The sequence below is a fragment of the Pseudomonas fluorescens genome (assembly GCF_000967965.1).
GTDB lineage: Bacteria > Pseudomonadota > Gammaproteobacteria > Pseudomonadales > Pseudomonadaceae > Aquipseudomonas > Aquipseudomonas grandcourensis.
The window spans coordinates 1-57,671 of the sequence record NZ_LACC01000015.1 but is presented as its reverse complement, the minus strand read 5'-3'; the positions used below and the strand labels follow the sequence as shown (position 1 = coordinate 57,671).

Here is a 57,671-nt window from a genome sequence, read left to right as displayed (position 1 = left end):
GCGATGCAGATGCGCAATCAGGGGTTCGCCGTGCCAGTCCAGCAACCCTTTGTCCCGACCACCCATACGTTGGCCGCGCCCGCCCGCCAGGAGCAGAATGGAGCAGGGTGGCAATTGTGAATTCGTGGTCATGGCAGGCCTCCATGGGGGCGGCGAAAAAACGGAGCGCTGTGATATAACACCGGGCTGTTTCTCCTACAACTGGACGAGCCTATGAAAGCCAAGGCTGATGTACCTTTCGCACCGCTGAATATTGCAGTGCTGACTGTCAGCGATACCCGCACACTGGAAACCGACACCTCAGGCCAGGCCTTTGTCGACGGCTTGACCGCTGCCGGTCATTACTTGGCCGCCCGGGTGTTGCTCAAAGATGACCTCTACAAAATTCGCGCGCAAGTCGCCAACTGGATTGCCGACGATGTCGTGCAGGTGGTGCTGATCACCGGCGGTACCGGTTTTACTGGACGTGACAGCACGCCGGAAGCCGTCGGTTGCCTGCTGGACAAACAGGTCGATGGATTTGGTGAGCTGTTCCGCCAGATCTCGGTTGCCGATATCGGCACCTCAACCGTTCAGTCCCGGGCGTTGGCTGGACTGGCCAACGGCACGCTGGTTTGCTGCTTGCCGGGCTCGACCAATGCCGTGCGCACCGCTTGGGACGGCATACTGGCCGAGCAACTGGATTCGCGGCATCGGCCGTGCAATTTCGTGCCTCATTTGAAACAGGCAGCGCCTTGTGAATCCCGTGGGTAAGCCTGGCAAGTCTGGCAGCCTGATGCCTGTCGAGCAGGCGTTGGCGCGCTTGCTGGAAATGGCCGAGGCCTCGAGGATTGTCGAGCGTGAACGCTTGCCGTTGGCGCAGGTACAGGGGCGCGTACTGGCTGAAGACCTGGTGTCGACGCTTGATCTGCCGCCCTGGCCCAACAGCGCCATGGACGGTTATGCCTTGCGTATGGCTGACTGGACGGGAGAGCCGTTGCTGGTCAGTCAGAAGGTGTTTGCCGGCCAGGCCCCCGGTCCGTTGCAGCCAGGCACCTGTGCGCGCATTTTCACCGGGGCGCCTGTTCCCGCCGGTGCCGATTGCGTCGAGATGCAGGAAAACGCCGAGGTTCAGGCCGATGAGCGAGTACGTTTCACTCAAGCCTTGACCCAAGGCCAGAACATCCGCCCACAAGGCCAGGAAACCACCGTCGGCGAGTTGATTTTGCCGGCAGGTACGCAACTGGGGCCGATCGAGCAAGGATTGGCTGCCTCCTTGGGATGCGCTGAGCTCGAGGTGGTTCGCAAGGTGCGCGTGGCGGTGCTGTCTACCGGCGACGAGTTGATTGAGCCGGGGCAGACGCTGGGCCCGGGACAGATCTACAACAGCAACCGCGTGTTGTTGTGTAGCTGGTTGCAGCGTTTGGGGTGTGAGGTCGTTGACGCGGGAATTCTGCCGGACAATCTGGAAACCACTCGCGCCCGATTAGGTGAGTTGAAGGGTGTCGACCTGATCCTCTCGACCGGTGGCGTATCGGTGGGGGAAGCCGATTTTCTGGGCATCGCCTTGCGCGAAGAGGGCGAACTGACGCTGTGGAAACTCGCCATCAAGCCCGGTAAACCGCTGACGTTCGGGCATTTTCGCGGTGTACCTGTAATTGGCTTGCCGGGCAATCCGGCATCGACCCTCGTGACCTTTGCCTTGTTGACCAGGCCCTATCTCCTGCGTCGTCAGGGAGTGCAGGACGTTGAGCCGCTGAAGGTGCAGGTGCCGGCAGGGTTTGACTGGCTCCAGCCCGGCAATCGGCGCGAGTATTTGCGCGGACGGCTGGAAAACGGCAGGGCGACGATCTACAAAAACCAGAGTTCCGGTGTGCTGCGCAGCGCTGCCTGGGCTGATGGACTGGTGGAAGTCCTGGAAGGTCGCACGCTGGTTCAGGGCGATAGCGTTTTCTTCATTCCGTTGAGCGAAGTCCTGAGCTGATAGCTTCAGCGGCTTTGTCACACAAGACCCGGTTGATTGAACCGGGTTTTGTGTTGAAGGCAACTCAGTGTGCCAGAAGCAATGAAATAACCTGCTCGAAACGGCTATTGGCGATCCAGCCAAGGAGGCCGAGGATCACGGCTGTTCCGCAGGCGGAATAGGCAAGTCGGTGCTTGATGGATTTGACGTCATCCCGGGCTTCTTCCATGTCCCTGCGTATGCACTTGAGGTGTGTTTCCAGCTCGGTGACGCGAGGTTCCATATCAACTTCTCCCGTGGCTTTTGTGCTGTTGCGGCATTCAGCTCGATGGCCTGCATTTTTATCATCTGTGAGCGGCAAGACCGAAATGGCCGGTGATGCGAGGTTTTGGCGTTGCATGGCACGTCCTTGTGATGTCTTGCAGCCCAAGGTCTACCAATTCGGATTTGTGGTCAATTGAGCCGATTCCTCACGTTTTGTAAGAAAAATCCTGCCGTGTAGGGATCAAATCCTTCCGACTGGAAACAATTCGTTTTCTTTCGACTTTTAACGGGGGGGGCATCTGGCGTCGACAGCATGTTATTCGTGCGCGCCCGCCCTGGAAGGGGGACAACCTGCGTTTCTCGGTTCGCCCGGCGGCGTTACTCGTGCATCTGCCAGACGATTCGCCGCTGTTACATGCCGGTGAGGTGCCTAGTCATCGAGGCTGATGATTTGTTCACGCACGGCAAACAGTACCAGGCCGGCCACATCGTAGATCTGCAGACGCTTCATGATCTGCGAACGGTGGGTTTCGACGGTCTTGACGCTCAGCCCCAGGCCATTGGCGATCTCTCGGGTGGATTTTCCGCGAACGATCAACCGCAGGATTTCCAGCTGACGTGCCGTCAGGTTGTGCGAGTCGGCGGGTTCGGGTGGGTGCTTCTGGTTTCGGGTCAACGCCTGGTTGATCACCGTGTGGGCAATGGCCGGGCTCAGATAGCGCTCGTTGTTGCGCAAGGCCTCCAGCGCGTGTTCGAGTTCGGTCGCCGTGGTGTCCTTGAGCAGGTAACCATGGGCTCCGGACTCCAGCGCCTGCATGATCAGGGCCGGGTCGGTATGCATCGAGAGGATCAGGACCTTGCTCTGCGGGCGCACCCGCTTGAGCTGCTGCAAGGCTTCGAGGCCGCCGGTCTGGCGCATCGAAATATCCAGCAGGACAATATCCGGGGACAGATGCCCGACCATCTCGAGCAGCTGCGAGCCGTCACTGGCCTCACCGATGACGGCATAGCCGGGCAGATCCATTACCAGGGCGCGCACGCCAGCCCTGATCAGCGAGTGGTCATCCACCAGTAGTAAATTACAAGTCAATGCATAACCTTATTCGAACTGGCCCGTTCGAGCGCACGGGGCGCCCAGGGAAAAAGAGCTTCGATTTGAGTGCCTTTGCCCGGCTCGCTGGTAACGGTCAGTGTGCCGCCCAGTTGATCGATCCGTTCCGACATCCCGGCCATACCGCGCTGCCCTTCACGACCAGGGTCTGTTGCGGGGGCGAAGCCCTGACCATCGTCGCTGATCTGCAACTTCAGGCCTTGGGGCAGACGCTGCAGGCACACTAGCAGGTTCTTGGCCTGGGCATGGCGCAGGATGTTGGTGACCGCTTCCTGGGTGATACGGAAAGCTGCCACGGCCATTTCCTCCGGTATGCCGGTCAGGCGCTGCTGGCATTCCAGGCTCCAGTGCACCGGGGTGTTGGCCAAAGTCTTGAGCAGGTGCGCCCGCAGACTGGCTTCCAGCCCAAGGCTGGCCAACTGCCGGGGATTGAGAATGGCGGATACGTCACGAACTTTGGCCAGGGTTTCTTCCAGCGTGTCGCAGAGGACCGTGCATTGTTCCTGGAGCTCTTCGGGCATCCGGCGTTTGAGCCAGTCACTTTGCAGTTTGGCGGCGGTCAGCAATTGACCGATGTCGTCATGCAGTTCGCGGCTCAGCCGGTGACGCTCGTTTTCCTGGACCTGCAACAGCCGGTCGGCCAGTTCCTGAGGCTGGAATTTGATCGATTTGCGCGAGAGGCAGTACTGCACGGCAACACTGGTCAGCGCCGCAACATTGAGCACCAGCAATGACAGGGGCAACGGGATGGACAATCCATGGACCAGCAAGCTGCCGAGGGTCGAGCAGACGCATAGCAACAGCGTGAATACGCGTGCATTTGCTCGGGAAGGTGGCCACGTGGCGATTGACTTGAGGCTGGCGTGCATAGCGGATGGAGCCAATGGATGTTCGCTGCGGGCTGACCGGTCATGCTGGCTGACAGGCCCCTGTTTTTTTAATGTGGAGCGCCGACGCGTTCAGGTCCGAACTGCAGCGAGCTGTATCCGGCTGCAATCACACTGCCATTAATTGGCGTCAACTAACAGGCGGCATGTTAGCACTTAAGATACCGTTGGTCGCGTCCGTATGTATGTCCGAAAAGTCAGGAGTCCAGTCGTCTGGACGATGATTCCATAATGGAACAAGTTGGTTGTTGCCGCTGCAAAATGCCGGTTGCCCCGGGTTTTGTTGTTGATACCAGGCAATACCCTGGTCAAGGCAGGCGCGCAATTGTCGATGGGCAATAGTGGTTGCTTAAAGATGTCGCTTACAGCTATGAAATATTCATTTGCGACATGTGCGCACTCAAGTTACAGCGCGGTATTGATAACCAAAAACACGCCATACGGCATGTTTGGCAAGTTCAGGCCTGTCGTTCCGAATAGGCTACGAGGGTGAAGGGCCTGGAGTTGACCGGTGGTTGAAACCGGCTTTGCCCGACCTGAAAGGCAAAAGCTTCAATCAGGGTGGCCTGTTCGCTGTCGTCGAGACTGAGCTGTCCGGTGGTCTGGTCGATGAGTTCGAGTTGCCAGGCAATCAGGGTCAGGCAGTCTTTCAAGGCATTCAGCGCGTCGTCGTGCAGGCTCATGGTGTTCTGTGCGTGGTTCAGCAGGCCATGAATATGCAGAGAGAATTCAGACACGGCCGCCAATGCCAGGGCATCGGCCTTGTTGGCCAGCTTGAGCAGTGTGCTGAGCAGACAGTCGATAGCGTCCTTGTCATTGCAGATCAACTGCAGATGGCTCAGGCATTCCTCGGTTTTAGCCAGGAGTGTTTCAGCCTCGACAAGAAACTCCGGGAGCCGCTGGGCCCACTCTTTACGGTCGTTCGGCATACTTATCTCCACAACGTCATGTCAAATGAGGGGATATCGTGTGTGTCGACGAGGGCGGTCGGAACCCCGGCATTGCCGAGTCGTCGGGTGAACGAACTGTGGCTGGCCCGGAAACAGGCTGGGGAACACGAGAGGGTGGTTGGCCACTGACTTGCGATCGCACACAAAAGCCTGACTCCGTTCATGCAATGAGAATGGCGTCACATTAATGGCTATTGGATATTGCGAATATCAGGTTGCACCTGATTGTTGATAGGGGAATCCCTTACGCAGGGGAACCTTTCGCGCAAACAAGGGTCGCGCTGGCGCAGAAGTGCAGCAGATGTAATCACAGCGCCAGTAAAGCATGATGTTAATGTGACATCAATGGCCGGGCGTGGCATTTTAGAGAGGGTCAAGCTTCGGCAAAAACAGCCGATAACCTTCCTGAAGTGAATTCATCCGAACAAGACCTGGAGTCATTGATGGCCGGCATTCTCGACACGGTAGACCAACGCACGCAACTGGTGGGTGAGAATCGCCTGGAAATTCTCATGTTCCGGCTCGCCGGACGGCAATTGTTCGCAATCAACGTCTTTAAAGTACAGGAAGTCCTGCAGCTGCCGAAGTTGACGCTGATGCCGCAGCGCCATCCTTTTGTGTGCGGCGTGGTCAACCTGCGTGGCCAGACCCTGCCGGTGATCGACCTGTCCCAGGCCATTGGTATGCGCCCGTTGGTGCCGGGGCCTGGCAGCACGATTATCGTCACCGAATACAACCGTTCCGTTCAGGCCTTCCTGGTCGGTGGCGTGGACCGGATCGTCAACATGAACTGGGAAGCCATCCTGCCGCCCCCGAGCAGCGCCGGCCGCCAGCACTACCTGACGGCCATCAGCAAGGTCGATGACCAGCTGGTTGAAATCATCGACGTCGAAAAGGTCCTGGCCGAAATCGTCCCGTACAACGCCAAGGTCTCCCGCGCCAAGCTCGAGGATCCGGTGCTGGAACGTGCCCGTGGCCGTGAGGTGCTGCTGGTGGATGACTCCAACGTGGCCCTGGCGCAATTGCGCGATACCCTGGGACAGCTGGGCGTGAAGATGCACATCGCCAGCGACGGGTTGAAGGCCTTGAACATGCTCAAGGCCTGGGCTGATACCGGCGTGAACATGACCGAAAAACTGCTGATGGTCTTCACCGATGCGGAAATGCCGGAAATGGATGGCTATCGCCTGACCACCGAGATTCGCAACGACCCGCGCCTGCGCGGCTTGTACGTGGTGCTGCACACCTCGCTGTCCGGCAGCTTCAACGACTCGATGGTGAAAAAGGTCGGTTGCGACAATTTTCTCTCCAAATTCCAGCCGGACAAGCTGGTCGACGTGGTGCGCCAGCGCCTGATGCTTGACGAAGTGCCGGCCTAAGCGGGTCCGCACAACTGTGGGAGCGGGCTTGCTCGCGAAGGCGTCGGCACATCCAGGACTGATGTGACTGATACACCATCGCGAGCAAGCTCGCTCCTACAGGTCTTTGCTCTTTGATTCGCTGATCAAGCTCGTATAGGGTGGCGTTTTTACCTACCAGGGAGCTGGCCATGTTGCGTCTGAGTGCGCTGTATCGTTATCCGTTGAAGTCCGCCAAGGGCGAGACCTTGCAGGTGATCGGTCTCGATAAACTCGGGCTGGACGGCGATCGCCGCTGGATGCTGGTGGACGAGGCCAGCGGGCGCTTCCTGACACAGCGTGCGGTGGCGCAGATGAGCCAGTTGTCGGCGCTGTGGAATGCCGAGGGTGGCTTGACCCTCAGCGCGCCCGGCCATTCGCCGATCGACATAGCCTTGCCCGGTAACGGTGCAGAACTGCGTGGCGTGACGATCTGGCGCGATACCTTGCGAGTCCCCGATGCAGGCGATGAAGCTGGGGCCTGGGTCAGCCAGTTCATTGGCAAACCGACTCGCCTGGTGCAGGTGCCGCTGGATCGTGCGCGGATGACGGAGGCCGGTTACGGCAAGGATGACGACCAGGTGGCGTTCGCCGATGGTTATCCGCTGTTGCTGATAGGCCAGGCCTCTCTCGAGGACTTGTCGCAACGGGTCGGGCGTCCGTTGGAGATGCTGCGTTTCCGGCCGAACCTGGTGATCGAAGGCAGTGCAGCGTTCGCCGAGGACGGCTGGAAGCGTATCCGTATCGGCGAGGTCGAGTTCCATGTGGTCAAGTCCTGTTCACGCTGCATCCTGACCACCATCGACCCGCAAACCGGGGAGCGCAGCGAAGACCGCGAACCCTTGGCCACCTTGCAGAAATACCGTTCCCAGGCGGACGGCGCAATGTTCGGCCAGAACCTGGTCAACGAGGGCAACGGTCGACTCGAAGTCGGCATGCCGGTGGAGATCCTCGAGTAATTTTGCGCAGAATAAAAAATGCCCGTGTCGAAAAACACGGGCATTTTTTATTGCAGTGAAGCCCGGCAGGTTTAGCCGCGGTATTCGCACAGGTAAGCGGTGTCGACGGCGACTTTCAGCTGGAACTTGCTGTTGGCCGGCACGTTGAACTGGCTGCCGACGGCAAAGGTTTCCCAGTCGCTGCTGTCCGGCAGTTTGACGGTCAGTGCGCCGCTGACCACGTGCATGATTTCACGCTGGCTGGTGCCGAATTCGTACTCGCCCGGAGCCATGACGCCGATGGTCGCTGGACCTTCTGCGGTGCCAAAGGCGATCGACTTGACGGTGCCGTCGAAGTACTCGTTGACTTTAAACATGGGCGATTCCTCGAAAAGGGCTAAAAAGGGCCGGCCAGTATGCACAAGGCCCCGGGAGTCGTCACCTGTCTAAAGCGGAAGAACCAGCGGCAGCAGGCGTGCGGTATTGCGCGCATCTTCCAGCGCCCGGTGTTGCTGGCCGGTGAACTGCAGGCCGGCCAGTTGCAGGGCGCCGTTGAGCCCCAGCGGGCGTTCCAGGCGCCGGGCCTTGGCAAAGCGCTGTTTGAGGTTCATGTGCGGCACGTTGGCCAGCACGCTGGCGAGTCCCAGCTGCTGCCAATCCTGAAGCAGTTGTTTGCGATCGTAATCGCCCCAGCTGACCCAGCCTTCAAGTCGCGTTTGGTGTTGGCCGAGCCAGCGTTCAAATGCCGGCCAGACTTCGCCCAGCGGTTGCGCGGCGTCGATGTTGGCTTGGGTGATGTGCGTCAACTCCCGGCAAAACGGCGTCAGCAACGGCCGCCGCAAAGGCCGGACGAAGCGCTGGAACTGGTCCAGTTCGCGACCCTTGCGGTCCACCAGGGTGGCGCCGATTTCTATGATTTCCATATCCGTTACGGGCCAACCCCCTTCATCGGTGGTGGCCTCCAGATCAATGACCAGCCAATGAGGCATTGCAGGGTTCCTGGTATCCGCGTCCTGTAGGGTTTGAGCGTAGCCAAACCCGGCGGTTCCGCCTAGCGGCTTATTCGACCTCCAATAGAATCTGCCGGTTTTTCACCTGATCCCCGACTTTGACTTGCAGGCGTTTCAGAACACCGTCGATGCCCGACTTCAATGGATGCTCCATTTTCATCGCCTCCAGTACCACCAGCAGTTGGCCCTTGGTCACCTTGCTGCCTTCGTTGACCAGGACGTCGACAATCGCCCCGTCCATCGGTGCCTTGAGGGTGCCGGAGCTGACACTGGCCTGGCCGGTAACCTGCGCCTGAGTGCGATCCACGAACTGCAGGCTGCCCGGCCGGGTAAACAGCCAGAGACGCCCGGCCTCCAGACGGTAGGCGTGGCGTTGGCGAACGCCTTCGATTTCGAGGGTGGCCCAGCGTCCGTCGCTATGGATGATCTTCAGTTCGAGGCTGCGCTCGGCGACCTGAATGCGCAACGGCTCGCCCGGGATCGCCTGCAATGCTACCGGCCAGTCCTGATCCTCAAGGCCGATGCGATAGTGCAACGGCACGCTGGCGTTGTTGCGCCAACCGCCAAGCGGGGCCGGGTGAGCCTGCGCCGCGGCCTGATAGAACAGGGCGGCGGCGATGGCCAAGTGCTGCGCGCTTGGGGTTTCGGGATGCAGGCAGGGGTGGTCGGCGAAGTGCTGCGGGATGAAACTGGTGCTGAAATCACCGCAGGCGAACTGCGGGTGCTCCAGCAGGCTGGCAAGCAGGCGTTGATTGCTTTGCAGGCCCAGCAGCACGCTGTCTTGTACCGCCCGCAGCAGTTTGCGCCGGGCTTCCTCGCGGGTTGCACCGTGGGCGATGAGCTTGCCAAGCATCGGGTCGTAGAAGGGGCTGATGAATTGGCCTTCGATCAGGCCGTGGTCGATCCGCACGCCGTCCTGCAATGCCGGCTCCCAGGCCACGACGCGCCCGGTTTGCGGCAGGAAGCCCTGGGCCGGGTCTTCGGCATACAGGCGTACTTCCATGGCGTGGCCTGTGAGTTGCACCTGTTCCTGGCGCAAGGGCAGTGGTTGCCCTTCGGCGATGTTCAACTGCCAGGCCACCAGGTCCAGCCCGGTGATCAGTTCGGTCACCGGGTGCTCCACTTGCAGTCGGGTGTTCATCTCCAGGAAATAGAACTGCCCGCGCGCATCCAGCAAAAACTCCACAGTGCCCGCACCGACGTACTTCACAGCTCGCCCGGCCTTGAGCGCCGCTTCGCCCATGGCCTGACGCAACTCAGTGGTCATCACCGGGCAGGGCGCTTCCTCGATGACTTTCTGATGCCGGCGCTGCACCGAGCAATCACGTTCGCCGAGGTAAATCAGGTTGCCATGCCGGTCACCGAACAACTGGATCTCGACGTGGCGGGGTTCGATGAGTGCTTGTTCAAGAATCAGTTCGCCGCTGCCAAAGCCGTTCAGGGCTTCGGAGCGCGCGGTGCGAACCTGTTCCAGCAAGTCGCTGGCGTCGTGCACCAGGCGCATGCCGCGTCCACCGCCGCCAGCGCTGGCCTTGATCATCAACGGATAGCCAATGCGCTCGGCTTCGCAGCTCAGGGTGGCGTCGTCCTGCCCGGCGCCCTGATAACCGTTGATGCACGGCACACCGGCTTCGATCATGGCGATCTTCGACAGGCGCTTGCTGCCCATCAGTTCGATGGCCTCGGGGCTGGGGCCGATGAAGGTGATACCGGCATCCCGGCAGGCAAGGGCAAACCCGGCGTTTTCCGAGAGGAAGCCGTAGCCCGGATGGATCGCATCCGCGCCCGTGCGCCGGGTCGCGTCGAGGATGGCCGGGATGTTCAGGTAAGACTGTTGCACCGGGGCCGGGCCGATGTTGACCGCCTCGTCGGCCATCTGCACGTGCAGTGCATCGGCGTCGGCGTCGCTGAACACGGCGACCGTGCGATAGCCCAGCGCCTGGGCCGTGCGCTGGATGCGGCAGGCGATTTCACCGCGGTTGGCGATGAGGATTTTTTTGAGTCCGGGCATGGGTAGGCTCTCTGATTTTTAGCGGTGTCTGGTCGGGCCTCATCGCGAGCAAGCTCGCGAAGCTTTTAAATGGCCCACCCCGGTTTGCGTTTTTGCACGAAGGCCATCGTTCCCTCGATGCCTTCGGCTCCGGTCACCGCTTCGCTGAACCATTCAGCCGCTTGATCTAGCAACTCATCCGACGGCTGTCCGGCACTCGCCAGCAAGAGTTTCTTGGTCACCGCATTCGCCCCCGGCGCACAACACAACACATGGGCCAACACCTCATCGAGACGTTCGGCCAGGGCCTGCGGATCATGCTCGACAAAATGCACCAGCCCCATGCGCCGCGCCTGGTGACCATCAAAACGCGCCGCCGTCAGGGCGAGGCGCCGGGCCTGGGTCAAGCCGATGCGTTGCACCACGAACGGCGCGATCTGCGCCGGCAACAGGCCGAGGCTGGTTTCCGGCAGGCCGAATTGCGCCTGGTGATCGGCCAGGGCGATATCGCTGACGCAGGCCAGGCCGAGACCGCCGCCGAGTACCGCACCCTGCAGCACCGTGATCACCACTTGCGGTGCGTGTTGCACCTCTTGCAGCAGCGCGCCGAACACCCGGTTCAGGTCCCGGTGCGCAGTCGAGCCTTGAGCGCGGGCATTGGCCATGTCCTTGATGTCGCCGCCGGCACAGAAGTGCCCGCCGACGCCACCGATCACCAGTGCACGAACCCCTGGTTTATCGCGTACCGCAGCCAGCACCGAGCGCAATTCGGCGACCATCTGCAAGCTCATCGCATTGCGGCATTCGGGGCGGTTGAGGGTGATGTGCAAAACGCCGTTGTGCAGCTCCAGCAGCAAGGTCTGGCAAACCGGCAGGCCGCTCATTTCTTTTTCCCCGGCAGAATGCCCATGAGTTTGCAGATGATTCCCAGCATGATTTCGTCGGCGCCACCACCGATCGACACCAGCCGTACATCACGGTAAGCCCGGGCCACCGGGTTGTCCCACATGAAGCCCATACCGCCCCAGTATTGCAGGCAGCTGTCACTGACTTCGCGGCCCAGCCGCCCGGCCTTGAGCTTGGCCATGGAGGCCAAGCGCGTGACGTCCTGGCCTTTGATGTATTGCTCGGTGGCCTGATAGACCAGCGCCCGCAGGCATTCGATTTCGGTCTGCAGTTCAGCCAGGCGGAAGTGGATCACCTGATTGTCGATCAGCGCGTTGCCGAAGGTCTTGCGCTCCTTGCAGTATTCGATAGTGCTGTCGACGCAATACTCCAGGCCCTTGATCATGTTGGCCGCGCCGAACAGGCGTTCCTCCTGGAACTGCAGCATCTGCATCATGAACCCCGCGCCTTCATGACCGATGCGGTTGCGCTGCGGTACGCGCACATTGTCGAAAAACACCTGGGCGGTTTCCGAACTGCGCATGCCGAGCTTGTCCAGGTGCGAACTCAAGCTGATGCCCGGCGTGTTCATCGGCACCATGATCAGCGACTTATTGATGTGCGGTTTGTCGTCCGAGGTGTTGGCCAGCAGGCAGATGAAGTCGGCGCTCGGTGAGTTGGTGATCCACATCTTGCTGCCGTTGATCACGTAATCGTCGCCGTCCTTGCGCGCCGTGGTTTTCAGCCCGGCCACGTCGGAACCGGCACCGACTTCGGAGACGCCGATGCAGCCGACCTGCTCACCGCTGATGGCCGGGCGCAGGAATTCCTCGCGCAGCTCATCAGAGCCGAACCGTGCAAGCGCCGGGGTGCACATGTCGGTCTGCACGCCGATGGACATCGGAATGCCGCCGCAACGGATAGTGCCGAACTCTTCGGCGGCGACGATCGAATAGCTGTAGTCGAGCCCCATGCCACCGAATTTTTCCGGTTTGGAAATGCCCAGCAAACCGAGGTCGCCGGCCTTGCGGAAGATTTCGTGGATGGGGAAGCGCCCGGCCTTTTCCCATTCATCGACGTGGGGGTTGATCTCGTGCTCGACGAACTGGCGTACGGTGCGGCGCAGTGCTTCGTGTTCCTGGGTGAAGATCATTTTTATTGTTCTCCTTGAGCCGGCCTAGAGCCGGGCTACGCCAAAGCTGTTGGCTTGCAATGGCCGCACCTGGGCCTCGTGACAGATATCCAGCAAGTAACCCAGCAAGGTCCGGGTATCGCGCGGGTCGATCAAACCGTCATCCCACAAATTGGCGCTGCCGTAGAGCGCCGTGGACTGGCTGTCGAGTTTCTGCGCGGTGACCTGTTCCAGCATGTCGAGCATTTTCGGGTCGGGCACCAGGCCGTCCTTGGCCTGCTTGGCCTCGGTGACGATGCGCAGCACCTTGCCCGCTTGCGCGCCGCCCATCACGGCGGTGCGGCTGTTGGGCCAGGCGAAGATAAAACGCGGGTCCAGGCCGCGTCCGCACATCGCATAGTTGCCCGCGCCGTAGGAGCCACCGACGACGATGGTCAGCTTCGGCACCCGGGCGTTGGCCACCGCTTGAATCATCTTCGCGCCGTGCTTGATCACGCCTTGCTGTTCCGATTCGGTGCCGACCATGAACCCGGTGGTGTTGTGGAAAAACAGCAGCGGCGTCTGGCTCTGGTCGCACAGCTGGATGAACTGGGCGGCCTTGCTCGCACCTTTTGGCGTGATCGGGCCGTTGTTGCCGATGAAGCCACAGGCGCGGCCCTGGATTTTCAGATGACCGCACACAGTCTGCTGATCGAACTCGCCCTTGAATTCAAGAAAGTTCGAAGCGTCGGCCAGACGGGCAATGATTTCGCGCACGTCGTAGGGCTTTTTCGGATCATCAGGGATCAAGCCCAGCAGTTCGTCGATGGGGTAGAGCGGTTCCTCCCAGCGACGTTCGGGTAGTGGAGGCAACTGCTCGTTCCACGGCAGCAGGCTGACAATCTCGCGTACCTGACGCACACCGTCGGCGTCGTTTTCAGCCAGGTATTCGGCGGTGCCGGCGGTTTGTGCGTGCATCTCGGCGCCGCCCAGTTCTTCATCGGTGGCGACTTCGCCGGTGGCGGCCTTGAGCAGTGGGGGACCTGCGAGAAACAACTTGGCCTTGCCGCGCACCACCACCACGTAATCCGACAATCCCGGCTGATAGGCACCACCCGCCGTTGCCGAGCCGTGCACCACGGTGATCTGCGGCAAGCCCATGGCCGACATTCGCGCCTGATTGGCAAAGCTGCGCGCGCCTTCGACGAAAATTTCCGCCGCGTAATTGAGGTTGGCGCCGCCGCTTTCGGCGAGGGTGATCACCGGCAATTTGTTTTCCATGGCGATCTGTTGCAGGCGCAGGGATTTCTTCAACCCACTGGGGGAGATTGTCCCGCCCCTGATCGCGCTGTTGTTCGCCACCACCAACACGCGCACGCCAGACACATAGCCGATGCCGGCAATCAAGCCGCCACCGGCGGAGCTGCCATCCTTGTCGTCGTGCAGCTTGTAGCCGGCCAGGCTGGCCAGTTCGAGAAACGGCGCGCCGGGGTCCAGCAGCAGATTGAGACGTTCGCGGGGCAGCAACTGGCCGCGTTTTTCGAACTTCGGCCTGGCTTCGGCCGCCTTGTTCAGCAGGTTCTGTTCGAGCACGCGAACTTGCTCGATGGCGCTCAGCATCGCCGCACGGTTCTGGGCGAACGGCTGGCTGTGGGGATCGAGTTGCGACTGAATCACCGGCATGGGTTATTCCTTGTCCTTCAACACGTCTGGTATGTAGGCGCGGTGGAAACCGTTGTACGACTCGCTGTTGGTCGCCTTGTGGATCGGCCAGGCGCGGCCGCCGAGGCTGGCGGCGCCGTCGATGCGCAAGGTGCTGCCGCTGACGAACGCCGCTGCCGGGCTGAGCAGGAAAACAATCGCCGCGCTGACTTCCGATTCGGTGCCGATGCGCTTGAGCGGCACGTGTTCGCGCAGGGTCGGGATCACGGCCTTGAAGGCGCCTTCGTAGGTGTCCATGCCGCTGGAGGCAACCCACCCCGGCGCCACGGCGTTGACCCGCACCCCGGCATGACCCCATTCGTACGCGGCGGTCTTGGTCAGGTTGTCCATGCCCGAACGTGCCGCGCCGGAGTGGCCCATACCGGGCATGCCGCCCCACATGTCGGCGAGCATGTTGACGATGGCCCCGCCGTGCTTGCTCATGGATTGGTTGAACACTTCCCGGGCCATCAGGAAGCCGCCCACCAGATTGGTGCGCATCACAGTTTCGAAACCCTTCTGATTGATCGAGGCCAGGGGCGACGGGTACTGCCCACCAGCGTTGTTGACCAGGCCGTGAATGGGGCCATGCTTGCGGATCAATTCGCTGACCAGGTGCTGCACCAGTTCTTCCTCGCGGATGTCGCAAACTGCCCAATCAGCCTTGCCGCCGTCCTCGGCGATCTCCGCCGCAACGGTTTTCAGCTTGTCGGCCTTGCGCCCGACCAGCAGTACATGGGCGCCGAGGGCCGCCAGTTCGTGGGCGGTACAGCGGCCGATGCCACTGCCGCCACCGGTGACGATGATGTTTTGGCCGGCAAACAAATCGGCTTTGAAAATCGAATCGTAGGCCATGGCGGCAATCCTCTAGTTGAACTGGTCGGCGATGCGCTGCGGCACCGGGATCTGGATTTCCAGCAGTTGCTGGGCGAAGGCCTTGCCTTGCGGATCGATGCGCAGGCTGGCGACACCGCCGCCGCCGAGGGCGTTTTCCAGCAGGAAATTCAGGCTGTGGCTGGCGGGCAAGTACCAGCGTTCGACCCGCCCGTGGATTGGATCGAGGACGTGGCCCATCCAGTCGACGATCACTTCCGGGGTCAAGGCTTCTGCAATCCATGGCAGGAAATCGGGTGCGCGGGCCATGACGCCGATGTTGCTGTGGTTGCCCTTGTCGCCCGAGCGGGCGACCGCCAGTTTGACCAGGGCCACGCTGGCGTCGGCCAGGCCAAGCGGTTTCGGTGGCGCGAGCAGGGCTGGCAGGTCCAGCGGGTCGAGCACATCGAGGGCGGGCAGGGCACACGGGTGGCGCTGGCCCATGCAATCAATGTCCAGCGTGCAGGCGGTTTTGTCGATCAGGAACGAGAACAGTCGGATCAGCGGATACACCGTCGGCCGGCCACCGACAATGCCGGTCAGCCCCGGCGCCATGCCGGTGGCGGCCTGGGCGATTTCCCGGGAGAACACGATCAATGCCTGCTTGTCCGGATGGCGCACCGCGAGTTTGATCACCACTTCGCGGCTGTCCTGACGCTGGCCATGGGGACCGTAGGTGGCCTCGCTGCCCAGCAACTCGATACTCACGTCGCTGTACGGTGCCCAGCCGCGCTGGCGGAACATTTCCGAGGTCTTGTTGATGATCGCATCACCGACCCGCCGCGCCTTGTCGACGGCATCGATGCCGGCGATCAGGCAACTGGCGGTGCAGCGAAAACCATCGGGGTACGTGGCGCTGACTTTGTATTGAGCGGTCGGCGGCAGGCCTTTGGCGCCGTGCACCTGCACGGCGTTCTTGCCTTGTTGCAGCAGTTTGACCTGAGTGAAATCGCACACCACGTCGGGCAACAGATACGCGCGGGGGTCACCGATTTCGTACAGCATCTGTTCGCCCACCGTCAGCGGCGTGACCAGCCCACCGGTGCCTTCGGGTTTGCTGACGATGAACTGGCTGTCGGCGCTGACTTCGACGATGGGAAAACCGATGTGTTCGTAGTCGGGTACGTCGCGCCAGTCGGTGAAGTTGCCGCCGGTGCACTGGGCGCCGCATTCGATGATGTGTCCGGCCAATGCCGCCTGGGCGAGCTTGTCGTAGTCGTGCCACGACCAGCCGAATTCATGTACCAGCGCAGCGCTGACCACCGCACTGTCGACCACGCGCCCGGTGATCACGATGTCCGCCCCCAGGCGCAGGGCTTCGACAATGCCGGGTGCGCCGAGGTAGGCGTTGGTCGAGACGCACATCGATGGCAGGGGCGCGCCAGTGAACATTTCACGAATGCCCAGGTTGCCCAGTTGTTTGAATTGCGGTTGCAGATCGTCACCCAGCAGCACGGCGATCTTCAGCGCCACCCCGGCCTTGTCGCAGGCCGCTTGCAGGACGGCGGCACAGGCTTGGGGATTGACCCCGCCGGCATTGCTGATGACCCGGATGTTCTGCTGTGCGAGCTGCGGCAGCAAGGGCGCCAGCACTTCGATGAAGTCACCCGCATAGCCGGCCTTGGGGTCTTTCATCCGTGCGCCAGCCATGATCGACAGGGTGATTTCAGCCAGGTAATCGAAGACCAGATAGTCCAGTTGCCCGTGTTCGACCAGTTGCGCGGCAGCGGTCGAGGTATCGCCCCAGAAGGCGCTGGCACATCCGATGCGAATTGTTTTAGGCGCAGTCCATTCCATAGCCACCTCCAACCGAAGTGCGTCGACATTACCAAGCAAGCGCTTGGTTTGTAAATGACTTGATTATCTTCTGCCCAAGCGCTTGCTTGGCTGCATCCATGCGCTTAAATTGCCCGCGCAACCCCGCTGTTTTCGGGGGGATCGGCGTTATTGATTGAACGACTGTAGGAGAGAACGGGTGGACGAGCAAAAAGCCCTGAGGGTGATGCGCCAATTGGTCGACGACGGCCAATTGACCGACCCGGACAGCGCCCGCGGCAAGCTGCTGCAAGTGGCGGCCCACCTGTTCCGCAACAAAGGCTATGAGCGCACGACTGTGCGCGACCTGGCCGGCGCCGTGGGTATTCAGTCCGGGAGTATTTTCCATCACTTCAAGAGCAAGGACGAAATCCTGCGGGCGGTGATGGAGGAGACCATCCGCTACAACACCGCGTTGATGCGTGCGGCCATCGCCGAGGCTAGCAGTGTGCGCGAGCAGGTGCTGGCGCTGATCCGCTGTGAGTTGCAGTCGATCATGGGCGGTAGCGGCGAGGCCATGGCCGTGCTGGTCTACGAATGGCGCTCGCTGTCCGAGGAGGGTCAGGCCAAGGTCCTGGCGCTGCGGGACATCTACGAAGACATCTGGCTGCAGGTGCTGGGTGAAGCCAAGACCGCCGGGTTTATCCGTGGTGATGTGTTCATCACCCGCCGCTTCCTGACCGGTGCATTGTCCTGGACCACCACCTGGTTTCGTGCCGGCGGCAGCATGAGCCTCGATCAGTTGGCCGATGAGGCGTTGATTCTGGTGCTCGAAGACCGGCAATAAGCTTGTATTGGCCAGCATTAAACTGGCTAACTTGCCGAAACCGCCTAGCTTGAATGCATTGGTACCGTTTTATTGGGGAGTGGGGGCGTTTTGATGGGTTCGCCAATTCGGTCAGCCTCGCGGCTTTTGCTGGCGATGCTTGCGGCGTCGACGATGATGCCGTCCCAGGCAGCGCAACTGGTGCGCATAGGTGCCGCGCACTTTCCGCCCTACACCGTGCGCCCGGAATCCGGGGCCGATACCGGGTTGCTGCCGCAACTGGTCGAGGCCCTGAACGCATCGCAAACTGACTACCAGTTTGTCCTGGTGCCCACTTCCATTCCCCGGCGCTTCGGTGATTTCAAGCAGGGCCGGGTCGACATGGCCATCTTCGAGAATCCCGCCTGGGGTTGGGAAGAGATCCCCCACACGGCCGTCGACATGGGGTTGGAGGACGCCGAAATTTTTGTCGCGCAACGCCTGCCCGATCGACAGCAAAGCTATTTTGCCGACCTGAGCGGCAAGCGCTTGGCACTGTTCAGCGGCTATCACTACGAGTTCGCCAACTTCAATGCCGACCCCCAGTACCTTGCGAAAAACTACAACGCCACGTTGACCTATTCCCATGACAGTAATCTGCTGATGGTATTGCGCGGCCGGGCCGACATCGCCCTGGTCACGCGTTCGTACCTGAGCGACTACTTCCTGCGCAATGAAAAAGTCGCCAGCGAGTTGCTGGCGTCCCAACGCGTCGACCAGGTCTATCACCACTACGCCATTCTGCGTCCGGCCGCGCCCATCACTGGCGAAGCCTTCGGCAAGCTGTTGCAAGGCTTGCGGGACAACGGCCAGATGCTGAGGATTTTCGATCCGTACAAGATTGCGCTGGTGCCGATCCCGCACAAAGCACCGGAACCACAAGTCGCCAATTGATGGTCTCTGGCTAAATTTCCCGCCCTGGCTCACGTCACTTCGTTGAACTGTCGACGACTATCGTGAGCCCGACCCATGCCCAATCTGAATGACCTGACTGCCCTGTGTCTGCCGACAGGCAGTCGTCTTGCCGCTGATGAAACCGATTGCCGCCTGAGCCTCAGCCTGGAAGGGCAGCCGTTGCCGGCCCTGTGGCTCAGTCGTGGCCCAGAGTTGCACGTGCAATTGGAGGAGCGCTTCAGTCGCCCTGAAGGGGCGGCATTGTGGGCGGCCTGTTACTGGTTGTTCGCTCGCGACCCCGACTGCCAGCGTCTGACCTGGCAACTGCAAGACGTGCCGGACGAAGCCGTGTCCAGCGGTCTGCTGATTCCGACTCCCGTCAGTGGCCAGTATCTCTGCGAGCGCACCGTGTTCTGGCAGTTGCCGCAGCCGTGGCTGGGGCATTCCCTGACCGGTAGCTACCCGCAGCAAATGCTCATCACCGACGGCAAGCGTCATCCACGGCGGCCGGTCAAGCCCCGGGGTGAAGTGTATCGACGTTTCGATGCGCGTTTGGGCACCCGGGTTTCTCTTCGCACGTTGGACATCGAGCAAGACCTGGCACATTTCAACCGCTGGCAGAACAGCCCGCGCGTCGCGAGTTTCTGGCAGGAGGAGGGCAGCCTCGAACAGCATCGCCAATACCTGAGCAAACTCGACGCCGACCCGCACACGCTGACGCTGATCGGTTGTTTTGACGACCAGCCGTTCGCTTATTTTGAAGCCTACTGGGCCAGGGAAGATCGCATCGCACCGTTCTACGAGGTCGGGAATTACGACCGTGGCATTCACATGCTGGTGGGCGAAGAAAACCATCGCGGTCCGCACAAGGTGGAGAGCTGGTTATCGGCGCTGGTGCATTACCTGTTTCTCGATGATCCGCGCACCCAGCGCGTGGTTGCCGAGCCGCGTGCCGATAACGCGAAGATGATCGGGTACATGCAGGAGCAGCGCTTTCACTGCGAGAAAGAGTTCGACTTCCCGCACAAGCGCGCGGCCTTGATGGTGTTGGGGCGGGAGCGGTTTTTTGATCGGTGCAGACTGGCCTGATGCTTGAGATTCAAGATTCGTTGTGGTCTTGAGTCAGTCTTCGCGAGCAGGCTCGCTCCTACATTTGCCCTGTGTTCGCAGGACCCTGTGGGAGCGAGCTTGCTCGCGAAGGGCGCGCCGCAGATCTCGGATCTTATTGGCGGGCAGCCATATCCCCACGCTTGCCCGACACCTTGCGGCAATGCACCAGCGCATCACGGATCATGAAGTTCACCAGGGTCGGCGAGACGCCGAGTTCCTTGGCGATGTCCTTTTGCGGTACGCCGTGCAGGCGATACATCTCGAAGGCGTAGCGGGTGCGGCTCGGCAACTCGGTCAAAGCATCGGCAATGTGCTCCAGCGTCGAGAAATTGATGTGCGACGTTTCCGGTGACGCACCCTGGATCACCACATTCAGCCCTTCCTCTTCAGGGCCGGAATACTTCTGCTCCAGCGCCTGCTTGCGGTAGTGGTCGATCGCCAGGTTGCGCACGATCTGGAACAGGTAGCTGAGCTGAGCCTTGATCGAACTGGTGATGGGCGGGGCCGATTGCAACCGGAAGAATGCATCCTGCACAACATCTTCGGCACGTGAGCGGCAACCGGTAATTCGGGCTGCGATCTTCACCAGAATCAGTCGATTGTCGACGAATGCCTGAAGTAGCGGTGTATCGCACCTGCTTGTGGATACTGGTTCCATCATGGAAATCACCCTGCTGCCAAAAGGTTAGTGGGACGGCGAAAAACCGGGGGGCCGTCCTACACATCGAGCGACAAATTAGGCTTAATGATAATGATTGTCAAATGAGAAAAAGAACTAGTGCGCTCTAAAGGTGCGGAGTGAGAACTGCGACACGCTGACTCACTTCAGACCGCTTTGTGTTCCGGCTCGCGACTAATTATTTCCAGACGTCATCCGTTCTCATTGGTGAATGGAACCGGGCAGCAGCCCGGGTCACAACCGCATTGCCAATGCCTTGCGCGGTCGGCGAAGACCGCGTCCTGCGCGCCCTCCACCAGGGTGCGACGTCAGAAAACCGATTCCACATGCAAGCCGAATTCAGGCAGGAAACCTCATGACCGACGCGTTCGAACTCCCCAGCACAATGGTCCAAGCCCTTCAGCGCCGCGCGGCCCTGACGCCGGATCGGGTGGCCCTGCGCTTTCTCGCCGAGACCCCGGACCAGGCGGTGGTGCTCAGCTATCGCGAACTGGATCTGCGGGCGCGGACAATTGCCGGCGCGTTGCAGTCCCAGGCAGAAGTTGGCGACCGCGCCGTGTTGCTGTTCCCCAGCGGCCCGGATTACGTCGCGGCGTTCTTCGGTTGCCTGTACGCCGGGGTGATCGCGGTGCCGGCTTATCCGCCGGAGTCGACGCGCCGTCATCATCAGGAGCGCCTGCTGTCGATCATCAGCGATGCCCAGCCACGCTTGCTGTTGACCAGTGCCGGGCTGCGCGATGGGTTGCAGCAAATCGAAGGGGCGCCGCCGCTGCTGTGTGTCGATACCCTCGACGGTGCACTGGCCGAGCGCTGGCTCGCGGTGGACTTGCAGGCCGATCACATCGCCTTCCTGCAATACACTTCCGGCTCCACCGCGCTGCCCAAAGGCGTGCAAGTCAGCCACGGCAATCTGGTGGCCAACGAATTGCTGATTCGCCACGGTTTCGGCATTGACCTGAACCCCGATGACGTCATCGTCAGCTGGCTGCCGCTGTACCACGACATGGGCCTGATCGGCGGCCTGTTGCAGCCGATTTTCAGTGGCGTGCCTTGCGTGTTGATGTCCCCGGCGTATTTCCTCGGCCGGCCGTTGCGCTGGCTGGAGGCGATCAGCGAATACGGCGGCACCATCAGCGGCGGGCCGGATTTTGCCTATCGCTTGTGCAGTGAGCGAGTCAGCGAGTCGGCCCTGGAGCGGCTCGACCTGAGTGGCTGGCGCGTAGCGTATTCCGGTTCCGAGCCGATTCGCCTCGACACCCTGGAACGCTTCGCCGGGAAGTTCGCAGCCTGCGGCTTCAGCGCGGACAGTTTCATGGCCTCCTACGGTCTGGCCGAAGCCACCTTGTTCGTGGCCGGCACAGCGCGCGGCCAAGGCATCGGCAACCTGCGGGTGGACGATCAGGCCTTGGCGCAGAACCGTGTCGAAGTGGGCGAGGGCAGCCCGCTCATGAGTTGCGGTATCAGCCAACCGGCGCACGCGGTGCTGATCATCGACCCGGTCTCCCTCACCGAACAGGCCGACAACGTCGTCGGTGAAGTCTGGGCCAGCGGGCCGAGTATCGCCTCCGGTTACTGGCGCAACCCCGAGGCGTCCGCCAAGACCTTCGTCCGGCACGCCGGCCAGACCTGGTTGCGCACCGGTGACCTGGGCTTCCTGCGCAGCGGCGAGCTGTTCATCACCGGGCGCCTGAAGGACATGCTGATCGTGCGCGGGCACAACCTGTACCCGCAGGACATCGAGCAGACCGTCGAGCGCGAAGTGGAAGTGGTGCGCAAAGGCCGGGTTGCAGCCTTCGCCTTCACGGTTGATGGACAGGAAGGCATCGGCATCGCCGCCGAAATCAGCCGCAGTGTGCAGAAAATCCTGCCGCCGGAATCCTTGATCAAAGCCATTCGCCAAGCCGTTGCCGAGGCATATCAGCAAGCGCCGAGCGTGGTGGTGCTGCTTAATCCGGGCGCGCTGCCCAAGACGTCCAGCGGCAAATTGCAACGCTCGGCGTGCCGCAGTCGCCTGGCGGACGGCAGTCTCGACAGCTACGCGATGTTCCCGTCGGCCGCCACCGAAAGTGCAGACCGGGTCGAGTCGGGCTCCGAACTGCAAAGCCTGATCGGCCGGATCTGGTGTGAGCAGTTGCAAGTGGCGCAGGTGGGCGCCGACGATCATTTCTTCCTGCTCGGCGGTAACTCCATCGCGGCGACGCAGGTAGTGGCGCACCTGCGGGAAGAACTGGGGCTGGAGTTGAACCTGCGCCTGCTGTTCGAAGCGCCGACCCTCGGCGCATTCGCCGATGTCGTGGCGCGTCTGCAACAGGACGGTGGCCTGGCCCAGGGCGCGATCATGGCGCTGTCGCGCCAGCAACCGATGCCGCAATCCCTGGCACAAAACCGCCTGTGGATCACCTGGCAACTCGATCCGCACAGCAGCGCCTACAACATTCCCGGTGCCTTGCGCCTGCGCGGTGAGCTGGATGAGGACGCCTTGCGCACCAGTTTCCAGCAGTTGATCGAGCGCCACGAATCCCTGCGCACACGTTTTTTCGAGCGCGACGGCGTGGCGCTGCAACAGGTCGTTGCGACGGCCGGGTTCAACCTGCAACTGATCGACATCAGCGACCTGCCGGCTGCCGAGCGTGAGGTTCGGGCGCAGCAGATTCGCGAGGACGAAGCGCGGACCCAGTTCGATCTGGAGAAAGGCCCGTTGATATGGGTGACGCTGGTGCGCCTCGACGACGAAGACCATCAGTTGTTGGTGACGATGCACCACATCATCGCTGACGGCTGGTCGCTGAATGTGTTGATCGATGAGCTCTCCCGGTTGTACGCGGCGGCTGCCCAAGGCCAGCAAGCGCTGCTGGCGCCATTGCCGACGCAGTACGCCGATTACGGCAACTGGCAGCGCCAATGGCTGGCACAAGGGGAGGGCGAACGTCAACTGACCTACTGGAAAGACCGCTTGGGTGATGAGCATCCAACCCTGAGCCTGGCCACCGACCATCCGCGTTCGGCGCAACAACTGCACAGCGCCGCTCGCCATACCCTGCGTCTGAGCGCTCCCCTGAGCGATGCGATTCGTCAGACCGCCCAGGCCCATGAATCGACCGCCTTCATGCTGTTGCTGGCTGCGTTCCAGACCTTGTTGCATCGCTACAGCGGCCAACGAGATATCCGCATCGGCGTGCCCAATGCCAACCGTCCGCGCCTGGAAATCCAGGGCCTGATCGGTTTCTTCATCAATACCCAGGTGCTGCGTGCCGAGGTGGACTCACGCCTGCCATTCGTTGAGCTGCTGGCGCAGACCCGGCAGGCCGCGTTGGGTGCACAAGCGCATCAGGACCTGCCGTTCGAGCAACTGCTGGAAGTCTTCCCGCAGGCCCGCGAGCAGGGCCTGTTCCAGGTCATGTTCAACCATCAGCAACGAGACCTCGGCGCCTTGAAGCGCTTGCCGGGGCTGTTGGCCGAAGAGTTACCCTGGCATAGCCGCGAAGCCAAGTTCGATTTGCAGTTGCACAGCGAAGAGGACCGTAACGGTCGCCTGACCTTGTCCTTCGACTACGCCAGCGAATTGTTCGACGCCGCGACCATCGGGCGTCTGGCCGAGCATTTCAGCAACCTGCTGCGGGCTGTCTGCGAGCAAGCGGACACCGCCATCGGTGACCTGCCTCTGTTGACGGCTGCCGAGCACCGTCAGCAATCGGACTGGGCCACTGCACCCTGCGCAATGGCCAGCCAATGGCTGCCGGAATGGCTCAACGAGCAGGCACGCCAGACCCCGCAACGCACTGCGCTGGTGTGGGACGGCGGCCAGATGGACTTCGCCGAACTGCACACCCGGGCCAACCGTCTGGCCCATTACCTGCGCGACAAAGGCGTCGGTCCGGACGTCTGCGTGGCCATCGCCTGCGAGCGCTCGCCGCAGCTGCTGATCGGCCTGCTGGCGATCATCAAGGCCGGTGGCGCCTACGTGCCGCTGGACCCGGATTACCCGGCCGAACGCCTGGCCTACATGCTCAGCGACAGCGGTGTTGAATTGCTGCTGACGCAAACCCGATTGCTTGAGCGCCTGCCAGCGACTGACGGCGTCAGCGTGATCGCCATGGACACCCTGCACCTGGACAGCTGGCCAAGCCATGCGCCGGGGCTGCACCTGCACGGCGACAACCTTGCCTATGTGATTTACACCTCCGGTTCCACCGGCCAGCCCAAAGGCGTCGGCAACACCCACGCCGCGCTGGCCGAGCGCCTGCAATGGATGCAGGACACCTATCGCCTGAACGAAACCGATGTGCTGATGCAAAAGGCACCGATCAGTTTCGACGTGTCGGTGTGGGAGTGCTTCTGGCCGCTGATCACTGGCGCGCGTTTGCTGATCACCGGTCCCGGCGAACACCGCGATCCGCACCGCATCGCGCAGCTGGTGCAAGCGTACGGCGTGACCACGTTGCACTTCGTGCCGCCGCTGCTTTCGCTGTTCATCGAAGAACCGCTCAGCGCTGAATGCACCAGCCTGCGCCGGGTGTTCTCCGGGGGTGAGGTTTTGCCGGCGGAGCTGCGCAACCGGGTGCTGGCGCAGCTGCCGGCGGTGCAACTGCACAACCGCTACGGCCCGACTGAAACCGCAATCAACGTCACCCACTGGCATTGCTCCAGCGCCGATGGTGAACGCTCGCCGATTGGCCGGCCGCTGGGCAATGTGATCTGCCGTGTACTCGACAGCGATCTCAACCCGGTACCGGCCGGCGTGCCGGGTGAGCTGTGCATCAGCGGCGTTGGCCTGGCCCGTGGTTACCTCGGTCGCTCGGCATTGACCGCCGAACGCTTCGTGGTCGATCCGTTGGGCGAGCCGGGCGCACGCCTGTATCGCACCGGCGACCGGGCGCGCTGGACGGCGGACGGCGTGATCGAATACCTCGGTCGCCTCGATCAGCAGGTCAAGTTGCGCGGGTTCCGCGTTGAACCGGAAGAAACCCAGGCGCGGCTGCTGGCCCAGGACGGCGTTGCGCAAGCCGTGGTGCTGGTGCGCGACACCGTGGCCGGGGCGCAGTTGATCGGTTACTACACCACTACGGAAAATGCCGGGGAGGAAGCCGAGCAAACCGCGCGCCTGAAAAGCGCATTGGCCGCCGAACTGCCGGAATACATGGTGCCGGCGCAACTGATGCGCCTGGATGAAATGCCCCTCAGCCCGAGTGGCAAACTCGACCGCCGCGCCTTGCCGGAACCGCAGTGGCAGGTTCGCGAACGCGTCGAGCCAGTGACTGAACTGGAACAACGCATCGCCGGCATCTGGCGCGAAGTGCTGGGTTTGGCGCAAGTCGGTTTGCGCGATGATTTCTTTGCCCTCGGAGGCCACTCGCTGCTGGCCACGCAAATCATTTCCCGCACCCGCCAGGCCTGCGACGTCGAGTTGCCGCTGCGGGCGCTGTTCGAACACAGCGAACTCGGTGCCTTTGCCGAACAGGTTCGCCTGATCCAGGCCAGCGGCAGTACCAACAAGCAGCCGCCGATTGAAAAAATCGACCGCAGCCAGCCAGTGCCGCTGTCCTATTCCCAGCAGCGCATGTGGTTCCTCTGGCAGATGGAGCCCGACAGCCCGGCCTACAACGTCGGCGGCATGGCGCGGCTGCGCGGCGTGCTCGACGTGGCGCGTTTCGAGGCGGCGCTGCAAGCCCTGATCCTGCGTCATGAAACCCTGCGCACCACGTTCCCGAGCATCGACGGCGTCGCCCGCCAGCAAGTACACGCACAAAGCGGCGTGCGCATGGCGTGGAAGGATTTCACCGCGCTGGAGGCTGAAGTCCGCGAGTGGCAGGTCCAGCAACTGGCCGACGACGAAGCGCACCAGCCGTTCGATCTGGAAACCGGATCGCTGCTGCGCGCCTGCCTGGTCAAGACCGCCGAACAGGAACACTACTTCGTTCTGACCCTGCACCACATCGTCACCGAAGGCTGGGCGATGGACATTTTTGCCCGGGAGCTCAGCGCGCTGTACGAAGCGTTCGTCGATGATCGTGAATCACCGCTGGCGCCATTGCCGGTGCAGTACCTGGATTACAGCGTGTGGCAGCGTCAGTGGCTGGAGTCCGGCGAGCGTCAGCGCCAGCTCGATTACTGGACCGCGCAACTGGGCCGTGAACATCCACTGCTGGAGCTGCCGGCCGACCGACCGCGTCCGCCGGTGCAAAGCCATCAGGGTGAGTTGTATCGCTTTGACCTCAGTGATGAGCTCGCGGCAAATGTTCGCGCCTTCAACGCGAAAAACGGCCTGACCCTGTTCATGACCATGACCGCCGCCCTGGCCACGCTGCTGTACCGCTACAGCGGTCAGACCGATCTGCGCATCGGCGCGCCGGTGGCCAACCGCATTCGTCCGGAAAGCGAGGGGCTGATCGGTGCATTCCTCAACACCCAAGTGCTGCGCTGCCGGCTCGACGGGCAGATGTCCGTGGGCGAGTTGTTCGAGCAGGTGCGCCACACGGTGATCGAAGGCCAGTCCCATCAGGACCTGCCATTCGATCATCTGGTGGAAGCCTTGCAACCACCCCGCAGCGCAGCCTACAACCCGTTGTTCCAGGTAATGTGCAACGTGCAGCGCTGGGAATTCCAGCAAAGTCGCAGCCTGGCCGGCATGACGGTCGAGTACCTGGCCAACGATGCCCGCGCGACCAAGTTCGACCTCAACCTGGAAGTCACCGACCTCGACCATCGCCTGGGTTGCTGCCTGACCTACAGCACCGATCTGTTCGACGAACCGCGCATTGCGCGCATGGCCGGGCATTGGCGCAACCTGCTGGAGGCGCTGATTGCCGATCCGCAGCAGCGCTTGAGCGAAATGCCGCTGCTGGCGTGCGGTGAACAACAACACCTGCTCGACAGCCTCGGCGTCGAGCCGGGCGAGCATCGACTGGATCAATGCATCCATCACCTGTTCGCCGAGCAAGCCTTGCTGCGCCAAGACGCTCCGGCCCTGACCTTTGCCGGGCAGACTTTGAGCTACGCCGAACTCGACAGCCGCGCCAACCGCCTGGCGTGGATGCTGCGTGACCGCGGTGTCGGTCCGCAGGTGCGCGTGGGCCTGGCGCTGGAGCGCTCGCTGGAGATGGTCGTCGGCCTGCTGGCGATCCTCAAGGCCGGCGGCGCCTATGTGCCGCTGGATCCGGAATACCCGCTGGACCGCCTGCATTACATGATCGAAGACAGCGGTATCGGTTTGCTGCTCAGTGATGCGGCGATGTTCAAGGCGTTGGGCGAGTTGCCGGCGACCGTCGGCCGCTGGTGCCTTGAAGAAGATGCCGCTGCACTGGCCAGCTACCCGGACACCGAGCTGCCGTTGATCAGCCTGCCGCAGCATCAGGCCTACCTGATCTACACCTCGGGCTCGACCGGCAAACCGAAAGGCGTGGTGGTGACCCACGGCGAAATCGCCATGCACTGCCGCGCGGTGATCGAGCGTTTCGCCATGCGCGCCGACGACTGCGAACTGCACTTCTATTCGATCAACTTCGACGCCGCCACCGAGCGCTTGCTGGTGCCGTTGCTCAGCGGTGCGCAAGTGGTGCTGCGGGCTCAAGGGCAGTGGGACGCGGAAGAAATCTGTGGCCTGATCCGTCGTCATCACATCAACATCCTCGGCTTCACCCCGAGTTACGGCAGCCAGTTGGCGCAATGGCTGGCTACGCAAAATGAAACCCTGCCTGTGCGCATGATCATCACCGGCGGCGAAGCGCTGACTGGTGAACATCTGGCGCGCATTCGCGCAGCCTTCCAGCCGAGCCAGTTCTTCAACGCCTACGGCCCGACCGAAACCGTGGTCATGCCGCTGGCCAGTCTTGCCCCTGAAGTACTGGAAGAGGGCGCCGGCAGCGTACCGATCGGCAGCGTGATCGGCGACCGCGTGGCCTACATTCTCGACGCCGACCTGGCGTTGGTGCCGCAAGGCGCGACGGGTGAGTTGTACGTCGGTGGCGCGGGCCTGGCGCAGGGTTATCACCAGCGTCCGGGCATGACCGCGGAGCGCTTTGTCGCCGATCCGTTTGCCGCCAGCGGCGGGCGTATCTACCGCACCGGCGATCTGGTGCGCCAGCGCGCTGACGGCCTGGTGGAATACCTCGGACGCATTGACCATCAAGTGAAGATCCGTGGTTTCCGCATCGAGCTCGGCGAGATCGAAACCCGTCTGCTGGAGTACGAATCGATCCGTGAAGCAGTGGTGCTGGCCCTCGATGCCCCGAGCGGCAAGCAACTGGTCGGCTATCTGGTGACTGACGTCGCTGAACAGAATGAAGCGCAGCAATCGGTCTTGCGCGAAGCCCTCAAGGCGCATCTGAAATCGCAACTGCCAGACTACATGGTGCCCACGCACCTGATCCTGCTGGCCAGCATGCCGCTGACCGCCAACGGCAAGCTCGACCGCCGCGCGCTGCCGGCACCGGATCCGGAGCTGAATCGCCAACACTACGTGGCGCCCGGCAACGAGCTTGAAGTCACCCTCGCGCAGATCTGGTGCGAAGTGCTGAACGTCGGACAGGTCGGCCTCAACGATAACTTCTTTGAGCTGGGCGGCGACTCGATACTGTCGATCCAGGTGGTCAGCCGGGCGCGGCAGCAGGGCATCCACTTCAGCCCTCGCGACCTGTTCCAGCACCAGACCGTGCAGACCCTCGCCGCCGTGGCCAGCCGCAGCGAGCAGGTCAGCGCCGAGCAGGGTTTGATCATGGGCGAGTCGAATCTGACGCCGATCCAGCACTGGTTCTTCGACACCGACATCCCGCAACGCCAGCACTGGAACCAGGCGTTGTTGCTGCAACCGACTGTCGCCCTCGAACCCCATCGCCTGGAGCAAGCGCTGTTGGCGGTGATCGAACAGCACGACGCCTTGCGCCTGCGTTTCAGCAAGGTCGCCGGCCAATGGCAGGCCACACACCAGGGGATTTCCGACGCGCCGGTGTTGTGGCAGGTACGCGTTTCGTCCATGGACAAATGCGCGGCCTTGTTCGCCGATGCCCAGCGCAGCCTTGACCTGGAAGACGGGCCGTTGCTGCGCGTGCTGCTGGTCGATGGTCCCGAAGGTCAGCAACGGCTGTTCATCGCGATTCATCATTTGCTGGTCGATGGCGTTTCATGGCGCGTGCTGCTGGACGATCTGCAAACCGTGTATCGCCAACTGGATGCGCAGCAGTCGGTGAAACTGCCGGCGAAAACCAGCGCCTTCAAGGACTGGGCCGCACGCTTGCAAGCCTACGCCGGCAGCGAGTCCCTGCGCGAAGAACTGGGCTGGTGGCAGGCGCAACTGGCCGGCCCCACTGCCGATTTGCCCTGCGATCATCCCGAGGGCGGGCGGCAGAACCGGCATGGGCAAACCGTCAGCGTGCGTCTCGACAGCGAGCGCACGCGACAGTTGCTGCAACAGGCACCGAGTGCCTATCGCACCCAGGTCAACGACTTGCTGCTGACTGCATTGGCCCGCGTGCTGTGCCGCTGGAGCGGTCAGCCATCGGCGCTGATTCAACTGGAAGGCCACGGCCGCGAAGCGCTGTTCGACGACATCGACCTGACCCGCACCGTCGGCTGGTTCACCAGCGCCTATCCGCTGCGCCTGACCCCGTCGAACATCGAAGAAGCCGCGGGGCAGGGTGCGTCGATCAAGGCGATCAAGGAGCAACTGCGTGCCGTGCCGCACAAAGGCCTGGGTTATGGCGTGCTGCGCCACCTCGCCGATGACCAGAGTCGTCAGCGCATGGCCAGGTTGCCGGTGGCGCCGATTACCTTCAACTACCTCGGCCAGTTCGACCAGAGCTTCGGGGTGGACGCACTGTTCCATCCACTGGATGAAGCCATCGGCGCGGCCCACGATGGCAATGCCCCGTTGCCCAACGAGTTGAGCGTCGACGGTCAGGTGTATGGCGGTGAACTGGTACTGCGCTGGACTTTCAGCGCCGAACGCTTCGATGGGCAAACCATCAACGAGCTGGCCGATGCCTACCTCGGTGAGTTGAACAGCCTGATCGAGCATTGCCTGCGCGACGACGCGGGCGGCCTGACGCCGTCGGACTTCCCGCTGGCGAATCTCAGCCAGACGCAACTGGATGCGCTGCCGGTCCCGGCCGCCGTCATCGAAGATGTCTACCCGCTGACCCCGATGCAGGAAGGCATGCTGCTGCACACCTTGCTGGAGCCGGGCACCGGCCTGTACTACATGCAGGACCGCTACCGTATCAACAGCGATCTCGACCCGCAGCGTTTCGCCCAGGCCTGGCAAGCAGTGATCGCCCGCCACGAAGCCTTGCGTGCGTCGTTCTGCTGGAACGTGGGCGAAGACATGCTGCAAGTGATCCACAAACCGGGCAGCACGCCGATCGAATACCTCGACTGGCGCGATCTCGCCGAAGCCGAGCAAGAGCCGAAGCTGCAAGTCTTGCTCAAGACCGAACGCGAGGCAGGGTTCGACCTGCTCAACCAGGCGCCTTTCCACTTGCGTTTGATCCGGGTGGGCGAGGTGCGCTACTGGTTCATGATGAGCAACCACCACATCCTCATCGATGCCTGGTGCCGTTCGCTGCTGATGAATGATTTCTTCGAGATCTACAGCGCCCTCGGCGAAGGCCGGGAAGCGAAACTGGCGGTACCGCCGCGTTATCGCGACTACATCGGCTGGCTGCAGCACCAGAGCCTGGCCGAAGCGCGACAGTGGTGGAAAACCAACTTGCAGGGTTTCGAACGGACCACGCCGATCCCGAGCGACCGGCCATTGCTGCGCGAACATGCCGGCGACAGCGGCGGCATGTTAGTCGGTGACCGCTATACAAGGCTCGATGCCCGTGACGGCGCGCGATTGCGCGAACTGGCCCAGGCCCATCAGTTGACCATCAATACCTTCGCCCAGGCGGCATGGGCGCTGGTGCTGCGGCGCTTGAGCGGTGATCGCGACGTGCTGTTCGGCGTCACCGTGGCTGGGCGTCCGGTGGAGATGCCGCAGATGCAGCGCACCGTCGGCCTGTTCATCAACAGCATCGCGCTGCGGGTGAAGATGCCCGAGGACGGCCAGCGTTGCAGCGTGCGCCAGTGGCTCAGCGGTCTGCTCGACCACAACATGCAATTGCGTGAATACGAATACCTGCCACTGGTGAACATTCAGGAGCAAAGCGAACTGCCCAAAGGCCAGCCGCTGTTCGACAGCCTGTTCGTGTTCGAAAACGCCCCGGTGGAGGTCTCGGTGCTGGACCGTGCGCAGAGCCTCAACGCGACCTCGGACTCGGGCCGGACCCATACAAACTTCCCGCTGACGGCAGTGTGCTATCCGGGAGATGACCTGGGCTTGCACCTGTCCTACGACCAGCGCTACTTCGATGAGGCTACGGTCGAGCGCATGCTCGGTGAGTTCAAGCGTCTGCTGCTGGCGTTGGTGGAGGGTTTCCATGGCGACATGGCCGACCTGCCGTTGCTGGGGGGCGAGGAGCAGGACTTCCTCATCCATGGCTGTAACCAGAGCGAACAGGATTACCCGCTGGAGCAGAGCTACGTTGCATTGTTTGAAACGCAAGTCGCCCGGCACCCGCAGCGGATTGCCGCCAGTTGTCTGGACCGGCAGTACAGCTATCTGGAGCTGAACCAGCGCAGTAACCGCCTCGGTCATGCGTTGATCGCCGCCGGTGTCGGGCGCGATCAACCGGTAGCCTTGCTGGCAGAACGCAGCCTCGATTTGCTGGGCATGATCATCGGCAGCTTCAAGGCCGGTGCGGGTTACCTGCCTCTGGACCCAGGGTTGCCGAGTCAGCGTCTGAGCCGGATCATCGATCTGAGCCGCACGCCATTGCTGGTGTGCACGCAAGCGTGTCGTGAGCAGGCGCAGGCCTTGCTCGAGGAGTTCGGCTGCGCCAGCCGGCCGCGTCTGCTGGTCTGGGAGGAAGTCCAGGCCCTTGCGCTGTCGGCGGACAATCCTGGTGTCTACAGCGGCCCGGACAACCTCGCCTACGTGATCTACACCTCCGGCTCCACCGGTTTGCCCAAAGGCGTGATGGTCGAACAGCGTGGCATGCTCAACAACCAGCTGAGCAAGGTGCCGTACCTGAACCTGAGCGACGCCGACGTGATCGCCCAAACCGCGTCGCAAAGCTTCGATATTTCGGTCTGGCAGTTCCTCGCCGCGCCCTTGTTCGGCGCCCGGGTGGACATCGTGCCTAACACCATCGCCCACAATCCCCAGGGTTTACTCGCCCATGTGCAAAGCCAGGGCATCAGCGTGCTGGAAAGCGTGCCGTCGCTGATCCAGGGCATGCTTGCCCAGGAACGCATGAACCTCGACGGCCTGCGCTGGATGCTGCCGACGGGGGAGGCGATGCCGCCGGAACTGGCGCATCAATGGTTGCTGCGCTATCCGCAGGTCGGCCTGGTGAATGCCTATGGCCCGGCCGAATGCTCGGATGACGTGGCGTTCTTCCGCGTTGATATAGCTTCGACTCGCGGCAGCTACCTGCCGATCGGCACGCCGACCGACAACAACAAGTTGTACCTGCTCGACGGAGCGCTGGAACTGGTGCCGCTGGGCGCGGTGGGTGAGCTGTGCGTGGCGGGGACCGGGGTCGGTCGCGGCTATGTCAGCGATCCGCTGCGCACCGCCCCGGTGTTTGTGCCGAACCCGTTCGGCGCAGCGGGTGAGCGCCTGTATCGCACCGGCGACCTGGCCCGTCGTCGCAGTGACGGTGTGCTGGAATACGTCGGCCGGGTCGACCATCAGGTGAAGATTCGCGGTTATCGCATCGAGTTGGGCGAAATCGAGGCTCGCCTGCATGAACAACCGCAAGTCCTCGATGCGGCGGTGGGCGTGCAGGAAGGCGTTAACGGCAAGCACCTCGTTGGTTATCTGGTCGCGACGGATTCGCAACTCAATCCAGCTGATCGTCTTGAGCGCATCAAGCAGCGCCTGCGTGCCGAGTTACCGGAATACATGGTGCCGCTGCATTGGCTATGGCTGGACAAGCTGCCGCTCAACGCCAACGGCAAACTGGACCGCAAGGCCCTGCCGGCGCTGGAGATCGGCCAACTGCAAAGCCAGGATTACCAGGCGCCGCGCAATGACCTGGAGCAGACCCTCGCAGACATCTGGGCTGAGGTATTGAAGGTCGAGAAAGTGGGCGTACGCGACAACTTCTTCGAGTTGGGCGGGCATTCGCTGCTGGCCACGCAGATCGCCTCGCGGGTGCAGAAAACCCTGCAACGGGAGGTACCGCTACGAGCGATGTTCGAGTGCAGCACGGTGGAAGAACTGGCCGGGTACATCGACGGGTTGGCGGCCAGCGAGCTCACCGAGGAGAAGGTGGATCGCTTGAATGACCTGATGGCGGAGCTGGAGGGGTTTTGATTCCCTGGCGTCAGTAATGGCCCCATCGCGAGCAAGCTCGGTCCCACAGTAGTTTGTGGCGAACACATCATCTGTGATCAGCATAAATCCCTGTAGGAGCGGCGGTGCGGCGATCCGACTTGCCCGCGAAGGCGGTGGCACAAACGCACACACTCCAGCGATTGACGAGGGACTGTCTGCCGCTCAGTCTTCCGGTTCCATTTTTACTCGCGGAGACAGTCGATGCCCTTCGTAACGATAGACGGACAACCCCTTCACTACATCGATCAAGGCACCGGCCCGGCGGTGCTGCTGGCCGGCAGCTATCTGTGGGACCAGGCCATGTGGGCGCCGCAGATTGCTGCGCTGTCGCAGCAGTATCGGGTGATAGCACTGGACCTGTGGGGGCATGGCCAATCCGGACCTTTGCCTGTCGGTACGACATCGCTGGATGACCTGGCGCGTCAGGCCTTGGTCCTGCTCGACCATCTGGACATCGAGCGGGTCACGCTGGTCGGCCTGTCGGTCGGTGGCATGTGGGGCGTGCGCCTGGCGCTGTCGGCTGCGCACCGGCTCAATGGCCTGGTGTTGATGGACACCTACGTCGGCGCCGAACCGGAGCCGACTCGCCAGTATTACTTTTCACTGTTGAAGCAGATCGAAGAGGCGGGTGTCATCACTCCAGCGCTGCTGGATATCGTGGTGCCGATTTTCTTCCGGCCGGGCATTGATCCGCAGTCGGCGCTCTACCGGGATTTTCATGCTTCCCTCGTGGCTCTGCCTGCGGATCGTCTGCGTGAAAGTATCGTGCCGATGGGGCGGATTACGTTTGGACGGGATGACCAGTTATCGCGTCTGGGCGAACTGGACGCAACGACCACACTGGTGATGTGCGGCGATCAGGACAAGCCTCGGCCACCGAGTGAAGCCCGTGAAATGGCTGAGCTGATTGGCTGCCCTTGGGTGCTGGTGCCGGAGGCGGGGCATATTTCCAATCTGGAGAATCCGGCGTTTGTGACTCAAACCTTGTTGGCATTTTTGGCCGGCCGGGCTTAGTTGAATCTACCGACGCCATCGCGAGCAGGCTCGCTCCCACAGGTAATCACCTTTCCCTGTGGGAGCGAGCTTGCTCGCGATGGCGGCGCTGAAGTCACTTCGGCCCGAGAATCTTTGCCAGTTTGTCCGGCGACGGCGCGCCTTGCTGCTGTTGCAGATTGCCCTTGTCGTCCATGTAGAAAATCGCTGGTGTCGCCTGCAACTCCAGTTCTTCCATCAATTGCATGTTGGCCGCGAATTTTGCCTGAATCGCCGGCGGCACTTCCTTCAAGGCCTTGAGCGAACTGTCCTTGCCAGCGGCTTCGTGGTCCTGCAGGGCTTTTTCCGGGTCTTTGGCGGCGAGCAGTGCGGCGGATTTTCCTGGGCTGTCTTCGCGGATGATGCCCACCATGATGTGGCGCAACTGCACCTTGCCAGCCTTGACCCACGGCCGGGCCTGTTCCCAGAACATGTTGCAGTAGGGGCAGTTCGGGTCACTGAACAGGTACACCACGCGTGGCGCATCCTTCTTGCCGTCGCCGATCCAGTTGCTGGTTTCGAACTTGGCCCAGACTTCCTTGGCCATCGGGGCATACACCAGTTTCTGCAAAGGTGCGCTGCTCAGGTCATTGCCCTCGGCGTCATACAGGTTGCCCAGCAACACGTGTTTGCCATCCGGGGTCAGGTACAGCGCCATGCCGCGGTTCTGGTATTGCGCGGCATAACCGCGCAAGCCGTCGGGGGCGTCGAACTGGCCGACGATTTTCGCGCCCTTGGCCTCGATTTTCTTGATCGCATCGGGCAACTCTTCGGCCTGCACCGATGGCAGGTGCAACAGGGCAGCACCGAGGCTCAGGGTCAGCAGGTGGCGGAGGCGGGGCATGGCAATTTCCTTGAAGAGGTGGCGGGTACGGTGTCGAAATTTTCCAGTGCGCGGGCCAGGCTGGCTTCCGACAACTCGCCCAGATGGCTGCCCAGCAGGCGACCCTCGGGGTTGTAGAACAGCGTAGTCGGTAACGCCATGGAACCGACGGCCTGGCTCAGACGCCCACTGCCGTCGAACAGCACGTTGGACAGGCTCAGGCCCTGGGTTTCCAGGAAGGTCGCGACGCTTTGCATGCTTTCCGCCTGATTGACGAACAGGAACGTCAGGTCCGGCCGGTGTTGCTGGGCGTTTTCCAGCACCGGCATTTCCCGGCGGCACGGCGGGCACCAGGTGGCCCAGAGATTGATCACCAAGGGGCCGCCCTTGTAGTCGGCCAGTTGCACGGTTTCGCCGGCGGCGTTGCGCAGGGTGATTTCCGGCAGGCGTGTGCCTTGTTCATAAATCGACAGGGAGAACGTCGCCAACAGCCAGAATGCCAGGCCACTGGCCACGCCAAAGCCCAATGGACGGCGCAGGCCCGGGCGACGCCAGCCGCGATACAGCGTGGCGAGCAAAACCACGACCACCCCCGGCCAGGCGAGGAAACCGCCATCGCGCAGGTCGATGACCTGCCACGGGTCGTTGCGATAATGCACCCAATAGACCGCCACGAAACTGATTCGGGCCGCCAGCATGCCCAATAGAAACAGGCTGAACAGCACCGACTCGGGGTTTTCACCACCACGCTTGGCAACCCGCCAGCCGACAAAAGTGGCCAGCGCCAGTGCACTGATCAGCAGCAGGTGATTAAGCGCGATGGCAAAGGTGCCGAGGGTGAAGGTCAGCATTAACGGGCGTCTCGGGTGATGGTCCAGCGTTGCAGGAAAGTATCGGCATCGACCTCGCCGGTGATGCGCTGGCTGCGCCGCTCTTCACCGTCCGCGCCAATCCACAGCAGGCTCGGCGGCCCTGGCACTTTGTAACGGCCGAGCAGTTCGCGGCTGGCGGCATTGTCGGCGGTGACGTCCAGTCGGAGCAAGCGCACATCGCCCAAGGCTTCGAGGACACGGGTTTTACCGAAGACCTGTTTTTCCATGATCTTGCACGACACGCACCAGTCGGCGTAGTAGTCCAGCAGCACCCACTGGCCCTGAGCGTGTGCGGCGTCGAGTTCCCGTTGCAGTGCCTGCGGATCCTTGACGGTGGTGAAGGCATCGTGGCCAACCGGCACGGCGGCCACCGCCTGGTTCGAGGCGCGGTAGACCTGCAATGGCTTGAACGGATCATCGCCGCCACCGGCCGCACCGATTACCAACAGGCCACCCCACAAACCGAGCAGCAACGAACTGGCGCCAAACAGGTGCGCGATACGGCCAAAACCTTCCGACTGTTTCCAGGCGCTGTAGGCCGCGATCAACAGCAGTGCACCGCACAAGCCGACCCACAGGGATTCGTCCAGCACCGGGCGCAGCATCAGCAATGCGGTGGCGAGGAACAGGAAGCCGAAAATGCCTTTGACCAGGTTCATCCAGGCGCCGGGCTTGGGCATGAAGCGATTGCCGACGGTCACCAGCAGCAACAGCGGAACACCGATGCCGATGCCCATGGCGAACAGAATCAATCCGCCATGCAACGCGTTACCGCTTTGCGCGATGTAGAGCAGGGCGCCGGCCAGCGGTGCGGTCATGCACGGGCCCACCAGCAGACCGGACAGCGCCCCCAGCACCCCGGCACCGATCAGGTTGCCGCCGCGTTGATTGCGCGAGACGTTTTCCAGGCGATCACGCAAGGCCACCGGCAGTTGCAGTTCGAAGAAGCCGAACATCGGCAGCGCCAGCAGCACGAAAATCGCCGCGAAACTGCCCAGCAGCCAAGGGTTCTGCAACCAGGCTTGCAGGTTCGCCCCGAGGGAGGCGGCCAGGACACCCATTGCCGCATACACCAGCGCCATGCTGATCACGTAGCTGCTGGCCAGGGCGAATCCACGTCTGGGCGTGGCGCCGCTGCCGACGATCAACCCGGCCAGAATCGGCAGCATCGGCAATGAACAAGGCGTGAAGGCCAGCAACAGGCCCAAGCCGAAGAACAGCAAAAGGCTCCAGCCCAGCGCCCGTTGTTGCAGGCTGCTGGCCAGCGCCTGATCCGGTGCTTCAGTGGCCGCATTCAGCGCATTGGCATTGCCCAGGTCCACGACTCTGGTTTGTGGCGGATAGCACAAACCGGCATCGGCGCAGCCCTGGTAACTGACCTTGACCTGACCGCTCGCGCCAGCCGGAATCTTCAGTTCCAGGCCCTGGCGGTAGACTTGCTGTTCACCGAAAAACTCGTCGCTGTGGGCTTCACCTACCGGCAACGCAGGATGCTGCCCGACCGGCAATCCGTCGAACTTCAGGCGTTTCTGGTACAGGTAGTAGCCGTCGGTGATCTGCCAATAGAGCTGGGTTTCACCGGATTCAAGACGTTCAGAGGTAAACGTGAAGGCTTTATCAACCGGGAGAAATTCAGGTTTGGTGTCGAACGGATTGGTTCCCGCCTGGGCCAGGCCCGCGATCAAGAGGGTAAAAAGTAAAAACAGACGACGCATGGATAAGCCTTTGCCCTGTGCTAATGAGGTGCACAGTGGCGGGTGGCGATTAACCGATGATTAACCGCCCTGGCCTTGTAGCGATGGCGCTTGCGGCATAATGTCGACTTAATCGGTCAACGGCTTAATAGGCTTTATTTCTACGAGGCTCCCCATGCACGTACTGGTTTGCGAAGACGATGAATTGATCGCCAGCGGTATCGTCGCCGGCCTGACCGCCCAGGGCCTGACCGTGGAACACGTCGCCACGGCGTCCGCCGCCCGGGCGATGCTCAAGGTCGCGGAGTTCGACGTGATGGTGCTCGATCTCGGCCTGCCCGATGAAGATGGCCTCAAGTTGCTGCAGCAGTTGCGTCACCATGGCCTGGAAATCCCGGTGCTGATTCTCACCGCGCGGGATTCGGTCACCGACCGGGTTGACGGCCTGCAAGCCGGCGCCGACGATTACCTGCTCAAACCGTTCGACCTGCGCGAACTCGCCGCGCGTTTACATACCCTATTACGGCGGGTAGCGGGACGCAGCGTCAATCTGATCGAGCACGGTCGTCTGACCTACGACCCGAGCAGCCGCGAAACCACGCTCGCGGGGCAGCCAGTGGACCTGTCGCGTCGCGAGCAGTCATTGCTGCAAGCCTTGCTGCATAACCGTGGCCGCGTGTTGTCCACCGAGCAGCTCAAGGACAGCGTCTACGGTTTCAACGATGAGCTGGAAAGCAACGCCCTCAACGTCCATATCCATCACCTGCGGCGCAAGCTCGGCAACGGCATTGTCGAGACGGTGCGCGGCCTGGGTTATCGCCTGGGGCCGGCTGATGGCGGAGAAGAATCGAAGTGATGAGTCTGCGTTTGCGCCTGAGCCTGACGCTCGGCGCCGCATTTGCCTTGATCTGGGCCCTGGCCGCGGCCTGGATGCTCAGCGATTTGCGTAATCAAATGATGTTTTCCCTCGACCAGCGCCTGGTGGCCTCGGCGCGCATGGTCGCCGGCCTGATGGAGCAACTGCCGCCCGTGCCGAGCAAGGGCGAGGGCACCCATTTCAGCGCCGAACAACTGAACATTCCGGGTGGCATGGCCTGTCAGGTCAGTTCGTTGCGCGGTGAAATCCTCGCCCGCAGTCACACCGAGCCGCAGCAGACCCTGGAGGCCGAGAAACTCGGTTTTCACGATCAGATGATCGACGGCGCGCCGTGGCGCAGTTTCACACTGGCCCGGGGCGATCTGCGTATCACCACCGCCGACCGGCAGATCGAGCGCGAGGCGTTGAACATGTCGATCCTGCTGGCCGCTTCGGTGCCGGTGGGCGTGGCGCTGCTCGGTTGCCTGTGCCTGCTCTGGCTGGGCATCGGCCAGGGGCTGGCGCCGCTCAACCGCATGCGCGACGCCTTGATGCGCCGCAGCGCCGACTCCCTCGAACCCTTGCAGATCCAGCCGCTGCCCAGCGAGCTGCAGCCCTTGCTGGAAACCCAGAATCAGTTGCTCCAGCGCATCGGCAAGACCATCGAGCGCGAACGTCGCCTGACCGGTGACGCGGCCCACGAACTGCGTAGCCCGCTGACCGCGATCAAGACCCACCTGCAAGTGGCGCGGATGACTGAAGGTAGCGCCCGGGATCAGTCCCTGGCCCGGGCCGAAGAGGGCGCCGACCGCATGCACCGGACCCTCGAACAGTTGCTGTTGCTGGCGCGAGTCGAGGGCAGTCTGTCGTTTGACGATGGTGTGCAGTGCAACGCCGAGCAAGTGGCGAAACTGGCGATCCAGGACGCGGCGAGCGGCGATCGCCAGCGCATCAGGTTTCAGGCGCCCGGTAAGGTTTCCGCCGCGCCTGTACAAATGCCCGCCGTGCTGTCGATTGCCGCGCTGCGCAACTTGCTCGACAACGCACTGCGCCATACCCCTGCGGACAAAACGGTGGAGTTGAGCCTGGAAACCACCGGCAATCGTGTGCAGTTCGTGGTGCGCGACCATGGGCCGGGGATTGCCGAAGAAGATCTGCAACACCTGACCCAGCGCTTCTGGCGCAACGGTCAGAGCACCGGTTGTGGTCTGGGGCTGGCGATTGTCCAGGCCATCGTTCAGCGTTGCGGTTGCACGCTGCATTTCGATAGCCGGCCGGACGGTTTGCGGGTTGAACTGACTATGCCACTGCAACCGATCTGAAAAGCACTGAAAAAACCTGTGGGAGCGAGCTTGCTCGCGATGGCGTCGTGTCAGTCGACATCAATGTTGCCTGATACACCGCTTTCGCGAGCAGGCTCGCTCCCACCGGGGAACTGTGTTTGCCGTCGACTGTAACTTCTCTCCATCCGCCTAAATCCTTCCAGCGCTGATGCGTTTCCAGAACAGGAAAACCTGACAAGTGCGCCCCGTGACCGGACCGCGCACCTGCCCGGTGTGCAGTTTTGGTCACTATCAGCAGCGTATTGAGGGGTCGAGAGATGTCAGTCGCTACCAGCCTTATCGAAGAGCAGCCGGCGACGCCCGCCGAGACGCTTTATCAATTCAACGAATCGCCGCTGTTGGCCCGTCAGAGCCGGCAGGAATCCAACGCCCGCAGCTATCCACGGCGCATTCCCCTGGCACTCAAGCGCGCCAGGGGCCTGTATGTCGAAGACGTCGAAGGTCGAACCTTCATCGATTGCCTGGCCGGAGCCGGGACCCTGGCCCTGGGACACAATCACCCGGTGGTGATCGAAGCCATCCAGCAAGTGCTGGCCGATGAACTGCCGCTGCATACCCTCGACCTGACCACGCCGGTCAAGGACCGGTTTGTCCAGGACTTGTTCGGCTTGCTGCCAGCAGCCCTGGCCGCTGAAGCGAAGATCCAGTTCTGCGGCCCGACCGGCACCGACGCCGTGGAAGCAGCACTGAAACTGGTGCGTACCGCCACTGGTCGCAGCACCGTGCTGTCTTTCCAGGGTGGTTATCACGGCATGAGTCAGGGCGCGTTGAGCCTGATGGGCAGCCTGGGGCCGAAAAAGCCCCTGGGTGCCTTGCTCGGCAGCGGCGTGCAGTTCATGCCGTACCCTTACGATTACCGCTGCCCGTTCGGGCTCGGCGGCGCGCAAGGGGTGAAAGCCAACCTGAGTTACCTGGAAAACCTGCTCAATGATCCCGAGGCTGGCGTGCAATTGCCGGCGGCGGTGATCGTGGAAGTGGTGCAGGGCGAGGGCGGGGTGATCCCGGCGGATCTGGACTGGTTGCGCGGTGTGCGGCGGATCACCGAAGCGGCTGGTGTCGCGCTGATCGTCGATGAAATCCAGAGTGGCTTCGCTCGCACCGGCAAGATGTTCGCCTTCGAGCATGCCGGGATCATTCCCGATGTCGTGGTGATGTCCAAGGCCATCGGCGGCAGTCTGCCGCTGGCGGTCGTGGTCTATCGCGACTGGCTCGACACCTGGCTGCCGGGCGCCCATGCCGGGACGTTCCGTGGCAATCAGATGGCCATGGCCGCCGGTTCCGCGGTGATGCGTTATCTGGTGGAGCACAAGGTCTGCGAGCATGCCGCCGCGATGGGCGAGCGCCTGGCCGAGCACCTGCGCATCCTGCAGCGGGACTTCCCGCAACTGGGTGACATTCGCGGGCGTGGCTTGATGCTCGGCATCGAACTGGTCGACCCGACCGGCGCACTGGATGCCCAAGGCCATCCGCCGGCCTTCGCCCGCCTGGCACCCCTGCTGCAGCGCGAATGCCTCAAGCGTGGCTTGATCCTGGAGCTCGGTGGTCGCCATGGCGCGGTGGTGCGCTTCCTGCCGCCATTAGTGATTACCGCTGTGCAGATCGATCGCGTGGCCGAAATCTTCGGCCGGGCCCTGGTCGCCGCCACTGCCAATCCTTAAATTTTCCGCCCTGCGGAACGTTCTTTCTACATAGCGGCTGCGCACACAGCGCAGCCCGCCCGAAAACGATGGAGAGACACCATGACATCAGTATTCGACCGCGAGGACATCCTCTTTCAGGTCGTGGTCAACCACGAAGAGCAATACTCGATCTGGCCCGACTACAAAGCCGTGCCACAAGGCTGGCGCACCGTGGGCAAAAGCGGGCTGAAAAAGGAATGCCTGGCTTATATTGAAGAGACCTGGACCGACATGCGTCCGTTGAGCCTGCGGCAGAAAATGGACGAGCCGGCGGCTTTGGCGCACTGATCCGTCACGCCAAAAGAAGCCCGCTGGACTGGTAACAGTCGGCGGGCTTTTTCAGGTCTGGAGTTTGTGTTGTCTGTAAGGCCGCCTTCGCGAGCAAGCCCGCTCCCACAGGGGACCGCATTTCCAATGTGGGAGCGGGCTTGCTCGCGAAGAACGATAACGCGGTCCAACTGAGGTTACACGCCACTAAGCCCCTTGATGACCAGATCCACATTCCCCTCCAGCTCCGCCACCGGATCCTCGGCATCGGTACTCAACACCACCAACCGGCTACCCGACCCGGCAATCACCGCTTTCAGCGAATCTGACGGCTGCCGGTGATGCAGCACCACCGCCACGTCATTGTCCTTGAGGGTTGTGCCCAACTGCTTTAGCGCCTCCGGTGTCCACTCGGCATCGGCGCGTGGGTCCAGGCCGATCAATTCCAGATTGAGACTGCCGATCAGGTAGCCGAAGTGATCGCTCAGGCTCATCACACTGAGGTTGTCCGCATTGGCCAGCCGCGCCTCGCTGGCGGCACTGAGCTTGAGCAAACGCTGCTTGAGCGCTGCCAGGTTGGCGTCGATTTTCGGCTTGGCCTCGGGGGCCAGGCGCACCAGGTCCGCCGCCATTACATCGGCCATGCGCCCCATGTTATTGCTGGAGAACCACGGCTGACTGTTCAGCCCGTCGACCTTGTTGTCGGGCTGTACGGCTATGCCGGGCAGGGCGCCGTCCAACGGGCGGGCGGCGTCGACTTCGACGATGCGGATGTTGCTGCGCCGGGAGATCGGGTAAAGCGGGTCATCCGGCCACAGTGAGCGCAGGCCGATCACCGCATCGGCATCGTTCGCCAGCTTGGCCAGCGCCGGGGCACCACGGCCGGTGAAGTAGGCGGTCTGGCGGCTGCCGGGCAGGTTGGCCGGCGCGGCGCGTTCGAGTCTGACATCGGTGCCCTTGAGCAAGACTTCACCCAGCCCATAAGTAATCGGCAAGGAGGCCAGTACACGCAGCGGTTTGCCGTTGTCGGCGGCCATGGTCGTTGTCGCCAGCCCGCACAGGGCGACGGCGAGGGTCAGTTGGCGCAGTGAAAAAGTCATTTATCCAAGGTTCCCTTTCAGGCTGGGGACGACGCCGCGCGCGAAGGCGGCCAGGGCGAAGGCGATGCCGGCCACGAGGATGATCGCGGCACCGGACGGGATCGGCAGGTCGAAGACGATCGGCGCGAGAATCCCGCACAGGGTGCTGACGGTGGCGATCAGTACCGAGCACCAGAAAAAGCCCTTCAGCGATTGGCTGAGCAGGCGTGCCGCGGCGGCCGGAATCACCAGCAGGGCGCCCACCAGAATCGCGCCGATAACCTTCACGGCGGCGACGGTGATCAGCGTCACCAGAATCACGAACAGATAATCCAGGGTTTTCACCGCCACCCCGCGTACCGCCGCCAGTTGCGGATTGAAACTGGCGAGCATGATGCGGTTGTACAAAGGCAAGGCCAGGGCCATGACCAGCGAACCGACGATGGCCAGCACCAGCAGGTCATTGCCGTTGACCGTCAGCACCGAGCCAAACAGTACGTTTTCCAGAATGTGCACGTTGATTTTGCCTGCCAGAATCAGCAGCAGGCTCGCGCCCAGGGCGAGCGACACCGACAGAAACACACCGATCAAGGTGTCCGGCGCCAGGCCGGTGCGGTTGCGCAGGTAATTGAGCAGGATGCCGAACAGCAGGCAGTAGCCGAACAGGCTGCCGTAAGGCCCGGTGTAGGGTTCGCCGAGCAGGATGCCGATGGCCACGCCGGTCAGCGCAGCATGACCGACCGCCTCGGAGAAAAACGCGAAGCGCTTGACCACCACCAGCGTGCCCAGGCCACCCAGCACCGGGCCGATCAGCAGTCCGGCGATCAAGGCGTTGACCACGAACCCATAGGCCAGCGCCTCGGGCAGATAACCCGACGACGCCCAGCCCTGGACCATCAGGCGAAAAGCTTCGTAACTCATCAGGCAGGGCTCCGTGGGTGAGTCGAGAACAGCGTCAACAGACGCTCCGGTGTCAGCGCCTGTTGCGGCGTGGCGTCGAACAGCACCCGGCGATTGAGCCCGGTGACGTGATCGGCCAGGCGCCCGACCGCTTCCAGGTCGTGCTCGATCCACAGCACGGTAATGCCCGCCGCTCGCCAGTCGCCGAGCAAGCGTTCGAACACCTGGATGCCGGCCTCATCGAGGGCGGACATCGGTTCGTCGAGCACCAGCAATTGCGGAGGCGGAATCAGCCCTTGGGCCAGCAACACCCGTTGCCGTTCGCCACCGGACAGCGCGCCCATGCGGCGCTTGCGTTTGTCCTGCATGCCGACCCACTCCAGCGCCTCGCCAATCGCTGGCGCGTAGTGTTTGCTCAAGCCGAGAAAGGCCGGGCGACGCTGGCACATGGCGGCCATGAAATCCTCGACGGTCATCGGCAAGCCCCGGTCGAACTCCAGCGCCTGTGGCACATAGCCGATGGTCCCCGGCCCGGCGGGCCATTGCAGGCTCAAACGACCCTGGTGCGGCATTTGCCCGAGCAGGGTCTTGATCAGCGAGCTCTTGCCGCCGCCGTTGGGGCCGACCAGTGCATGCACACTGCCGGGGCGGACCTTGAAGGTCACCTGGTCGAGGATCGTCGTGCGGCCAAGGGCCAGGCTGACGTCAGCAAAATCCAGCATCGGCCCCGAACTCTGTAGGAGCGAGCTTGCTCGCGATAGCGGTGTGTCAGTCAACGATGATATTGACTGACTGGACGCCTTCGCGAGCAGGCTCTCTCCCACAGGGGATTCTGCATCGGCCAGGATGGTTTCCTTCGATGTCATGCCCCCGACTCCTGAATCGCCCGCACCACGGTATTGAGGTTGCCGGTCATTTCCTTTTCGTACTTGTCGGCGGTGTATTCGCCGTAGGATATGTGCGACAGCGGATACAGCTTCACCCCGGACTCGCGCTGGATGGTGTCGACGTAAGTGGAAGGAAAATCCATCTCCGAGAAGATCACCTTCACGTCCAGCTCACGCAGTTGATCGATGGTTTTTTTCAGCTGGCTCGGGCTTGGCTCGATACCGTGGGCTGGCTCGACCACAGCTGTCACTTCCAGGCCGAACTCACGCAACAGGTAGTCGTAGGCCGCGTGCACGGTGGCCACCCGCAGTTCGGCGTTCGGTGCCTGGGTCAGTTTGGCCAGGGCGTCGGCGCGCATCTTGCGCAGGCGCTTGCCGTAGGCGCGGGCGTTTTCGGTATAGGTCCTGGCGTTGGCCGGGTCGAGCTTGCCCAGCTCCCGGGCGATGTTGTTGACCTGGGCGATCGAGGCGCTGATCGACAGGAAGGTGTGCGGGTTCACCACTTTACCGGCACCGCGTGCTGCCACGCCGGTGGCGGCCAGCAGCGGTACGTTTTCGTTGGCTTCGATCACCGGGACCTTTGGGGTTTCGCTGGCGGCGATCATGCGGTCGGCGAAATCGTCATGGCCGACACCGTTGAGCACGATCACGTCCAGCCCGCTGATGCGCTTGATGTCTTCGGCGCGGGGCTCGTAGGCATGCGGGTTGAAACCGGCCGGAATCAGCGGCACCACCTCGGCCTTGTCGCCGACGATGTTCGCCACGTAGCTGTAGTAAGGATGCAGGGTGATGCCGATGCGCAGACGCTTGGCTTCGTCGGCGCTGGCCAGTGATGGCAACAGGCAGGCGAACAAGCCGACCAGCAGCAGGCGCAAAAAACAACGGTGAGATGAATTGGGCATGGGAAAGCGGTCTTCTCTCGGAAAAAGGCGAGGGTTCAGTGCCGGTGCTGGCGGGTCACGCCGGCATCGAATTGCGCGACGACCTGCTGCCAGCCGGCGCTTTCGAGCGCGACGTCGCTGAGGTCGGCCGGTGCCGTGAGCGTGCTGGCGCGGTTGAGCCAGATGTCCGGTGCACCATTGGCTGCGGCCAGACGCATCAGGAATGAACCGGTGACCGTCGGCGTCTGGCTCTGGCCGAAATAGGCCTTGGCGTCGAGCAATTGCCAGGCATGGCCGCCCCGGCTGACGGAGCTGGCATCCTGGGCAAACGGGGCAAAACCTTCCTCGGCGAGGGCCTCGGGAGTCGGCAACGTTTGCTGCTCCTGGCGCAGCAAATGGATCTCGTCCAGCGTCACCCGCAGATCGGCATAGATACCTTGCTCGGATGCACTGAGGTCACGGCGCGCATCCAGTTGATGGCTGCTGACGCTGCTCACCTCAAGGGACTCACCGCGCCAGAGCACCACCGAGCCGGCCACCGTCAAGATCATCAGGCACAACAGCAGAACGTAGAGGGTTTCGTGACCGGCACCGGCCGGGCGCACGACTTGGGTCGTTGGAGTGCTCATGGTGCCTCGATGTCCGCTTGGTCTATTTCCACGACGTGACCGGGACCGGCATCGAACAGCACATAGAACTCGGTGCCGGGCTTCTTGAAGGTCAGGGTCGAATCAGGCCCGAGCTTGCCCGGCACCAGGATGGTTTCGTCGTAGCCGATCACATCGAGGGTCACGCCCGGAGCGCCGCTGCCGTCGGAAAAACCGCCGGTGCACTTGATCTGCTCCGCGTCGATGGCCTTGCATTCGCACATCGGGTTGTGGGCCAGGGCGCTGGGGCTGAAGCCGGCGCAGAGCACCAGCAACAGGGTGTTGAGCGGGCGAAGAGGGTTGATCATGGTTTGCCTCCTTGTTTGTTCAACCAGGCGATGGTGGCGGGGGAGGCCTGGCTCAAAGGAATGGATGCCTGATGCATGGCGCCGTCCCAGCCTTCCATGGTGATCCACAGTTCGGCGTCGGCCGTGGTCTTTTCCGGGACGGGCAGCGAAGCGCCCATGCGGTACGGGGCGCCGAAGAAAATCACCCCGGCGGCGCGCAGGCTGCGGGGCTTGCCGATGCGCAGGTAAGTGGCCTTGACCTGGCCGATACAGGCCTCGCACAGCGCGGCGTTGAAACCCTTCATGTAGCCGGCGGGGCCTTCGAGCATCGGGGCTGAATTGCGCAATTCCGCCAGGCGCAGGCTCCAGGGACCGACCCGGACTTCGCCGACTTCCCGTTCGCCAAGGCCACTGTCGCCGCGCATCAATGCCTCGTCGGCAAAGTACTTGGGCATGAAACCAAGTGGAATCAGCAGCAACAGGACGTTCAGGTGAAAGCGCCATTTGTGCCAGAACAGACTCAGGCGCGAGGGTTGCGGGGCTGCAATGTCTTTGCTCACAGTTCGACCCCCGACACTTCGTTATTCGTGGCCGGTTGTATCGCGGTGTCGAGCTGTTTCTTGTTGTTGCGTTTGAAGGCATTGGCCGTGGCCAGCGCCGTGCGCTTGGTCCAGATCAGCAGGCCGCTGAGCACCATCATGCTCAGCAAAAGGCCGAAGAATGCCCAGATCAGCTTGATCCACAGTCCGCCGAAATCGCCGGTGTGCAGCGGGCGCATGGACTCGGTGACGAACTCCAGGGCCGAACGGTCCGAGATCAGGCGCGAGGCGGCGATTTCGCCGTTGTACGGGTTGATGGTGGCGGTCTGGAACATCAAGGGATACCAACCGCGTCCGCCGACATCCAGGTGGCTGTAGGCATTACCCGGCAGGCTGACGAAACTGGCCTCCAGCCCGGAGATTTCCTGGGTGGCGATTTCAATCGCGCGATCAAGGTCGATACGCGGTGGGGGCGAGCCATCGGCTGACAGCGGCACCGCTTCGCGGGACATCGCCGGGATGATCTGTTCCGTGGAAATGGAAATCTGGTTATCGGACAGCAATGCCTGGATCAGGAACCAGGTGCCGGTGACGGAAATCACCGCGATGAACCAGATCGACCAGATGCCGCTCAAGCGGTGAAAGTCGCCCCAGAAAATCCGCGCGCCGTGGCGAATGCGCAGGGTCGGACGGAAGAAGCCTTTCCAGAAGCGTTTGTAGACCACCAGCCCGGTGATCAGCGACGCCAGCAATGGCAAGCCGAGAAACGACACCAGGTACCAGCCCCAACTGTAACCATTGGTGAACGGCACCAGCCACCAAGCGTGCAGGGCGCGGGTGAAGGCGCGGAAGTTGAACTCCGGCGCGACACCCTGGATCACGCCGCTGTACGGATTGACATAAATCACCACCGAGCGCCCGTCGGGGTAGCTGACTTCGACATCCAGGGCGAAGTGCGACTCGTCGGGGCGGCTGATGCTCTGCACCACGGTCTGCGGTTCGGCCCTGTTGATGGCCTCGATGACCTGCTGGTAGCTGAGCAGCGGAGCATCGTCCGAGGGCTGGCTGGCGCGCATTGGCGGGTTGGCCAGCCAGACGATCTCCTGGCTGATGACGGCCAGGGTTCCGGTCACACAGACGATCAGCACGAAAAACCAGATCGGCAATGCCAGCCAACTATGGACCAGGAACCAGATTTTTGAACGGGACTTCTTTGACATGTTGGAGGTCTTGGCTCGATGAGAGGCAGCTCGGCTGCGGGCTTCGCAGGGATGAGCGCCCTGAAGGTCCAGTCGTGGCTTTTGCCTACGCGAAAGGACTGCATCTAGGTAGGACGGATGAGCAGGGGAAATCCCGAAAGGGGAAATGAAAGAAAATGTTTCTCATTGCCGATATTTGTGGGCGGGCTTGCTTGCGCAAGTGATCAGCAAGTCGGCGGTGCTGTTGAAGGCGGGGTCCCTGTTGGAGCGAGCCTGCTCGAGAAGCGGCCCGCTCCAACACCTGGGATTTCAACTTTGGGCAAACATCTCCTTCGCCCGTTGCTCGATCTGTTCCTGGGTCAGGTCTTCCTTGCGCGTGGCCAGGAACCACAGGTGCCCGTAGGGATCCTTCAAGGTGCCCGAACGGTCGCCGTAAAACTGATCCTTGACCTCCGATACAACGGTTGCGCCGGCATCGATCGCCTGTTTATAGGACTTGTCGACATCCGTTACGTACAAATGCAGACCCACGGACGGCGAGTTGTCCGGGTTGCTCAGCGGCCCTTGATCACACGGTGTGCCCAGCATGATCGGGCAATCGCCGATGCGCAGTTCAGCGTGGCCGACACTGCCACCGGGCATGTCCAGGCGCATGATTTCAACGGCGCCAAAGGCTTTTTTGTAGAACGCGATGGCTTCGGCGGCTTTGTTGATGCCCAGATAGGGGGTGACGCTGTGATACCCCTCTGGAATGGGTTTGACGCTCATGATGGATCTCCCTGTTGTTGTTTTGTGAATGGAAAGTACCTGTGCCGTTGTACGACCGAATAAATATAGGCCAGCCTTTTTCGCCTCACCGACTGCCCGACGAGCAGCAGCGCCATTCAAGTGCCATCAGGCCGGCTCCAACCAGTGCGCTCCCGGCCCGCGTTCTCCCGGCAATCGACAATGATCGCCATTTCTTGATAGCCACTATTGAAAGCGTTGATTTCTGCTGGCCGGGAGGCGCGAGTAGCCTGTGTTCATTGCCTTGAACCCAGTCGCCAGGACGCCAAAATGAAACCGATGATTGCCACTTTGCTGATGCTCGCCGTCTCAGTACTCACCGGATGTGCCAGCCATGTTTCCCCTGAGCTTCGGCCTTACACGGCTGAAGAAAGCAAGGAACTGGCACTGGAGGCGCTGAACCGCCGCGGTCTGTCCTTCGACGAATACCACGCGAAAAAAGCCGAACTGCTCGGCCAGCCGCAAAAGTCGTTCAACTTCGACAATCAGGGTGAAATGAACGCCGGGCGATCTGTACAGCTTCACGGTCGTTCAAGCTGAAGCGAAACTGTACTGCTCCAAGTTTCGCGTAACTGTCCATGGGTTTCGTCCGGGGTGTGCGATAGGGTCAACACCTGACCGACCCTGACGGACTGCCACCCATGACGCTCTCACTCGACCTGCTGCTGGGCTTCGCCCTGTTTGCCCTCGTCACCTCGATCACACCCGGCCCGAACAACACCATGTTGCTGGCATCCGGGGTGAACTTCGGCTTCAACCGCACGATTCCGCACATGCTCGGCATCACTTGTGGCTTCTTTGTACTGGTGGTGGCGGTCGGCTTTGGCCTTGGTGCGGTATTCAAGACTTACCCTTTGCTCTACACCGTTCTGCGTTATGCGGGGGCGGCGTATCTGCTGTATCTGGCGTGGAAAATCGCCCATTCCGGGCCCATGTCGGAGAGTCAGCAGGGCGAGGCGAAACCGATCAGCTATCTGGGTGCCGCCGCGTTCCAGTGGGTCAATCCCAAGGCCTGGATCATGGCCATTGGCGCCATCAGCACCTACACACCGATGCAGGGTTACTTCACGAATGTGATCGTGATCGCGGCCGTCTTTGCGATCATCAACCTGCCGAGCGTCGGTGTCTGGGCCGCTTGCGGCACGCTGTTGCGCAATGTTCTGAAAGATCGCCGCTGGCTGCGCCTGTTCAATTGGGGCATGGCCGCGCTGCTCGTGGGTTCGCTGTATCCGCTGTTGCTCGAAAGCTTTAGCTGACGCATTGCTTCAACCGCTTGCCCGATGCCTGTTAAGCTGAGTTTTCAGGAGCGTTCCTACGCACTATTAAATGAAGTAGTTCTTCTTTAACGGCATCCGATCAGGTATTGGTAGCGTTCTGAAAACAGCGCGCAGCTCACAAGGCTGCGCTTTGCCGTTTGCAGTCACGAGCTTCCTGATCCCGGAACACGCTCTGCGAGTCTTTTATGAATAAACGTCCGTTGTATTTCGATTACGCCGCCACCACGCCGGTGGATGAGCGGGTCATCAAGGTGATGGTCGAGTGTCTGGGCTTTACCGGCAATTTCGGAAACCCGGCCTCCAGCTCCCACGTCTTCGGCCAGCAGGCCCGGCAATCGGTCGAACAGGCGCGACACCAGGTCGCCGAACTGGTCGGCGCGACGCCCGGGCAGATCGTCTGGACCTCCGGCGCCACCGAATCCAACAACCTTGCGCTCAAAGGCGTGACCCAGGCCCGCGGCACTGGCGGCGGCCATATCATCACCAGCCAGATCGAACACAAGGCCATTCTTGATACCGCCAGGCAACTGCAGGATGCCGGTGTCGCGGTGACCTATCTGGTGCCGGACGCCGAGGGCCTGATCACCGCGCAAGCGGTCAGCGAAGCCATGCGCGAGGACACCTTCCTGGTGTCGCTGATGCTGGTCAACAACGAACTGGGTACCCTCAACGACATTCCCGCCATCGGTCAGGTCGTGCGTGATCGCGGGGCTTTGTTCCATGTCGACGCCGCACAGGGCGCGGGCAAAGTGGCGATCGATCTCGGGCAGTGGCCGGTGGACCTGATGTCGTTTTCCGCGCACAAGCTCTATGGCCCCAAAGGTATCGGCGCGTTGTACGTCGGTCCGCGTGCACAACAGCGTTTGCAGGCGCAGATCCATGGCGGCGGGCATGAGGGCGGTTTGCGTTCCGGCACACTGGCGACCCATCAGATTGTGGCCATGGGCGCGGCCTTTGCATTGGCGGCGGCTGCGTTCGATGAAGAGAAAGCCACCATCGTGCGTTTGCGTGAACGCTTGCTCGAGCAATTGCAGAGTATTCCCGGCGTGTGTCTCAACGGCAGCCCGACCCAGCGCATTCCCCATACCCTGAGCCTTACCTTCAGCGAAGGCGAGTTCAACCCGGCGGCGTTGCTGGCCTCGATCGCGTTTTCCGCGACGTCGGCCTGCAATTCCGCGAGCAATACCCCATCCCATGTACTGCTGGCCCTGGGGCTCGATGCCCGCTCGGCCGGCCGCACCATCCGCTTGAGCCTCGGGCGTTTCACCACCGAGCAGGACATCGACCAGGCGGTTCAACTGATCAAGGCAGCCTGCGCCAGTGCTCCGGCATTCTGGCAATAGGGCGACGAAGTGCCGACGTTGATCGGCACTCAACAATAATGAACAAGTGATTAGCAGGAGACACGATGAATACGCAGCTTTCGATCAATGGCTCGGTGCCTCAGCGCCTGGCGCAAACCCGCGAACTGATGAGCCGGGAGGGCATTCACGCCTTGCTGGTGCCGTCGGCCGACCCGCACCTGTCCGAATACCTGCCGGGTTACTGGCAAGGGCGCCAGTGGTTGTCGGGTTTCCATGGTTCGGTCGGCACCCTGATCGTGACCCCGGACTTTGCCGGCGTCTGGGCCGACAGCCGTTATTGGGAGCAGGCGACCAAGGAACTCAAGGGCAGCGGTATTGATCTGGTCAAGCTGCAACCGGGTCAACCCGGGCCACTGGAATGGCTGGCCGAGCAAACCCCCGAGGGTGGCGTTGTCGCAGTCGACGGCGCGGTCATGGCCGTGGCTTCGGCACGAACCCTGGGCACCAAGCTTGAAGAGCGCGGCGCTCGCCTGCGCACCGACATCGATCTGTTGAGCGGCGTCTGGAGCGACCGCCCAGGCCTGCCGAACGAACCGATCTATCAGCACCTGCCTCCACAGGCGACCGTCAGCCGTGGCGAAAAACTCGCCAAGCTGCGTGAAACCCTTCAGGCGCGGGGTGCCGACTGGCATTTCATCGCCACCCTGGATGATATCGCCTGGCTGTTCAACCTGCGTGGCGGCGACGTGTCGTTCAACCCGGTGTTTGTTTCTTTCGCCCTGATCAATCAACAGCAGGCCACGCTGTTTGTCGCCTTGAGCAAAGTCAGCGCCGAGCTGCGCGCCATCCTCGAACAGGACGGCGTGACCTTGCGCGATTACAGCGAGGTCGCCGCCGCACTGCGCGCCGTGCCGAGCGGTGCGAGCCTGCAAGTCGACCCGGCGCGGGTCACGGCGGGGTTGCTGGACAACCTGAACAGCGGGGTGAAGCTGATCGAAGGCCTGAACCCGACCACCCTGGCCAAATCGCAAAAAAGCCTGGCCGATGCCGAACACATCCGTCAGGCCATGGAACAGGACGGCGCAGCGCTGTGCGAATTCTTCGCCTGGCTGGACTCGGCGTTGGGGCGTGAGCGCATCACCGAACTGACCATTGATGAAAAACTCACCGCCGCCCGTGAGCGCCGTCCGGATTATGTGTCGCTGAGCTTCAATACCATCGCCGCGTTCAACGCTAATGGCGCGATGCCGCACTACCACGCCACCGAAGAAGAACACGCGGTGATCGAAGGGGACGGTCTGCTGCTGATCGACTCCGGCGGCCAGTACCTTGGTGGCACCACCGACATCACGCGGATGGTTGCGGTGGGCACACCAACCGATGAGCAAAAACGCGATTGCACCCGCGTGCTCAAGGGCGTGATTGCCTTGTCCCGCGCGCAGTTCCCGAAAGGCATCCTGTCGCCGCTGCTCGATGCCATCGCCCGTGCGCCCATCTGGGCGGAAAGTGTCGACTACGGTCACGGCACCGGTCATGGCGTCGGCTACTTCCTGAACGTCCACGAAGGTCCGCAAGTCATCGCTTATCAGGCCGCACCTGCACCGCAAACCGCGATGCAACCCGGCATGATCACGTCCATTGAACCGGGCACCTATCGTCCGGGTCGTTGGGGTGTGCGGATCGAAAACCTGGCGATGAACCGTGAGGCAGGCAAAAGCGAATTCGGCGAGTTCCTCAAGTTCGAAACCCTGACCCTGTGCCCGATAGATACGCGCTGCCTGGAAACCTCGCTGCTGTCGGTCGAGGAAAAGCAGTGGTTCAACGCCTACCACGCCGAAGTGCGCGAGCGCCTGAGTCCGTTGGTCGAGGATGCCGCGCTTGAGTGGCTCAATACCCGCACCGCGGCTATCTGATTGGCTGTAGCCCGGGCGCTGTCTCCAGCGCTTGGCTTATTTAGTCGACAAAGGCTCTGCCCCTGGCGAATTGGCGACGACTCGCCGGGGCAAACCACAAAAACCGCCCATCTGCGGCTCTTGTCGGGAGCGGCGACGGGGCGGTTGGTGGTCGGGGCTTAGCTCAAGGCTTCGAGCACGAAGTCCAGTCGATCCTGGCCGAAGTACAGCTGGTTATCGACAAACATGCTGGGTACGCCGAATACGCCGCGCTGCACCGCTTTCTCGGTGTTGTCCTTGAGCGTTGCCTTGACTGTTTCGTCGGCGGTCAGTGCCAGCACTTCATTGGGATCGAAACCGTTGTCGCTCAACACCGCCGCCACGGTTGCCGGGTCATTGAGGTTGCGGCCTTCGACCCACAGGGCCTTGAACAGGCAGTCAATGAAGGCAACAAAACGCTCGGGATGGTGCAATTGAATGCCGGTCACGGCACGCATCAGCAACAGGGTGTTGATCGGGAAGTGCGGATTGAATTTCAGTGGCACGCCGTAGCGTCGGGCATAACGGTCGAGGTCCTGAATCATGTGGCGGCCCTTGGCCGGAATGGTCGCTGGTGAGGCGTTGCCGGTGGCCTTGAACACACCGCCGAGCAGGATCGGGATGTAGATCAGCTGGCTGTCGGTTTGCTCACAGATTGCCGGTAGCTGGGTGTACGCCAGGTAGGTGGTGGGGCTGCCCAGGTCAAAAAGGAATTCCACGGTTTTGCTCATGTTCTGTGCACTCTGCTTATTGTTGTAGGGGAGGGCTTACCAGCGTTCGCTCCAGGGGCGCAGGTCCAGTTCGAAAGTCCAGGCGTCGCGGGGCTGGCTGTGCAGGTACCAGTAATTCTCGGCAATGTGTTCGGGGTTGAGGATGCCGTCCTGATCCTTGGTCGCGTATTTCTCTGGGAAGCTGTCGCGGATGAAATCGGTATCGATGGCGCCGTCGACGACGACATGGGCAACGTGAATGTTCATCGGGCCGAGTTCTCGGGCCATGCTTTGCGCCAGCGCACGAATGCCGTGCTTGGCACCGGCAAATGCGGCGAACCCGGCTGCGCCACGCAGGCCAGCAGTGGCACCGGTGAACAGAATCGTGCCCCGCTGGCGCTTGGCCATGCGAATGGCCACTTCACGCGCATTGAGAAAACCGGAAAAGCAGGCCATTTCCCAGATCTTGAAATACTTGCGTGCAGTTTCTTCGAGAATGCTGCACGGCACGTTGGCACCGATGTTGAAGACAAATGCCTCGATGGGGCCGATCTCGCTTTCGATCTGCTCGACCAGTGCTACCACATCATCTTCCTTGCGGGCATCGCAGGCGAAACCGTGGGCCTCGCCACCATCGGCCTTGATGGCATCCACAAGTGGCTGGAGCTTGTCCGCACTGCGCCGGGTGACGCAGGCAACAAAACCCTCCTGGGCAAAACGCTTGGCAATGGCGCCGCCCGTGGCATCACCTGCACCGACGACCAGTACGACCTTCTTGTTATTCATGGGTAGATCCCTTTTGGTAAACGATCGTTAACTAAACGAACGTTATGCTATGATTCGACAGACGTCAAGACGAGCAATCCAGGGGGAAGGACAATGCGTTATTCGGCCAGTCACAAGCTGGAAACCAGGCAAAGGCTGCTGGAAAGCAGTGCGGTATCGGCCAAGAAGTCCGGATTTTCAACGGTGGGCGTGGACGGCCTGATGAAAGCGATTGGCTTGAGTGGCGGCGCCTTCTATAGCCATTTCTCGTCGAAAGACGAGCTGTTCGCAAGCATTGTCGAGCGTGAGTTGGGACAAAGCCTGACGCGACTGGGGGAGGGGCAGGACCGTGACAAGCTTGAGCGCTGCTTGAAACAGTACCTGAGTATGTCTCACGTCGAGAATCCGGAATCCGGTTGTGCATTACCGGCATTGGGGGCGGAAATTTCCCGTTCCGACGTGACTGTCCGCCAGCAGGCAGAGCACTGGATTTGTCGGCTTCAGGAAAGTTGGGCGGGTGTCCTGCAAAGCGACAGCCTGGCGTGGGCGATTCTGTCGCAATGTATTGGCGCGCTGGTCGTGGCGCGCATGCTGGCTAGCCCGGATATCCAGCGCACAGTGCTGAAGTCCAGCTACGAGGAAATTGGCCGTCAGATCGCCAGTCCGAGGACCTGACGCAACGGCCCTGCCTATTTGCAGATGACAATCATGCTGCGGCTGGTATAGCCCGCAGGATTGAGGCCAAACGGATAATCGCCGGGCTCTTCCACGGCATCTCCCGACTTGGCGATGACCTTGTACCCCTTGGGTGCGCAGGAATTGGCGGCGCTGTCGTAGCATTTGTCCCAGGACGAAGACAGTCCGGAACAGTTGATGTGTAGCCCTTTCTTGCCGTGCTTGATCTGAGTTTCCGAGGTCGCTGCGCAGCCCGCAATTGCAAGTACGGCGATCAGTATCAACATTCGTTTCATTACTGTCCTTATAGCGTCCCCGGATCTTGTGCCCGGGTCTGGCTGCATTCGCTTTCGCTAGACGCGTACCGATATCCCTTTCTGAAATTGTCCGTGGTATGACTCTGGGTTGCGAGGCTAAACATGGCCTAATTGAGCGGCAAATACCAGACCCGTGACATATCAGCTCTCAATCTGCCGCTACTGCTGGCCTGGTGGCAGAGCTCATTGTCATGGTGGCGCCGACGGATGCCAGAATGATGCACATGATTGCCATCCACTGTGACAGCGAGAGGTATTCGTGAAGGAACAGCAAGCCAGATAGCGCGCCGAAGGCAGGCTCGATACTCATCAGTGTGCCGAAGGTCCTGGCCGGCATGCGGGTCAGTGCGACCATCTCCAGTGTGTAGGGGAGGGCCGTGGACAAGATGGCGACGCCGAGGGCTATAGGGATCAATGACGGACTCAGCAGAGCGGAACCTGCATGGACAATACCTATGGGGGCTACGAAGAGCGCAGCGATCATTACCCCCAGCGCGGCGGTTTGCACGCCATTGTCGGCCCCGGCTTTTTGCCCGAACAAAATGTACAGTGCCCAGCAGACCCCGGCACCCAAGGCATAACCGGTGCCTACCAGATCGATACCGGCGGTCGCTTCTCCCGTCGGTATCAGTAACAGTAAGCCGACGGCAGCCAGTGCGATCCACAAGAAGTCGATCGCGCGACGCGAGGAGTAGATCGCCACCGCCAGCGGGCCGGTGAATTCAAGCGCCACCGCGATGCCCAGCGGGACGGTTTGCAACGACATATAGAAGAGGAAGTTCATGCCGCCCAGCGCCATCCCGTAGACGATGACGGTGCGCAGGGACCTTGCGGTGAGTTTTGCCCGCCATGGACGCAATATCAGCATCATGATCACGCTGGCAAAAATCAGTCGTAATGTTGTCGTCCCCTGTGGGCCGACAACGGAGAACATGCTTTTGGCCAGGGAGGCTCCGGACTGGATCGACGCCATGGCTATGAGCAGCAGCCCAACCGAGAACAGGGTAGAAGCTAGGCTGCGAGGCTGATCATTCATTACGTGGCATCGTCCAAAATATAGGCATCAAGGGTATTTCTATTTGTGTTGGGCAATATACTGCGCATTCCCTGCTGGCGCGTCTATATATAAGCAGTGTTTTTGCACATATCGATAGAAACCCGAATCAGTGCTTGACGGCAGATTC

General features: G+C 61.8%; 48 protein-coding genes and 1 pseudogene (1 of these 49 running past the window's edge). 19 read left to right on the top strand and 30 right to left on the bottom strand.

The window, feature by feature from the left end:
- A protein-coding gene (mobA, locus tag VC35_RS13215; protein WP_046040606.1) for a molybdenum cofactor guanylyltransferase MobA crosses the window boundary here: on the bottom strand, window positions 1-132 show its start. The gene continues 471 nt to the left of window position 1, outside the view; only the first 132 of its 603 coding nucleotides appear in the window; it begins with the start codon at window positions 130-132; the stop codon falls past the left edge of the window.
- An 81-nt stretch (window positions 133-213) separates the two neighbouring features.
- On the opposite strand from mobA, the gene moaB reads away from it, so the two are divergent.
- Window positions 214-753 (top strand): molybdenum cofactor biosynthesis protein B, encoded by a 540-nt coding sequence (moaB, locus tag VC35_RS13210; RefSeq protein WP_046040604.1) that lies wholly within the window; start codon window positions 214-216, stop codon window positions 751-753.
- Complete coding sequence (locus tag VC35_RS13205; protein ID WP_046040602.1) at window positions 737-1,963, top strand: molybdopterin molybdotransferase MoeA; 1,227 nt, start codon at window positions 737-739, stop codon at window positions 1,961-1,963. The genes moaB and VC35_RS13205 overlap by 17 nt, the downstream gene beginning before the upstream one ends.
- A 64-nt stretch (window positions 1,964-2,027) precedes the next feature.
- On the opposite strand, the gene VC35_RS29990 is transcribed toward VC35_RS13205, so the two are convergent.
- Entirely contained in the window at window positions 2,028-2,342 is a 315-nt protein-coding gene (locus tag VC35_RS29990) for a hypothetical protein (RefSeq protein WP_223466159.1), read from the bottom strand.
- Between the two features lie 197 nt (window positions 2,343-2,539).
- On the opposite strand from VC35_RS29990, the pseudogene VC35_RS29985 reads away from it, so the two are divergent.
- A pseudogene (locus VC35_RS29985) lies at window positions 2,540-2,653 on the top strand (lipid kinase YegS); the annotation flags it as partial.
- Here VC35_RS29985 and VC35_RS13195 read toward each other — a convergent pair.
- The 3 genes from VC35_RS13195 to VC35_RS13185 form a co-directional block, all read right to left on the bottom strand.
- A complete protein-coding gene (locus tag VC35_RS13195; protein WP_046040599.1) occupies window positions 2,637-3,296 on the bottom strand; it encodes a response regulator in 660 nt (219 codons plus the stop codon). The pseudogene VC35_RS29985 and the gene VC35_RS13195 overlap by 17 nt on opposite strands.
- A complete protein-coding gene (locus tag VC35_RS13190) occupies window positions 3,293-4,186 on the bottom strand; it encodes a sensor histidine kinase (RefSeq protein WP_046040598.1) in 894 nt (297 codons plus the stop codon). The genes VC35_RS13195 and VC35_RS13190 overlap by 4 nt, the downstream gene beginning before the upstream one ends.
- A gap of 476 nt (window positions 4,187-4,662) precedes the next feature.
- Window positions 4,663-5,133, bottom strand: coding sequence for a hypothetical protein (locus VC35_RS13185; protein ID WP_046040597.1), 471 nt, complete (start codon window positions 5,131-5,133; stop codon window positions 4,663-4,665).
- Between the two features lie 464 nt (window positions 5,134-5,597).
- Here VC35_RS13185 and VC35_RS13180 point away from each other — a divergent pair, with 464 nt between their 5' ends.
- On the top strand, window positions 5,598-6,533 hold the full coding sequence (locus VC35_RS13180; RefSeq protein WP_046040596.1) for a chemotaxis protein CheV: 936 nt from the start codon (window positions 5,598-5,600) through the stop codon (window positions 6,531-6,533).
- A gap of 170 nt (window positions 6,534-6,703) precedes the next feature.
- Window positions 6,704-7,510, top strand: coding sequence for an MOSC domain-containing protein (locus VC35_RS13175; RefSeq protein ID WP_046040595.1), 807 nt, complete (start codon window positions 6,704-6,706; stop codon window positions 7,508-7,510).
- Window positions 7,511-7,581: 71 nt separating this feature from the next.
- Here the strand turns inward: VC35_RS13175 and ppnP are convergent, their stop codons facing one another.
- The 8 genes from ppnP to VC35_RS13135 form a co-directional block, all read right to left on the bottom strand.
- Entirely contained in the window at window positions 7,582-7,866 is a 285-nt protein-coding gene (gene ppnP / locus VC35_RS13170; protein WP_046040594.1) for a pyrimidine/purine nucleoside phosphorylase, read from the bottom strand.
- Window positions 7,867-7,935: 69 nt separating this feature from the next.
- Window positions 7,936-8,478 carry a 3'-5' exonuclease gene (locus tag VC35_RS13165; RefSeq protein WP_046040593.1) on the bottom strand — a complete coding sequence of 181 codons (543 nt, stop codon included), beginning with the start codon at window positions 8,476-8,478 and terminating at the stop codon, window positions 7,936-7,938.
- A 70-nt stretch (window positions 8,479-8,548) separates the two neighbouring features.
- Window positions 8,549-10,510: an acetyl-CoA carboxylase biotin carboxylase subunit gene (locus VC35_RS13160; RefSeq protein ID WP_046040592.1), complete on the bottom strand. Its 1,962-nt coding sequence runs from the start codon at window positions 10,508-10,510 to the stop codon at window positions 8,549-8,551.
- 65 nt (window positions 10,511-10,575) lie between these two features.
- Entirely contained in the window at window positions 10,576-11,373 is a 798-nt protein-coding gene (locus tag VC35_RS13155) for an enoyl-CoA hydratase/isomerase family protein (RefSeq protein WP_046040591.1), read from the bottom strand.
- Entirely contained in the window at window positions 11,370-12,527 is a 1,158-nt protein-coding gene (gene atuD / locus VC35_RS13150) for a citronellyl-CoA dehydrogenase (protein WP_046040590.1), read from the bottom strand. The genes VC35_RS13155 and atuD overlap by 4 nt, the downstream gene beginning before the upstream one ends.
- A gap of 24 nt (window positions 12,528-12,551) precedes the next feature.
- Window positions 12,552-14,168 carry a geranyl-CoA carboxylase subunit beta gene (gene atuC / locus VC35_RS13145; RefSeq protein ID WP_046040588.1) on the bottom strand — a complete coding sequence of 539 codons (1,617 nt, stop codon included), beginning with the start codon at window positions 14,166-14,168 and terminating at the stop codon, window positions 12,552-12,554.
- 3 nt (window positions 14,169-14,171) lie between these two features.
- Window positions 14,172-15,041: an SDR family oxidoreductase gene (locus VC35_RS13140; protein ID WP_046040587.1), complete on the bottom strand. Its 870-nt coding sequence runs from the start codon at window positions 15,039-15,041 to the stop codon at window positions 14,172-14,174.
- A gap of 12 nt (window positions 15,042-15,053) precedes the next feature.
- Window positions 15,054-16,856, bottom strand: a complete 1,803-nt coding sequence (locus VC35_RS13135; protein WP_046040585.1) for an acyclic terpene utilization AtuA family protein — start codon at window positions 16,854-16,856, stop codon at window positions 15,054-15,056.
- A 178-nt stretch (window positions 16,857-17,034) separates the two neighbouring features.
- Here VC35_RS13135 and VC35_RS13130 point away from each other — a divergent pair, with 178 nt between their 5' ends.
- The 3 genes from VC35_RS13130 (at window position 17,035) to VC35_RS13120 (ending at window position 19,662) form a co-directional block, all read left to right on the top strand.
- The gene (locus tag VC35_RS13130) at window positions 17,035-17,661 is read left to right on the top strand and encodes a TetR/AcrR family transcriptional regulator (protein WP_046040584.1); all 627 of its coding nucleotides are present in this window, start codon (window positions 17,035-17,037) and stop codon (window positions 17,659-17,661) included.
- Between the two features lie 93 nt (window positions 17,662-17,754).
- Entirely contained in the window at window positions 17,755-18,573 is an 819-nt protein-coding gene (locus VC35_RS13125; RefSeq protein ID WP_046040583.1) for a substrate-binding periplasmic protein, read from the top strand.
- Between the two features lie 75 nt (window positions 18,574-18,648).
- Complete coding sequence (locus VC35_RS13120; protein ID WP_046040582.1) at window positions 18,649-19,662, top strand: GNAT family N-acetyltransferase; 1,014 nt, start codon at window positions 18,649-18,651, stop codon at window positions 19,660-19,662.
- A 133-nt stretch (window positions 19,663-19,795) separates the two neighbouring features.
- On the opposite strand, the gene VC35_RS13115 is transcribed toward VC35_RS13120, so the two are convergent.
- Window positions 19,796-20,344 carry an RNA polymerase factor sigma-70 gene (locus VC35_RS13115; RefSeq protein ID WP_046040580.1) on the bottom strand — a complete coding sequence of 183 codons (549 nt, stop codon included), beginning with the start codon at window positions 20,342-20,344 and terminating at the stop codon, window positions 19,796-19,798.
- A gap of 373 nt (window positions 20,345-20,717) precedes the next feature.
- On the opposite strand from VC35_RS13115, the gene VC35_RS13110 reads away from it, so the two are divergent.
- Entirely contained in the window at window positions 20,718-33,716 is a 12,999-nt protein-coding gene (locus tag VC35_RS13110) for a non-ribosomal peptide synthetase (RefSeq protein WP_046040578.1), read from the top strand.
- Between the two features lie 222 nt (window positions 33,717-33,938).
- The gene (locus tag VC35_RS13105) at window positions 33,939-34,751 is read left to right on the top strand and encodes an alpha/beta fold hydrolase (RefSeq protein WP_046040576.1); all 813 of its coding nucleotides are present in this window, start codon (window positions 33,939-33,941) and stop codon (window positions 34,749-34,751) included.
- Window positions 34,752-34,845: 94 nt separating this feature from the next.
- On the opposite strand, the gene dsbG is transcribed toward VC35_RS13105, so the two are convergent.
- Genes dsbG through dsbD form a run of 3 tightly spaced genes read right to left on the bottom strand, consistent with a single transcriptional unit; the run spans window position 34,846 to window position 38,179 of the window.
- Entirely contained in the window at window positions 34,846-35,613 is a 768-nt protein-coding gene (gene dsbG / locus VC35_RS13100) for a thiol:disulfide interchange protein DsbG (RefSeq protein ID WP_046040574.1), read from the bottom strand.
- Window positions 35,589-36,443 (bottom strand): TlpA disulfide reductase family protein, encoded by an 855-nt coding sequence (locus VC35_RS13095; protein WP_046040572.1) that lies wholly within the window; start codon window positions 36,441-36,443, stop codon window positions 35,589-35,591. Before VC35_RS13095 ends, dsbG begins: the two co-directional genes overlap by 25 nt.
- Window positions 36,443-38,179: a protein-disulfide reductase DsbD gene (dsbD, locus tag VC35_RS13090; protein WP_046040570.1), complete on the bottom strand. Its 1,737-nt coding sequence runs from the start codon at window positions 38,177-38,179 to the stop codon at window positions 36,443-36,445. The genes VC35_RS13095 and dsbD overlap by 1 nt, the downstream gene beginning before the upstream one ends.
- Window positions 38,180-38,333: 154 nt before the next feature.
- On the opposite strand from dsbD, the gene VC35_RS13085 reads away from it, so the two are divergent.
- From VC35_RS13085 to VC35_RS13070, 4 genes are all read left to right on the top strand, one after another.
- Window positions 38,334-39,014 (top strand): response regulator, encoded by a 681-nt coding sequence (locus VC35_RS13085; protein WP_046040568.1) that lies wholly within the window; start codon window positions 38,334-38,336, stop codon window positions 39,012-39,014.
- On the top strand, window positions 39,011-40,336 hold the full coding sequence (locus tag VC35_RS13080; protein WP_046040566.1) for an ATP-binding protein: 1,326 nt from the start codon (window positions 39,011-39,013) through the stop codon (window positions 40,334-40,336). The genes VC35_RS13085 and VC35_RS13080 overlap by 4 nt, the downstream gene beginning before the upstream one ends.
- Window positions 40,337-40,614: 278 nt before the next feature.
- The gene (locus VC35_RS13075; protein WP_046040564.1) at window positions 40,615-42,015 is read left to right on the top strand and encodes an aspartate aminotransferase family protein; all 1,401 of its coding nucleotides are present in this window, start codon (window positions 40,615-40,617) and stop codon (window positions 42,013-42,015) included.
- A gap of 81 nt (window positions 42,016-42,096) precedes the next feature.
- On the top strand, window positions 42,097-42,324 hold the full coding sequence (locus tag VC35_RS13070; RefSeq protein ID WP_046040562.1) for an MbtH family protein: 228 nt from the start codon (window positions 42,097-42,099) through the stop codon (window positions 42,322-42,324).
- 176 nt (window positions 42,325-42,500) lie between these two features.
- On the opposite strand, the gene VC35_RS13065 is transcribed toward VC35_RS13070, so the two are convergent.
- From VC35_RS13065 to VC35_RS13025, 9 genes are all read right to left on the bottom strand, one after another.
- Window positions 42,501-43,403, bottom strand: coding sequence for a metal ABC transporter substrate-binding protein (locus tag VC35_RS13065; protein ID WP_046040561.1), 903 nt, complete (start codon window positions 43,401-43,403; stop codon window positions 42,501-42,503).
- Window positions 43,404-44,303 carry a metal ABC transporter permease gene (locus VC35_RS13060; protein WP_046040558.1) on the bottom strand — a complete coding sequence of 300 codons (900 nt, stop codon included), beginning with the start codon at window positions 44,301-44,303 and terminating at the stop codon, window positions 43,404-43,406.
- A complete protein-coding gene (locus tag VC35_RS13055) occupies window positions 44,303-45,004 on the bottom strand; it encodes a metal ABC transporter ATP-binding protein (protein WP_185754778.1) in 702 nt (233 codons plus the stop codon). The genes VC35_RS13060 and VC35_RS13055 overlap by 1 nt, the downstream gene beginning before the upstream one ends.
- A 140-nt stretch (window positions 45,005-45,144) precedes the next feature.
- Window positions 45,145-46,071: a metal ABC transporter substrate-binding protein gene (locus tag VC35_RS13050; protein WP_046040554.1), complete on the bottom strand. Its 927-nt coding sequence runs from the start codon at window positions 46,069-46,071 to the stop codon at window positions 45,145-45,147.
- Between the two features lie 35 nt (window positions 46,072-46,106).
- Entirely contained in the window at window positions 46,107-46,679 is a 573-nt protein-coding gene (locus VC35_RS13045) for a DUF6162 family protein (protein WP_046040552.1), read from the bottom strand.
- The gene (locus VC35_RS13040) at window positions 46,676-47,005 is read right to left on the bottom strand and encodes a hypothetical protein (RefSeq protein ID WP_046040551.1); all 330 of its coding nucleotides are present in this window, start codon (window positions 47,003-47,005) and stop codon (window positions 46,676-46,678) included. The genes VC35_RS13045 and VC35_RS13040 overlap by 4 nt, the downstream gene beginning before the upstream one ends.
- Complete coding sequence (locus VC35_RS13035; RefSeq protein WP_046040550.1) at window positions 47,002-47,544, bottom strand: hypothetical protein; 543 nt, start codon at window positions 47,542-47,544, stop codon at window positions 47,002-47,004. The genes VC35_RS13040 and VC35_RS13035 overlap by 4 nt, the downstream gene beginning before the upstream one ends.
- Window positions 47,541-48,743, bottom strand: coding sequence for a PepSY-associated TM helix domain-containing protein (locus VC35_RS13030; protein ID WP_046040549.1), 1,203 nt, complete (start codon window positions 48,741-48,743; stop codon window positions 47,541-47,543). Before VC35_RS13030 ends, VC35_RS13035 begins: the two co-directional genes overlap by 4 nt.
- 288 nt (window positions 48,744-49,031) lie before the next feature.
- Window positions 49,032-49,490 (bottom strand): VOC family protein, encoded by a 459-nt coding sequence (locus VC35_RS13025; RefSeq protein ID WP_046040548.1) that lies wholly within the window; start codon window positions 49,488-49,490, stop codon window positions 49,032-49,034.
- Window positions 49,491-49,778: 288 nt separating this feature from the next.
- Here VC35_RS13025 and VC35_RS13020 point away from each other — a divergent pair, with 288 nt between their 5' ends.
- The 4 genes from VC35_RS13020 to VC35_RS13005 all read left to right on the top strand — a co-directional run bounded on the left by VC35_RS13020 (window position 49,779) and on the right by VC35_RS13005 (window position 54,002).
- Window positions 49,779-50,048, top strand: a complete 270-nt coding sequence (locus VC35_RS13020; RefSeq protein ID WP_046040546.1) for a lipoprotein — start codon at window positions 49,779-49,781, stop codon at window positions 50,046-50,048.
- Window positions 50,049-50,149: 101 nt separating this feature from the next.
- On the top strand, window positions 50,150-50,764 hold the full coding sequence (locus VC35_RS13015; RefSeq protein ID WP_046040543.1) for a LysE family translocator: 615 nt from the start codon (window positions 50,150-50,152) through the stop codon (window positions 50,762-50,764).
- Window positions 50,765-50,970: 206 nt separating this feature from the next.
- The gene (locus VC35_RS13010) at window positions 50,971-52,128 is read left to right on the top strand and encodes a cysteine desulfurase family protein (RefSeq protein ID WP_046040542.1); all 1,158 of its coding nucleotides are present in this window, start codon (window positions 50,971-50,973) and stop codon (window positions 52,126-52,128) included.
- A gap of 65 nt (window positions 52,129-52,193) precedes the next feature.
- Window positions 52,194-54,002 carry an aminopeptidase P family protein gene (locus VC35_RS13005; protein ID WP_046040540.1) on the top strand — a complete coding sequence of 603 codons (1,809 nt, stop codon included), beginning with the start codon at window positions 52,194-52,196 and terminating at the stop codon, window positions 54,000-54,002.
- A gap of 158 nt (window positions 54,003-54,160) precedes the next feature.
- Here VC35_RS13005 and VC35_RS13000 read toward each other — a convergent pair whose 3' ends face one another.
- A complete protein-coding gene (locus VC35_RS13000; RefSeq protein WP_046040537.1) occupies window positions 54,161-54,751 on the bottom strand; it encodes a 2-hydroxychromene-2-carboxylate isomerase in 591 nt (196 codons plus the stop codon).
- 36 nt (window positions 54,752-54,787) lie between these two features.
- Window positions 54,788-55,516, bottom strand: a complete 729-nt coding sequence (locus tag VC35_RS12995) for an SDR family oxidoreductase (protein ID WP_046040535.1) — start codon at window positions 55,514-55,516, stop codon at window positions 54,788-54,790.
- 93 nt (window positions 55,517-55,609) lie between these two features.
- Here VC35_RS12995 and VC35_RS12990 point away from each other — a divergent pair, with 93 nt between their 5' ends.
- On the top strand, window positions 55,610-56,170 hold the full coding sequence (locus VC35_RS12990) for a TetR/AcrR family transcriptional regulator (RefSeq protein ID WP_046040532.1): 561 nt from the start codon (window positions 55,610-55,612) through the stop codon (window positions 56,168-56,170).
- A 14-nt stretch (window positions 56,171-56,184) separates the two neighbouring features.
- Here VC35_RS12990 and VC35_RS12985 read toward each other — a convergent pair whose 3' ends face one another.
- The gene (locus VC35_RS12985; RefSeq protein ID WP_046040530.1) at window positions 56,185-56,466 is read right to left on the bottom strand and encodes a hypothetical protein; all 282 of its coding nucleotides are present in this window, start codon (window positions 56,464-56,466) and stop codon (window positions 56,185-56,187) included.
- A 169-nt stretch (window positions 56,467-56,635) separates the two neighbouring features.
- A complete protein-coding gene (gene rhtA / locus VC35_RS12980) occupies window positions 56,636-57,523 on the bottom strand; it encodes a threonine/homoserine exporter RhtA (RefSeq protein ID WP_046040527.1) in 888 nt (295 codons plus the stop codon).
- Window positions 57,524-57,671: the final 148 nt, after the last annotated feature.

Bases quoted from the DNA above. Each gene is read 5' to 3' on its own strand.
- moaB (WP_046040604.1), top strand. From the start codon at position 214: ATGAAAGCCAAGGCTGATGTACCTTTCGCACCGCTGAATATTGCAGTG.
- VC35_RS29990 (WP_223466159.1), bottom strand. From the start codon at position 2,342: ATGCAACGCCAAAACCTCGCATCACCGGCCATTTCGGTCTTGCCGCTC.
- VC35_RS13190 (WP_046040598.1), bottom strand. From the start codon at position 4,186: ATGCACGCCAGCCTCAAGTCAATCGCCACGTGGCCACCTTCCCGAGCA.
- VC35_RS13185 (WP_046040597.1), bottom strand. From the start codon at position 5,133: ATGCCGAACGACCGTAAAGAGTGGGCCCAGCGGCTCCCGGAGTTTCTT.
- VC35_RS13180 (WP_046040596.1), top strand. From the start codon at position 5,598: ATGGCCGGCATTCTCGACACGGTAGACCAACGCACGCAACTGGTGGGT.
- VC35_RS13175 (WP_046040595.1), top strand. From the start codon at position 6,704: ATGTTGCGTCTGAGTGCGCTGTATCGTTATCCGTTGAAGTCCGCCAAG.
- ppnP (WP_046040594.1), bottom strand. From the start codon at position 7,866: ATGTTTAAAGTCAACGAGTACTTCGACGGCACCGTCAAGTCGATCGCC.
- VC35_RS13165 (WP_046040593.1), bottom strand. From the start codon at position 8,478: ATGCCTCATTGGCTGGTCATTGATCTGGAGGCCACCACCGATGAAGGG.
- VC35_RS13160 (WP_046040592.1), bottom strand. From the start codon at position 10,510: ATGCCCGGACTCAAAAAAATCCTCATCGCCAACCGCGGTGAAATCGCC.
- VC35_RS13155 (WP_046040591.1), bottom strand. From the start codon at position 11,373: ATGAGCGGCCTGCCGGTTTGCCAGACCTTGCTGCTGGAGCTGCACAAC.
- atuD (WP_046040590.1), bottom strand. From the start codon at position 12,527: ATGATCTTCACCCAGGAACACGAAGCACTGCGCCGCACCGTACGCCAG.
- atuC (WP_046040588.1), bottom strand. From the start codon at position 14,168: ATGCCGGTGATTCAGTCGCAACTCGATCCCCACAGCCAGCCGTTCGCC.
- VC35_RS13140 (WP_046040587.1), bottom strand. From the start codon at position 15,041: ATGGCCTACGATTCGATTTTCAAAGCCGATTTGTTTGCCGGCCAAAAC.
- VC35_RS13135 (WP_046040585.1), bottom strand. From the start codon at position 16,856: ATGGAATGGACTGCGCCTAAAACAATTCGCATCGGATGTGCCAGCGCC.
- VC35_RS13125 (WP_046040583.1), top strand. From the start codon at position 17,755: ATGGGTTCGCCAATTCGGTCAGCCTCGCGGCTTTTGCTGGCGATGCTT.
- VC35_RS13120 (WP_046040582.1), top strand. From the start codon at position 18,649: ATGCCCAATCTGAATGACCTGACTGCCCTGTGTCTGCCGACAGGCAGT.
- VC35_RS13115 (WP_046040580.1), bottom strand. From the start codon at position 20,344: ATGATGGAACCAGTATCCACAAGCAGGTGCGATACACCGCTACTTCAG.
- VC35_RS13110 (WP_046040578.1), top strand. From the start codon at position 20,718: ATGACCGACGCGTTCGAACTCCCCAGCACAATGGTCCAAGCCCTTCAG.
- VC35_RS13105 (WP_046040576.1), top strand. From the start codon at position 33,939: ATGCCCTTCGTAACGATAGACGGACAACCCCTTCACTACATCGATCAA.
- dsbG (WP_046040574.1), bottom strand. From the start codon at position 35,613: ATGCCCCGCCTCCGCCACCTGCTGACCCTGAGCCTCGGTGCTGCCCTG.
- VC35_RS13095 (WP_046040572.1), bottom strand. From the start codon at position 36,443: ATGCTGACCTTCACCCTCGGCACCTTTGCCATCGCGCTTAATCACCTG.
- dsbD (WP_046040570.1), bottom strand. From the start codon at position 38,179: ATGCGTCGTCTGTTTTTACTTTTTACCCTCTTGATCGCGGGCCTGGCC.
- VC35_RS13085 (WP_046040568.1), top strand. From the start codon at position 38,334: ATGCACGTACTGGTTTGCGAAGACGATGAATTGATCGCCAGCGGTATC.
- VC35_RS13075 (WP_046040564.1), top strand. From the start codon at position 40,615: ATGTCAGTCGCTACCAGCCTTATCGAAGAGCAGCCGGCGACGCCCGCC.
- VC35_RS13070 (WP_046040562.1), top strand. From the start codon at position 42,097: ATGACATCAGTATTCGACCGCGAGGACATCCTCTTTCAGGTCGTGGTC.
- VC35_RS13065 (WP_046040561.1), bottom strand. From the start codon at position 43,403: ATGACTTTTTCACTGCGCCAACTGACCCTCGCCGTCGCCCTGTGCGGG.
- VC35_RS13060 (WP_046040558.1), bottom strand. From the start codon at position 44,303: ATGAGTTACGAAGCTTTTCGCCTGATGGTCCAGGGCTGGGCGTCGTCG.
- VC35_RS13055 (WP_185754778.1), bottom strand. From the start codon at position 45,004: ATGCTGGATTTTGCTGACGTCAGCCTGGCCCTTGGCCGCACGACGATC.
- VC35_RS13050 (WP_046040554.1), bottom strand. From the start codon at position 46,071: ATGCCCAATTCATCTCACCGTTGTTTTTTGCGCCTGCTGCTGGTCGGC.
- VC35_RS13045 (WP_046040552.1), bottom strand. From the start codon at position 46,679: ATGAGCACTCCAACGACCCAAGTCGTGCGCCCGGCCGGTGCCGGTCAC.
- VC35_RS13040 (WP_046040551.1), bottom strand. From the start codon at position 47,005: ATGATCAACCCTCTTCGCCCGCTCAACACCCTGTTGCTGGTGCTCTGC.
- VC35_RS13030 (WP_046040549.1), bottom strand. From the start codon at position 48,743: ATGTCAAAGAAGTCCCGTTCAAAAATCTGGTTCCTGGTCCATAGTTGG.
- VC35_RS13025 (WP_046040548.1), bottom strand. From the start codon at position 49,490: ATGAGCGTCAAACCCATTCCAGAGGGGTATCACAGCGTCACCCCCTAT.
- VC35_RS13020 (WP_046040546.1), top strand. From the start codon at position 49,779: ATGAAACCGATGATTGCCACTTTGCTGATGCTCGCCGTCTCAGTACTC.
- VC35_RS13015 (WP_046040543.1), top strand. From the start codon at position 50,150: ATGACGCTCTCACTCGACCTGCTGCTGGGCTTCGCCCTGTTTGCCCTC.
- VC35_RS13010 (WP_046040542.1), top strand. From the start codon at position 50,971: ATGAATAAACGTCCGTTGTATTTCGATTACGCCGCCACCACGCCGGTG.
- VC35_RS13005 (WP_046040540.1), top strand. From the start codon at position 52,194: ATGAATACGCAGCTTTCGATCAATGGCTCGGTGCCTCAGCGCCTGGCG.
- VC35_RS13000 (WP_046040537.1), bottom strand. From the start codon at position 54,751: ATGAGCAAAACCGTGGAATTCCTTTTTGACCTGGGCAGCCCCACCACC.
- VC35_RS12995 (WP_046040535.1), bottom strand. From the start codon at position 55,516: ATGAATAACAAGAAGGTCGTACTGGTCGTCGGTGCAGGTGATGCCACG.
- VC35_RS12990 (WP_046040532.1), top strand. From the start codon at position 55,610: ATGCGTTATTCGGCCAGTCACAAGCTGGAAACCAGGCAAAGGCTGCTG.
- VC35_RS12985 (WP_046040530.1), bottom strand. From the start codon at position 56,466: ATGAAACGAATGTTGATACTGATCGCCGTACTTGCAATTGCGGGCTGC.
- rhtA (WP_046040527.1), bottom strand. From the start codon at position 57,523: ATGAATGATCAGCCTCGCAGCCTAGCTTCTACCCTGTTCTCGGTTGGG.